This window comes from Agrococcus sediminis (assembly GCF_007923295.1).
Taxonomy (GTDB): domain Bacteria; phylum Actinomycetota; class Actinomycetes; order Actinomycetales; family Microbacteriaceae; genus Agrococcus; species Agrococcus sediminis.
In genome coordinates, this window is the sequence record NZ_VOIR01000015.1 from 182,383 (window position 1) to 239,498 (window position 57,116).

General features: G+C 74.4%; 51 protein-coding genes and 1 riboswitch (2 of these 52 only partly in view). Of the genes, 41 read left to right on the plus strand and 10 right to left on the minus strand.

The features are described 5' to 3' along the window. From rho to FQ330_RS10165, 9 genes are all read left to right on the plus strand, one after another. Window positions 1–1,367: the 3' portion of a transcription termination factor Rho gene (gene rho, locus FQ330_RS10125; RefSeq protein ID WP_146357253.1), read on the plus strand. The gene continues 766 nt to the left of window position 1, outside the view; only the last 1,367 of its 2,133 coding nucleotides appear in the window; its start codon lies off the left edge, out of view; the stop codon is at window positions 1,365–1,367. Between the two features lies 1 nt (window position 1,368). Beyond that, window positions 1,369–2,448 carry a peptide chain release factor 1 gene (prfA, locus tag FQ330_RS10130; protein ID WP_128188978.1) on the plus strand — a complete coding sequence of 360 codons (1,080 nt, stop codon included), beginning with the start codon at window positions 1,369–1,371 and terminating at the stop codon, window positions 2,446–2,448. 41 nt (window positions 2,449–2,489) lie between these two features. Further along, on the plus strand, window positions 2,490–3,212 hold the full coding sequence (locus tag FQ330_RS10135; RefSeq protein WP_146357255.1) for an MFS transporter: 723 nt from the start codon (window positions 2,490–2,492) through the stop codon (window positions 3,210–3,212). Then, complete coding sequence (locus FQ330_RS10140; protein ID WP_146357257.1) at window positions 3,209–3,733, plus strand: MFS transporter; 525 nt, start codon at window positions 3,209–3,211, stop codon at window positions 3,731–3,733. The genes FQ330_RS10135 and FQ330_RS10140 overlap by 4 nt, the downstream gene beginning before the upstream one ends. 117 nt (window positions 3,734–3,850) lie before the next feature. Continuing rightward, window positions 3,851–4,969, plus strand: a complete 1,119-nt coding sequence (locus FQ330_RS10145; protein ID WP_146357259.1) for a ScyD/ScyE family protein — start codon at window positions 3,851–3,853, stop codon at window positions 4,967–4,969. A 51-nt stretch (window positions 4,970–5,020) separates the two neighbouring features. Continuing rightward, a complete protein-coding gene (locus FQ330_RS10150; RefSeq protein ID WP_146357261.1) occupies window positions 5,021–5,482 on the plus strand; it encodes an AAA family ATPase in 462 nt (153 codons plus the stop codon). Window positions 5,483–5,553: 71 nt separating this feature from the next. Beyond that, entirely contained in the window at window positions 5,554–5,925 is a 372-nt protein-coding gene (locus tag FQ330_RS10155; RefSeq protein ID WP_146357263.1) for a hypothetical protein, read from the plus strand. 6 nt (window positions 5,926–5,931) lie between these two features. After that, a riboswitch (guanidine-III (ykkC-III) riboswitch) is annotated at window positions 5,932–5,995 on the plus strand. An 11-nt stretch (window positions 5,996–6,006) separates the two neighbouring features. Further along, entirely contained in the window at window positions 6,007–6,321 is a 315-nt protein-coding gene (locus FQ330_RS10160) for a DMT family transporter (RefSeq protein ID WP_146357265.1), read from the plus strand. A gap of 1 nt (window position 6,322) precedes the next feature. Beyond that, entirely contained in the window at window positions 6,323–6,703 is a 381-nt protein-coding gene (locus tag FQ330_RS10165) for a DMT family transporter (RefSeq protein ID WP_146357267.1), read from the plus strand. Window positions 6,704–6,917: 214 nt separating this feature from the next. Here the strand turns inward: FQ330_RS10165 and epsC are convergent, their stop codons facing one another. Further along, window positions 6,918–7,472, minus strand: a complete 555-nt coding sequence (gene epsC / locus FQ330_RS10170; protein ID WP_128190145.1) for a serine O-acetyltransferase EpsC — start codon at window positions 7,470–7,472, stop codon at window positions 6,918–6,920. An 11-nt stretch (window positions 7,473–7,483) separates the two neighbouring features. Further along, window positions 7,484–8,413: a cysteine synthase A gene (cysK, locus tag FQ330_RS10175; protein WP_146357269.1), complete on the minus strand. Its 930-nt coding sequence runs from the start codon at window positions 8,411–8,413 to the stop codon at window positions 7,484–7,486. A gap of 124 nt (window positions 8,414–8,537) precedes the next feature. Here cysK and prmC point away from each other — a divergent pair, with 124 nt between their 5' ends. From prmC to FQ330_RS10260, 17 genes are all read left to right on the plus strand, one after another. Continuing rightward, window positions 8,538–9,398, plus strand: coding sequence for a peptide chain release factor N(5)-glutamine methyltransferase (prmC, locus tag FQ330_RS10180; protein WP_225792803.1), 861 nt, complete (start codon window positions 8,538–8,540; stop codon window positions 9,396–9,398). 41 nt (window positions 9,399–9,439) lie between these two features. Beyond that, complete coding sequence (locus FQ330_RS10185) at window positions 9,440–10,111, plus strand: L-threonylcarbamoyladenylate synthase (protein WP_146357273.1); 672 nt, start codon at window positions 9,440–9,442, stop codon at window positions 10,109–10,111. Between the two features lie 4 nt (window positions 10,112–10,115). Further along, a complete protein-coding gene (locus FQ330_RS10190; RefSeq protein WP_128190149.1) occupies window positions 10,116–11,318 on the plus strand; it encodes an MraY family glycosyltransferase in 1,203 nt (400 codons plus the stop codon). Beyond that, entirely contained in the window at window positions 11,315–11,776 is a 462-nt protein-coding gene (locus FQ330_RS10195; protein ID WP_225792804.1) for a hypothetical protein, read from the plus strand. Before FQ330_RS10190 ends, FQ330_RS10195 begins: the two co-directional genes overlap by 4 nt. A gap of 241 nt (window positions 11,777–12,017) precedes the next feature. Beyond that, window positions 12,018–12,767, plus strand: a complete 750-nt coding sequence (gene atpB / locus FQ330_RS10200; RefSeq protein WP_128190159.1) for a F0F1 ATP synthase subunit A — start codon at window positions 12,018–12,020, stop codon at window positions 12,765–12,767. 37 nt (window positions 12,768–12,804) lie between these two features. Continuing rightward, window positions 12,805–13,044: an ATP synthase F0 subunit C gene (gene atpE / locus FQ330_RS10205; protein ID WP_128190150.1), complete on the plus strand. Its 240-nt coding sequence runs from the start codon at window positions 12,805–12,807 to the stop codon at window positions 13,042–13,044. A gap of 7 nt (window positions 13,045–13,051) precedes the next feature. Next, complete coding sequence (locus FQ330_RS10210; RefSeq protein ID WP_146357275.1) at window positions 13,052–13,603, plus strand: F0F1 ATP synthase subunit B; 552 nt, start codon at window positions 13,052–13,054, stop codon at window positions 13,601–13,603. Beyond that, window positions 13,603–14,385 (plus strand): F0F1 ATP synthase subunit delta, encoded by a 783-nt coding sequence (locus FQ330_RS10215; protein ID WP_146357277.1) that lies wholly within the window; start codon window positions 13,603–13,605, stop codon window positions 14,383–14,385. Before FQ330_RS10210 ends, FQ330_RS10215 begins: the two co-directional genes overlap by 1 nt. 26 nt (window positions 14,386–14,411) lie before the next feature. Further along, window positions 14,412–16,046 (plus strand): F0F1 ATP synthase subunit alpha, encoded by a 1,635-nt coding sequence (atpA, locus tag FQ330_RS10220; protein WP_146357279.1) that lies wholly within the window; start codon window positions 14,412–14,414, stop codon window positions 16,044–16,046. 23 nt (window positions 16,047–16,069) lie between these two features. Then, window positions 16,070–16,954 carry a F0F1 ATP synthase subunit gamma gene (locus tag FQ330_RS10225; protein WP_146357281.1) on the plus strand — a complete coding sequence of 295 codons (885 nt, stop codon included), beginning with the start codon at window positions 16,070–16,072 and terminating at the stop codon, window positions 16,952–16,954. A gap of 18 nt (window positions 16,955–16,972) precedes the next feature. Next, window positions 16,973–18,436: a F0F1 ATP synthase subunit beta gene (atpD, locus tag FQ330_RS10230; RefSeq protein WP_128190155.1), complete on the plus strand. Its 1,464-nt coding sequence runs from the start codon at window positions 16,973–16,975 to the stop codon at window positions 18,434–18,436. Further along, window positions 18,436–18,693: a F0F1 ATP synthase subunit epsilon gene (locus FQ330_RS10235; protein ID WP_128190156.1), complete on the plus strand. Its 258-nt coding sequence runs from the start codon at window positions 18,436–18,438 to the stop codon at window positions 18,691–18,693. Before atpD ends, FQ330_RS10235 begins: the two co-directional genes overlap by 1 nt. Next, window positions 18,690–19,409 carry a peroxide stress protein YaaA gene (gene yaaA, locus FQ330_RS10240; RefSeq protein WP_146357283.1) on the plus strand — a complete coding sequence of 240 codons (720 nt, stop codon included), beginning with the start codon at window positions 18,690–18,692 and terminating at the stop codon, window positions 19,407–19,409. The genes FQ330_RS10235 and yaaA overlap by 4 nt, the downstream gene beginning before the upstream one ends. 49 nt (window positions 19,410–19,458) lie before the next feature. Continuing rightward, window positions 19,459–21,147, plus strand: a complete 1,689-nt coding sequence (locus FQ330_RS10245; RefSeq protein WP_146357285.1) for a RecQ family ATP-dependent DNA helicase — start codon at window positions 19,459–19,461, stop codon at window positions 21,145–21,147. A 416-nt stretch (window positions 21,148–21,563) separates the two neighbouring features. After that, a complete protein-coding gene (locus FQ330_RS10250) occupies window positions 21,564–23,135 on the plus strand; it encodes an HNH endonuclease signature motif containing protein (RefSeq protein ID WP_146357287.1) in 1,572 nt (523 codons plus the stop codon). 2 nt (window positions 23,136–23,137) lie between these two features. Next, on the plus strand, window positions 23,138–23,473 hold the full coding sequence (locus tag FQ330_RS13350; RefSeq protein ID WP_192575919.1) for a TfoX/Sxy family protein: 336 nt from the start codon (window positions 23,138–23,140) through the stop codon (window positions 23,471–23,473). A 60-nt stretch (window positions 23,474–23,533) separates the two neighbouring features. Beyond that, window positions 23,534–24,487, plus strand: a complete 954-nt coding sequence (locus tag FQ330_RS10260) for an aldo/keto reductase (protein ID WP_146357291.1) — start codon at window positions 23,534–23,536, stop codon at window positions 24,485–24,487. Window positions 24,488–24,489: 2 nt separating this feature from the next. On the opposite strand, the gene FQ330_RS10265 is transcribed toward FQ330_RS10260, so the two are convergent. From FQ330_RS10265 to FQ330_RS10280, 4 genes are all read right to left on the minus strand, one after another. Then, window positions 24,490–25,503 carry an LCP family protein gene (locus tag FQ330_RS10265; protein ID WP_192575920.1) on the minus strand — a complete coding sequence of 338 codons (1,014 nt, stop codon included), beginning with the start codon at window positions 25,501–25,503 and terminating at the stop codon, window positions 24,490–24,492. 93 nt (window positions 25,504–25,596) lie between these two features. Further along, entirely contained in the window at window positions 25,597–26,616 is a 1,020-nt protein-coding gene (locus FQ330_RS10270) for an LCP family protein (RefSeq protein ID WP_146357295.1), read from the minus strand. A gap of 47 nt (window positions 26,617–26,663) precedes the next feature. Beyond that, window positions 26,664–28,388 (minus strand): gamma-glutamyltransferase family protein, encoded by a 1,725-nt coding sequence (locus FQ330_RS10275; RefSeq protein WP_146357297.1) that lies wholly within the window; start codon window positions 28,386–28,388, stop codon window positions 26,664–26,666. 10 nt (window positions 28,389–28,398) lie between these two features. Further along, complete coding sequence (locus FQ330_RS10280; RefSeq protein WP_146357299.1) at window positions 28,399–30,582, minus strand: heavy metal translocating P-type ATPase; 2,184 nt, start codon at window positions 30,580–30,582, stop codon at window positions 28,399–28,401. Window positions 30,583–30,695: 113 nt separating this feature from the next. Between FQ330_RS10280 and FQ330_RS10285 the strand changes: the two genes are divergently transcribed. From FQ330_RS10285 to FQ330_RS10325, 9 genes are all read left to right on the plus strand, one after another. Then, complete coding sequence (locus FQ330_RS10285) at window positions 30,696–31,748, plus strand: DUF4192 family protein (RefSeq protein WP_146357301.1); 1,053 nt, start codon at window positions 30,696–30,698, stop codon at window positions 31,746–31,748. A 9-nt stretch (window positions 31,749–31,757) separates the two neighbouring features. Beyond that, window positions 31,758–32,942 (plus strand): NAD(P)/FAD-dependent oxidoreductase, encoded by a 1,185-nt coding sequence (locus FQ330_RS10290; protein ID WP_146357303.1) that lies wholly within the window; start codon window positions 31,758–31,760, stop codon window positions 32,940–32,942. 46 nt (window positions 32,943–32,988) lie between these two features. Continuing rightward, a complete protein-coding gene (locus tag FQ330_RS10295) occupies window positions 32,989–33,831 on the plus strand; it encodes a PP2C family protein-serine/threonine phosphatase (RefSeq protein ID WP_225792805.1) in 843 nt (280 codons plus the stop codon). After that, on the plus strand, window positions 33,831–35,192 hold the full coding sequence (locus tag FQ330_RS10300) for a serine/threonine-protein kinase (RefSeq protein WP_146357305.1): 1,362 nt from the start codon (window positions 33,831–33,833) through the stop codon (window positions 35,190–35,192). Before FQ330_RS10295 ends, FQ330_RS10300 begins: the two co-directional genes overlap by 1 nt. Next, window positions 35,189–40,915 (plus strand): Ig-like domain-containing protein, encoded by a 5,727-nt coding sequence (locus FQ330_RS10305; protein ID WP_146357307.1) that lies wholly within the window; start codon window positions 35,189–35,191, stop codon window positions 40,913–40,915. The genes FQ330_RS10300 and FQ330_RS10305 overlap by 4 nt, the downstream gene beginning before the upstream one ends. After that, window positions 40,903–41,886 carry an AAA family ATPase gene (locus FQ330_RS10310; RefSeq protein WP_146357309.1) on the plus strand — a complete coding sequence of 328 codons (984 nt, stop codon included), beginning with the start codon at window positions 40,903–40,905 and terminating at the stop codon, window positions 41,884–41,886. The genes FQ330_RS10305 and FQ330_RS10310 overlap by 13 nt, the downstream gene beginning before the upstream one ends. A 1-nt stretch (window position 41,887) precedes the next feature. Beyond that, window positions 41,888–43,069 (plus strand): DUF58 domain-containing protein, encoded by a 1,182-nt coding sequence (locus tag FQ330_RS10315; protein ID WP_146357311.1) that lies wholly within the window; start codon window positions 41,888–41,890, stop codon window positions 43,067–43,069. Beyond that, on the plus strand, window positions 43,066–45,216 hold the full coding sequence (locus tag FQ330_RS10320; protein ID WP_146357313.1) for a transglutaminase domain-containing protein: 2,151 nt from the start codon (window positions 43,066–43,068) through the stop codon (window positions 45,214–45,216). The genes FQ330_RS10315 and FQ330_RS10320 overlap by 4 nt, the downstream gene beginning before the upstream one ends. 63 nt (window positions 45,217–45,279) lie before the next feature. After that, the gene (locus FQ330_RS10325; protein WP_146357315.1) at window positions 45,280–47,961 is read left to right on the plus strand and encodes an FtsK/SpoIIIE domain-containing protein; all 2,682 of its coding nucleotides are present in this window, start codon (window positions 45,280–45,282) and stop codon (window positions 47,959–47,961) included. Here the strand turns inward: FQ330_RS10325 and ald are convergent. Continuing rightward, window positions 47,928–49,040, minus strand: coding sequence for an alanine dehydrogenase (gene ald / locus FQ330_RS10330; protein ID WP_146357317.1), 1,113 nt, complete (start codon window positions 49,038–49,040; stop codon window positions 47,928–47,930). The genes FQ330_RS10325 and ald overlap by 34 nt on opposite strands. After that, the gene (locus tag FQ330_RS10335) at window positions 49,040–50,371 is read right to left on the minus strand and encodes an aminotransferase class III-fold pyridoxal phosphate-dependent enzyme (RefSeq protein ID WP_146357319.1); all 1,332 of its coding nucleotides are present in this window, start codon (window positions 50,369–50,371) and stop codon (window positions 49,040–49,042) included. Before FQ330_RS10335 ends, ald begins: the two co-directional genes overlap by 1 nt. A 40-nt stretch (window positions 50,372–50,411) precedes the next feature. On the opposite strand from FQ330_RS10335, the gene FQ330_RS10340 reads away from it, so the two are divergent. The 3 genes from FQ330_RS10340 to FQ330_RS10350 are packed head-to-tail and all read left to right on the plus strand — an operon-like array spanning window position 50,412 to window position 52,491. Further along, window positions 50,412–50,924, plus strand: coding sequence for an OsmC family protein (locus tag FQ330_RS10340; protein WP_146357321.1), 513 nt, complete (start codon window positions 50,412–50,414; stop codon window positions 50,922–50,924). Next, on the plus strand, window positions 50,924–52,030 hold the full coding sequence (gene dxr, locus FQ330_RS10345) for a 1-deoxy-D-xylulose-5-phosphate reductoisomerase (RefSeq protein ID WP_146357323.1): 1,107 nt from the start codon (window positions 50,924–50,926) through the stop codon (window positions 52,028–52,030). Before FQ330_RS10340 ends, dxr begins: the two co-directional genes overlap by 1 nt. Further along, the gene (locus tag FQ330_RS10350; protein WP_146357325.1) at window positions 52,027–52,491 is read left to right on the plus strand and encodes a GNAT family N-acetyltransferase; all 465 of its coding nucleotides are present in this window, start codon (window positions 52,027–52,029) and stop codon (window positions 52,489–52,491) included. The genes dxr and FQ330_RS10350 overlap by 4 nt, the downstream gene beginning before the upstream one ends. A 51-nt stretch (window positions 52,492–52,542) precedes the next feature. Here FQ330_RS10350 and FQ330_RS10355 read toward each other — a convergent pair whose 3' ends face one another. After that, window positions 52,543–53,142 carry a hypothetical protein gene (locus FQ330_RS10355; protein ID WP_146357327.1) on the minus strand — a complete coding sequence of 200 codons (600 nt, stop codon included), beginning with the start codon at window positions 53,140–53,142 and terminating at the stop codon, window positions 52,543–52,545. Window positions 53,143–53,188: 46 nt separating this feature from the next. On the opposite strand from FQ330_RS10355, the gene FQ330_RS10360 reads away from it, so the two are divergent. Further along, window positions 53,189–54,517 (plus strand): M50 family metallopeptidase, encoded by a 1,329-nt coding sequence (locus FQ330_RS10360; RefSeq protein ID WP_146357329.1) that lies wholly within the window; start codon window positions 53,189–53,191, stop codon window positions 54,515–54,517. 9 nt (window positions 54,518–54,526) lie between these two features. Here FQ330_RS10360 and FQ330_RS10365 read toward each other — a convergent pair whose 3' ends face one another. Further along, window positions 54,527–55,123 (minus strand): ribonuclease H family protein, encoded by a 597-nt coding sequence (locus FQ330_RS10365; RefSeq protein ID WP_146357331.1) that lies wholly within the window; start codon window positions 55,121–55,123, stop codon window positions 54,527–54,529. Between the two features lie 60 nt (window positions 55,124–55,183). Between FQ330_RS10365 and ispG the strand changes: the two genes are divergently transcribed. Both ispG and FQ330_RS10375 read left to right on the plus strand, forming a co-directional pair. Further along, the gene (gene ispG / locus FQ330_RS10370) at window positions 55,184–56,326 is read left to right on the plus strand and encodes a flavodoxin-dependent (E)-4-hydroxy-3-methylbut-2-enyl-diphosphate synthase (RefSeq protein WP_128190358.1); all 1,143 of its coding nucleotides are present in this window, start codon (window positions 55,184–55,186) and stop codon (window positions 56,324–56,326) included. Between the two features lies 1 nt (window position 56,327). Further along, window positions 56,328–57,116 carry the 5' portion of an MFS transporter gene (locus FQ330_RS10375; RefSeq protein ID WP_146357333.1) on the plus strand. It continues 468 nt past the right edge of the window, so 789 of the gene's 1,257 nt are visible here — the first part of the coding sequence; its start codon is at window positions 56,328–56,330; its stop codon lies beyond the right edge, outside the window.

A 57,116-nucleotide genomic window follows, 5' to 3' on the forward strand; every position in this document is an offset into this window, starting at 1 on the left:
ACGACGAGGACGGCTCGCGCCGCCGTCGCGGCCGCGGCCAGAACGACCGCCAGGGCGACCGCGAGCAGGGCGGCCGCGCGCAGGGCGACCGCGACCGCGACCAGGGCGGCCAGCGCGCGCAGCAGCAGGCCGACGCCGACGGCTCGCGCCGCGGGCGCGGCCGCGAGCGCACCCGCGGGCGCAGCGGCCAGGACGCCGAGCTCGAGATCCACGAGGACGACGTGCTGCTGCCCGTCGCCGGCATCGTCGACCTGCTCGACAACTACGCGTTCGTGCGCACCTCCGGCTACCTGCCCGGCCAGAACGACGTCTACGTCTCGCTCGCCCAGGTCAAGAAGCACGGGCTGCGCAAGGGCGACGCCGTCGTCGGCGCCATCAAGCAGCCTCGCGAGGGCGAGCAGCAGTCGGGCCGCCAGAAGTTCAACGCGCTCGTGCGCGTCGACTCGGTGAACGGCCAGACGGTCGAGGAGTCGCTGAACCGCGTCGAGTTCTCGAAGCTCACGCCGCTCTACCCCCAGGAGCGCCTGCGCCTGGAGACGACGCCCAACAAGCTCTCGACGCGCGTGATCGACCTCGTGGCGCCGATCGGCAAGGGCCAGCGCGGCCTCATCGTCTCGCCGCCCAAGGCCGGCAAGACCCTCGTGATGCAGGCCATCGCCAACGCGATCGCCGAGAACAACCCCGAGGTGCACCTGATGATCGTGCTCGTCGACGAGCGCCCCGAGGAGGTCACCGACTTCCAGCGCACCGTCAAGGGCGAGGTCATCGCGTCGACCTTCGACCGGCCCGCCGAGGACCACACGATCGTCGCCGAGCTCGCGATCGAGCGCGCCAAGCGCCTCGTCGAGCTCGGGCACGACGTCGTCGTGCTGCTCGACGGCATCACCCGCCTCGGCCGCGCCTACAACCTGTCGGCGCCGGCCTCCGGCCGCATCCTCTCCGGCGGCGTCGACTCGAGCGCGCTCTACCCGCCGAAGAAGTTCTTCGGCGCCGCGCGCAACATCGAGCACGGCGGCTCGCTCACGATCCTCGCGACCGCGCTCGTCGAGACGGGCTCGAAGATGGACGAGGTGATCTTCGAGGAGTTCAAGGGCACCGGCAACATGGAGCTCCGCCTCTCGCGCCAGATGGCCGACAAGCGCATCTTCCCCGCCGTCGACGTCAACGCATCCGGCACCCGCCGCGAGGAGATGCTCATGGGCGTCGAGGAGACGAAGGTCATGTGGAAGCTCCGCAGGGCACTCGCCGGCCTCGAGACCCAGCAGGCGCTCGAGCTCGTGCTCAAGCAGCTCAAGGAGACGCAGTCGAACGTCGAGTTCCTGATGAAGGTCTCGAAGTCGGTGCCCGGCCAGCACGACAAGGACTGACGTGTTCGAGTCGGTCTCGGGCCTCATCGCCGAGCACGCCGACCTCGAGCTGCAGCTCGCCGACCCGGCGCTGCACGCCGATGCGGGCCGTGCGCGCCGGGTGAACCGGCGCTACGCCGAACTCAGCCAGATCAAGGCCGCGCACGAGCGCTGGGTGCAGTCGACCGACGACCTCGCCGCCGCGCGCGAGCTCGCCCGCGAGGACGAGGCGTTCGCCGAGGAGGTGCCCTCGCTCGAGGAGGCGGCGCACCAGGCCGAGGAGCGCCTGCGGCGCCTGCTGATCCCGCGCGACCCCGACGACGGGCGCGACGTGATCATGGAGGTCAAGGGCGGCGAGGGCGGCGAGGAGTCGGCGCTGTTCGCGGCCGACCTCGTGCGCATGTACACGCACTACGCCACGAGCCGCGGCTGGAAGGTCGAGATGCTCGAGTCGACGCCGTCCGACATGGGCGGCTTCAAGGACGTGCAGATCGCCGTCAAGGGCTCGTCGAGCGACCCGTCGGAGGGCGTCTGGGCGTCGCTCAAGTACGAGGGCGGCGTGCACCGCGTGCAGCGGGTGCCCGCGACCGAGACGCAGGGGCGCATCCACACCTCCACCACCGGCGTGCTCGTCTTCCCCGAGGTCGACGAGCCCGAGGAGGTGCAGATCGATCAGAACGACCTGAAGATCGACGTCTTCCGCTCCTCCGGCCCCGGCGGCCAGTCGGTCAACACCACCGACTCCGCCGTGCGCATCACGCACCTGCCGACCGGCATCACCGTCTCGATGCAGAACGAGAAGAGCCAGCTGCAGAACCGCGAGGCGGGCATGCGCGTGCTGCGCGCCCGGCTGCTCGCGCGGCAGCAGGAGGAGCTCGACGCGGCGGCGTCGGATGCGCGCAGGTCGCAGATCCGCGGCATGGACCGGTCGGAGCGCATCCGCACCTACAACTTCCCCGAGAACCGCATCGCCGACCACCGCACGGGCTTCAAGGCGTACAACCTCGACAGCGTGCTCGACGGCGCGCTGCAGCCGGTGATCGACTCGTGCATCCAGGCCGACGAGGAGGCGCGGCTCGCGGCTCTCGGCGGCGACGCCTGAGCCCGGCGTGAGCGCGGGACCGGGGCGGATGCGTCCCGGTCGTGCGCGGGCCGCCCGCCGCCCGCGAGCGGATGGGCGGCGCGTTCTGGCGCTTCTGGAGCGTCGAGGTCGCGACCGAGACGGGTCTCGGGCTCGCGGTGATCGCGCTGCAGACGATGGTCGTGCTCGACCTCGGCGGGGGAGCGACCGAGGTCGGCTGGCTGTCGTCGGCGCGGTTCCTGCCCTACGTGGTGCTCGGGCTGCTCGTCGGGGCGCTCGTCGAGGGGATGCGCCGGCGCACCGTGATGCTCGTGAGCGACGTCGTGCGCGCGCTCGTGCTCGGCGGCCTCGCGGCGGTGTGGCTCGCGGGCGGCGGAGCGCTGTGGGTGCTGCTGCTGGCGGCGGTGCTGCTCGGCGCGGCGAGCCTCGTGAACGACGCCGCGTCGCAGGCGTTCGTGCCGCGGCTCGTCGACCGCGCCCGGCTGCTGCCGGCGCACCAGCGGCTCGACGCCGGCTCGAACGCGGCGCAGTCGGCGGGGCCTGCCGTCTCGGGCGCGGTGATCGCGTGGCTCGGCGCTCCGGTGTCGCTGCTGGCGGCCGCCGCCGCGCACCTCGTGTCGGCGGCGTGCTCGCGACGCTCCCGGTCGACGAGCCCGCGCCGCGGCGATCCGCCGGCCTCGGGCGCGCGATCGTCGGCGGGCTGCGCTTCGTGCACCGGCATCCGCGGCTCGGCCCCTTCGCGCGCTGGACGCACGCGTGGTTCCTCTGCAACGGCGCCGCGATGACGCTGCTCGTGCCTCTCGTGCTGCTCGAGCTCGACGCGGGGCCGGCGGGCCTCGGGCTCGCGCTCGGCGTGCTGGGCGCCGCGACGCTCGTCGGCACGGTTCTCGCGGGCGTCGTCGCGGCGCGCCTCGGCATGGCGCGCACGGTGATCCTCGAGCACGCGACGATGCCGATCGGGTGGGGCATGGTCGCGGCGGCCGCGCTGCTGCCGCTGCCGTCGGCCTCGCTCGCGGTCGGGCTCGTGCTCGCCGGGCTGACGGTGACGGGCGTCGCGATGGGGCTCGCGAACCCGAGCGAGATGGCGCTCCGCCAGCGCGCGACGCCCGACCGGATGCAGTCGCGGATGAACGCGACGATGCGCACGGTCAACCGCGCCATGATCGTCGTCGCGGCGCCGCTCGGCGGCCTGCTGGGCGACGCGATCGGCATCGGGCCCGCGCTCGTCGCGGTCTGCGCCGGCTTCGCGATGACCGCGATCGGCATGGCGGCGTCGCCGCTCGCTCGCGGCCGCACCGCCGCGTAGCCGTCGGGCGCGGAAGGCACGCGGAAGACGGGGGCTTGTCGGCGCCCCCTGGGTGCGGGATCTTTGGCGGCAGCGGCCCCGGCACCTGCCTGGCCGCACCTCGCGAAGGAGCGTCCCATGTCTCGCAGATCCCGGACGACAGCGACCGCGGCCACCGCCGCCCTCGTGCTCGGACTGGCGGCCCTCGGGGGCCTCCCGGCGAGCGCCGCCCCGCCCGGCGAGCCCGTCACCGTGGCGACCGGGCTCAACAACCCGCGCCAGCTGTCGATCGGCCCCGGCCACACCCTCTACGTCGCCGAGGCCGGCAGCGCGGCCGCGTGCGAGCCGATCCCCGGCGTCGACGCCGCGTACGCGCTCTGCGGCATGACCGGGTCGGTGACCGAGGTCAGCCGCTCCGGCCAGCGGCGCGTCGTCACCGACCTGCCCGCCCTCGGCTTCAACGGCGAGGTGCTGGGCGCATCCGACGTCCAGGTGCGCGGCACGAGCATCGCCGTGCTCATCGGCGGCATGGCCGGCGCGGCGACGGCGCGCGACGGCCTGGCCGACGCGTTCGCCGACTTCGGCACGCTGCAGACGGGGTCGCTGCGCTCGGCGCCGCTCACCGCGGACGACCTCGCCCTCGTGGCGGACATCAACGCCTTCGAGGTCGCGAGCAACCCCGACGGCAACGACCCGCCCGACAGCAACGCCGTAGGCTTCGCCCCGCTCGGCGCGAAGCACTGGGCGGTCACCGACGCCGGCGGCAACACGCTGCTGACCGCCGGTGACGACGGCGTGAGCACGGTCGCGGTGTTCCCCAACGGCGACCTCGTGCCCAACCCGTTCGGTCCCGGGATGATCCCGCCGCAAGCGGTGCCGACGGATGTCGCGGTGGGGCCTGACGGCGCGTACTACGTGTCGCAGCTGACCGGCTTCCCCTTCCCGACGGGCGCCTCGACCATCTGGCGCGTGACGTCCGACGGGCAGGTGTCCGCCTACGCGACGGGGCTGACGATGGTGACGAGCCTCGCCTGGCGCGATGGCGTGCTCTACGCCGTGCAGCTCGACGACGGCAGCTTCTTCGACGGGCACGTCGGATCGCTGCGCGAGGTGACGCCGGGAGGCTCGATGCACGACGCGGTCGTCGACGGGCTGTCGGCGCCGTACGGCCTGGCGATCCGCGGCACCTCCGCCTTCGTCACCGTCGACTCGGTGTCGTCGGGCGGGGGCTCGGTGCTGCAGATCGACCTGCGCTGAGCGGTCGGGGGCCGCACGGCGCGTCTCGGGCGCGGGCGTAGGCTCGCGCCCATGGCCCAGGTGACGCTGCTGTGCGGGCCCTCGTGCGCGGGCAAGTCGACGCTCGCGCGCGAGCTCGAGGCCGCCGGCGCGCTCATGCTGTCGTACGACCGCGAGGCCTGGGCGCGCGGCGTGCGCGACGGGCGGCCGTCGCAGGCGCTCATGGCGCAGATCGACGCCGACTTCCTCGAGCTGCTCGAGCGGGTGCTGCCCACCGGCCGCCCCGTGGTGCTCGACGCGTCGCTGTCGACGCGCGCGGTGCGCGATCGGTGGCGGATGCGGCTGGGCGCGATGGCGGTGGAGTGCGAGCTCGTGGTCGTGCGCGCGCCGCTGCCGACGCTGCTCGACCGGGCGCACGGTCGCGAGCCCGGGCCGGAGTCCGTGGTGCTCGACGACGCGGCGCTCACCGCCTACGTCGCGGGGTTCGAGTGGCCGGGGGAGCGCGAGGCGCACCGCGTGGTCGAGACCGGCTGACGCGGCCGGGCCCCGCGCATCCGCCGTCCTCGGCCCGGTGCGCGCGGCCGCCAGCATGCCAGGATGAGCGCATGGGACCGGTGCTCGCGATGCCGCTCGGCTCGCTCGCGCTCGCGCTCGCGGCGATCGCGATCGGCGTGGTCGTGCACCTCGCCGGGCTCGGGCGCATCGCGCCTGCCGGCCCGATCGGCCTGCCCGGCAGGCGGCTGCGGGCGGATGCGACGGCCTACGCGCGCTCGCACCGCGCGGCCACGCCGCTCACGTGGCTCGCGACCTCGGTCGCGGCGGTCGCGGCGCTCGGGTCGCTCGTCGCCGGCCTCCAGGCGGGGGTCGAGGAGTGGGCCGTGCTCGCCGTGCTCGCCGCGATCGTGCTCGTCGTGGGGCTCGCGCTCGCCACCTGGCGGGCGCACGCCTCGCTGCCCGACGCGGATGGCGCCAGGTAGCCTGGTGACGAGCCCGAGGGCGGGCCCGCGGACGAGGGAGCCGTACCCGCACAGCGACAAGACGGCCGGTGGGGACTCGTCATGTCGTGGGTGATCCTGATCGCGTCCGGCCTCCTCGAGGCCGTCTGGGCTGCCGCGATGCAGTCGTCGCAGGGCTTCCGGCGCTGGCGGCCGACCGTGCTCTTCGCCGCCGCCATGCTCGCCTCGATGTGCGGTCTCGCCTGGGCGATGCTCGAGATCCCGACCGGCACCGCCTACGCGGTGTGGGTGGGGGTCGGCGCCGTCGCGACGGTCGTGCTGCAGGTCGCGCGGGGCGCCGAGCGGCTCACGCTCGTGCGCGCGCTGCTGCTCGTGCTGCTCGTCGGCTGCCTCGTCGGCCTGAAGCTGGTGAGCTGAGATGCGCCCCCGCACCGGGTGGGCCGTGCTGCTCGGCAGCGCCGTGCTCGAGGCCGTCTGGGCGACGGCGATGGGGGAGTCGGAGGGCTTCAGCCGACCGATCCCGACCCTGGTGTTCGCCGTCGCAGCGATCGCGAGCTTCATCGGCCTCGAGCGGGCCGTGCAGACGCTCCCGCTCGCGACCGGCTACGCCGTCTGGACGGGCGTCGGCGGCGCCCTCACCGTGCTCTGGGCGATCGCCACGGGCGCGCAGCCGTGGAGCCCGCTGACGCTCCTCTTCCTCGCCGGGATCCTGGTCGCGGTGGCGGGCCTCGCGCTCACCGAGCGCCCGCATGCTGCGCCCGCGTCCCCGGACCGGCCCGCCGCATCCGACCCCGCCTGACCTGGCCCTCCGCGCCGCCTCGCCCTGAGTGGCGCTCCCGGCGATCGAGTGGCGCCCTGCAGCATCGAGTGGCGCTTCCCGGCATCGAGTGGCGCCTGCGGCGATCGAGTGGCGCCACTCGACCGCACAGCGCGCCACTCGATCGCGCAAGGCGCCACTCGATGGCGCGAGCCCGGCACGCGGCGCGCGGCCGCCGCGGCTCAGAGCGAGCGGCTCAGATCGAGTACTCGATCTGCGGCAGCTCGGCGGGCGACGTGCGCGCGACCGGCTTGGCGGGCACGCCCACGAGCGTCGTCCCGGAGGGCGCGTCGTGCAGCACGACGGCGTTCGCGCCGACCCGCACGTCGTCGCCGAGCGCGATCGGCCCGAGGATCTTGGCGCCGGCGCCCACGAGCACGCGGTGCCCGAGCGTCGGGTGCCGCTTCACGGCCGCGTTCGCCGTGCCGCCGAGCGTCACGCCGTGGTAGAGCATCACGTCGTCGCCGACCTCGGCGGTCTCGCCGATCACGACGCCCATGCCGTGGTCGATGAAGAACCGCCGCCCGAGCCGCGCGCCCGGGTGGATCTCGACGCCCGTCATGAAGCGCGCGAACTGGCTGCCGGCGCGCGCGATCGAGCGCGCTCCGGCGTGCCAGAGGCGGTGGTTGACGCGGTGGGCCCACACGGCGTGGAGGGTCGAGTAGGTGAGCGCGATCGACAGCGCCCCGCGGGCGGCAGGATCGTGCCGCCGCGCGTTCTCGATGTCCTCGCGGACGTTGAGCAGGCCCATCCGTCCTCCGCTCAGGCCAGGTCGGCGTAGATCGGCATCGACAGGTAGCGCTCGCCGGTGTCGCAGACGATCGCGACGATCGTCTTGCCCGCCGACTCGGGGCGGCGCGCGATCTCGAGCGCGGCCCAGACGATCGCGCCCGACGAGATGCCCGCGAAGATGCCCTCCGTCGCGGCGAGCTCGCGGCCGACGCGCACGGCGTCGTCGAGCTCGACGTCGACGACCTCGTCGTAGACGCCGGTGTCGAGGATCTCGGGCACGAAGTTCGCGCCGAGGCCCTGGATCTTGTGCGGTCCGGCCTGGCCCTTCGTCAGCAGCGGCGAGTCGGCCGGCTCGACGGCGACGACGCGGATGTCGGGGTTCAGCTCCTTGAGGCGGCCGCCGGCGCCGGTGATGGTGCCGCCGGTGCCGATGCCCGCGATGAAGATGTCGACCTCGCCGTCGGTGTCGGCCCAGACCTCCTCGGCGGTGGTCTCGCGGTGCACGCGGATGTTCGCCTCGTTCTCGAACTGCCGGGCGAGGATGGCGCCGGGCGTCTCGGCGACGATCTGGCGGGCGCGCTCGACGGCGCCGCGCATGCCGTCGGGGCCGGGGGTGAGCACGAGCTCGGCGCCGTAGGCCTTGAGGATCGCGCGGCGCTCGACCGACATCGTCTCGGGCATCGAGAGGATTACGCGGTAGCCGCGGGCGGCGCCGACCATCGCGAGGGCGATGCCGGTATTGCCGCTCGTGCCCTCGACGATCGTGCCGCCGGGCTTCAGGGAGCCGTCGGCCTCGGCGGCGTCGATGATCGCGCGGCCGATGCGGTCCTTGACGGATGCGCCGGGGTTGAAGGACTCGAGCTTCACGAGCACGGTGGCGTCGGTGTCGTCGAGCCGCTGGAGGCGCACGAGGGGCGTGCCGCCGATCGTGGCGGTGATGTCGTCGAAGATGCGCGCCATGCGGATTCCTTTCATCGGGTGGAAGCAGTGCTTCTCACCATACGGGACAGCACCCGAGCAAGCGCTCCGCGGCGGCTCCGCATTCCCGCAGGGCGCGGGCCCGTCGCGGCACTACCGTGGTGCCGTGACGGAACCGACGGTCGGCGATGCGGTGCGGCAGGCGCGCACGCGGCTCTCGGCCGCGGGCATCGAGGGCCCGGACGCCGAGCTGCTCGCCGCGTGGGCCGCGGGCACCGGGCTCGGCGAGATCCGCGTCGACATGGCGATGGGCCGCTCGTTCCCGGCGGATGCGCTGGCCCGCTTCGCGCACGGCGTCGCGCGCCGTGAGGCTCGCGAGCCCCTGCAGCGCATCACGGGCCTCGCGCCGTTCCGGCACGTCGACCTGCGGGTCGGGCCAGGCGTCTTCACCCCGCGGCCCGAGACCGAGCTGCTCGTCGACGTCGTGCTCGAGCACGTGCGCGGCACGGTCTCGCCGCTCGTGCTCGACGTGGGCACCGGCACGGGCGCCGTCGCGATCGCGCTCGCGCGCGAGGCCGGAGCCCGGGTCGTCGCCGTCGAGCAGAGCCCCGCCGCCTACGTCTGGGCCCGCCGCAACATCGCCGAGCTCGCGCCCGGCACTGTGCTGCTCCACGCCGACGCGCGCGACGTCGCGGCACTCGCGGCCGTCGGGGTGCAGCCCGGCTCCCTCGACGCCCTCGTGTCGAACCCGCCCTACGTGCCGGCCGCATCCGTGCCCGCCGACCACGAGGTGCGGGCCTTCGATCCGCACGGCGCGCTCTACTCGGGCGCCGACGGGCTCGACCTCATCCGCGACCTCGCGCCGCTCGCGGCCGACCTCGTCGCCCCCGGCGGCATCGTCGCGGTCGAGCACGCCGAGCACCAGTCGGCCGCCGTGCGCGGCATGCTCGAGGACGCCGGGTTCACGGATGCGCGCACGCGGGTCGACCTGACGGGTCGCGACCGCGTCACCTCCGCCGTCCGCTGACGGCCCCGGCGGGCGCTCCCGGGCGGCACTACGATTGCGGGGTGGCCGCCACGATCTACGACTGCTCCGACCCCGCATCCCTGCTCGACGGGGTGCGCGCGGCGCGGACGGCGATCGCGGCCGGCCAGTGCATCGTGATGCCGACCGACACGGTCTACGGCATCGCCGCCGACGCGTTCTCGCACAGCGCCGTCGCGGGCCTGCTCGCGGCGAAGGGCAGGGACCGCGGCTTCCCGCCGCCCGTGCTCGTCGCCGACCGGCACATGGCCACCGCGCTCGCCGAGTCGGTGCCCGCCGCGATCGAGCCGCTGCTCGACGCGCACTGGCCGGGCCCCCTCACCGTCATCCTGCGCGCGCAGCCCTCGCTCACCTGGGACCTCGGCGACACCGGGGGCACCGTCGCGATCCGGGTGCCCGACCACCCGATCGCGATCGGCCTGCTGCGCGAGACGGGGCCGCTCGCGGTCTCGAGCGCCAACCTCCACGGCATGCCGGCGCCGACCGAGGCGGCAGCCGCCGCCGAGATGCTCGGCGACCGCGTCGCCGCGGTGCTCGACGCGGGCGCCGTCGGCGGCAGCGCGGCGCCGGGGGAGCAGAACGGCTCGACGATCCTCGACTGCTCCACCGAGGGCGTCGTGCGCATCGTGCGCCAGGGCGTGCTGCCGCGGGAGACCGTCGCCGTCGCGCTCGGCGAGCTGCTCGCCCCGGAGTGACGCCGTGATCTTCCTGCTCATCACCGCGGTCGCGGCGGTCGTGACCTTCGTCGCGACGCGCGTGGTGCTGGCAGTGGCGCTCAAGCACGGCATCCACCCGCCCGTGCGCGACCGCGACGTGCACTCGCGGCCCACACCGCGCCTCGGCGGGGTGGCGATGTGCATCGGCGTGCTCGGCGCGTTCGGCGTCGCCGCCCTCATCCCCGAGCTCTCGGGCGTCTTCGCCGAGCCCGCCCGCATCTGGACGCTGCTGGCCGGCGCGGTGGCGATCTGCGGCATCGGCGTGCTCGACGACCTCGTCGACCTCGACTGGATGCTGAAGCTCGGCGCGCAGATCCTCGTCGCCACCGGCGTCGCGCTCTTCGGCGTGCAGATCGTGAGCCTCCCGATCGCCGGCATCACGGTGCCGTCGGCGACCACGGCGATCATGCTGACGGTGCTCATCATCGTGCTCGTGATGAACGCGCTGAACTTCATCGACGGGCTCGACGGCCTCGTCGCGGGCACCACGATCATCGGCTCGACGGCGTTCTTCGGCTACATCTTCATCATCAGCCAGAACCTCGGGCAGCAGAACGCCTACTTCTCGCTCGCGAGCCTCATCACGTCGATCATCGTCGGCGTGTGCCTCGGCTTCCTGCCGGTGAACTGGCATCCCGCGCGCATGTTCATGGGCGACGGCGGCGCGCTCATGCTGGGCCTCCTCACCGCCGCGAGCGCCATCGCCGTCACCGGGCAGATCGACATCGGCACGATGGGCGGGCGCAGCCAGATCCTGCCCGCGTTCATCCCGGTGCTGCTGCCGCTCGCGATCCTGCTGCTGCCGCTGACGGACTTCGTGCTCGCGGTCGTGCGGCGCCTCCTGAACGGCTCGAGCCCCTTCGCCGCCGACCGCAAGCACCTCCACCACCGGCTGCTCGACATGGGGCACTCGCACCTCGGCGCGGTGCTCATCTTCTACGCGTGGACGGCGGTCGTCTCGGTCGGCTGCCTCGTGTTCCTCATGCAGCCCTGGTGGGTGGCCGTCGGTATCATGGCGGTCGGGTTCATCGTGTGCGCCCTGCTGACGGCGGCGCCCGTCAGCCGCAGGGTGTGGCGCACGTTCCTGCGCGTGCTGCGCGAGCGCCGTGCAGCTCGCAGGGGACTCGAGCCGACCACGATCGACGCCCGCGTCGAGACCAGCATCGACCAGGGGGAATCCCGGTGACCACCAACCAGATCATGCAGCGCATCCTGCTGTGGGGCGGCATCCTCGCCGCCGCCGTGGCCGTCGTGGGCGGGATCGTCGGCTGGCTGCTCGCCGCCGGCGCCGGGGTCGCCTCGGCGCTCGTGGGCACCGCCCTCGCGATCGTCTTCTGCATGCTCACCGCCGCGAGCATCCTGCTCGCCTTCAAGGTCTCGAAGGGCGCCATGATCTCGGGCGCCTTCTTCGGCATCGTGCTGGGCGGCTGGCTGCTGAAGTTCGTGCTGTTCATCGTGCTCGTGTTCGTGCTCGGCGACCAGGACTGGCTGCACCGCGGCGTCGCCTTCGGCGCGCTCGTGGCGGCGGTCATCGGCTCGCTCGTCATCGACTGCGTGGTCATCATGACGAGCCGGCAGCCGACGATCGACAGCGACGCCGACGACGAGACGCAGGGCCGCCCCGCGTCCGGTGCGCGCGCCTGATGGAGGCCCCGGGAGTGTCGGTCGCAGCCGACCTCTCTGATAGTGTCGTAGCCGTTCCCCCCACTGCCTCGCTCAGCTTCGAGCGTGTCCGCGCGAGGGGGATCGACGACGTCGAACCGGCGCCAGGCGCCCTGAGGTTGAGGAAGAGACGCTGAACGCCTTGCTGACGCCGCTGGCTGCCGCTGGAACCGAGCCCGAGCCGTTCCACCCGCCGTCGATCGCGGACTTCTTCCCGGACATCATGCTGTTCGCGGACCCGACGATCGAGTGGTTCGGGAGCGACGAGCCGATCTTCGGCATCAACCGCATCATGCTCATCCGCATGCTGTCGGCGCTCGTCATCATCCTGATCTTCGTGCTCGGCACGCGGCGGATGCGCCTGATCCCGACGCGCGGGCAGAGCATCGTCGAGATGGGCCTCGGCTTCGTCCGCGACGGCATCGCCTACGACCTGCTGGGCGAGAAGGACGGCAAGCGCTTCCTGCCGCTCATCACCACCATCTTCTTCATGGTGCTGTCGATGAACATCACGGGCATCGTGCCGTTCCTCAACATCGCCGGCACCGGCGTCATCGGCGTGCCGCTGCTGCTCGCGCTCGTCGCGTACGGCGCCTTCATCTACGCGGGCGTCAAGAAGCACCCGGGCGCCTTCTTCAAGAACGCGCTGTTCCCACCGGGCGTGCCGAAGGCGCTCTACATCATCGTGACGCCGATCGAGTTCGTCTCGACGTTCGTGCTGCGCCCGATCACGCTGACGCTCCGACTCATGATGAACATGGTCGTCGGGCACCTGCTGCTCGTGCTGTTCTTCGCCGCCACGCAGTTCTTCTTCTTCTCGGCCGGCGGCTTCTACACGCTCTTCGGCGTGGGAACGCTCGCCTTCGGGTTCGCCTTCACGCTCTTCGAGATCCTCGTCGCCGTGCTGCAGGCCTACGTCTTCGCCCTCCTGACCACCGTCTACATCCAGCTCGCGCTGGCTGAAGAGCACTGACCCTTCCGGGCAACCGGAACCGCAGAAAGGAAACACCGTGGACAACGCCACGACCATCTTCGCCGAGATCAGCGGCAACATCGGCACCGTCGGCTACGGCCTCGCGGCCATCGGCCCGGCCATCGGCGTCGGCATCGTCGTCGGCAAGACGATCGAGTCGGTCGCTCGCCAGCCCGAGCTGCAGGGCCGCCTCACGGTGCTCATGTACATCGGCATCGCCTTCACCGAGGCGCTGGCGTTCATCGGCATCGCCACGTACTTCTTCATGACGGCCTGAGCCACTGATGCTCACCACTCCTCTCTTCCTCGTGGAAGATGCGGGGGAAGCAACGCCGAACCCGCTCCTTCCAACCCCGTACGACATCATCTGGTCGGCGGTCATCTTCGTCGTCCTCCTGCTGATCTTCTGGAAGGTCGTCCTCCCGCGCATGCAGGCGCTGCTCGACGAGCGCGCCGCTGCCATCGAGGGCGGCATCAAGAAGGCCGAGGAGGCTCAGGCCGAGGCCGCTGCAGCGCTGGAGTCGTACAACACCCAGCTCGCTGAGGCTCGCGCCGAGGCCGGTCGCATCAAGGACCAGGCTCGCGCCGACGCCGCCAAGATCGAGGCCGACCTCAAGGCTCGCGCCATCGACGAGGCCGAGCGCATCACCGTCCAGGCGCACCAGCGCATCGAGGCCGAGCGCCAGGCGGCGTTCAGCTCGCTGAAGACCGAGGTCGGCACGCTCGCCCTCGGCCTCTCCGAGAAGGTCGTCGGCGAGTCGATGGACGACGCGCGCTCCGCAGCGATCGTCGACCGCTTCCTGGCCGACCTCGAGCACGACACGGCGACCCGCTAGTGGGCAGCGCGACCAGCCAGGCGCGAGCCGGCATCGAGGGCGCTGTCAGCGCGCAGCCGCACGCGGGCATCGACGACGCGCGCGACCTGTTCCGGGCGTCGCGCGCCATCGAGCGGAGCCCCCAGGTGCTCTCGTCGCTGGCCGACCCCGCCTCGACGCCCGACGCTCGCGCGGCCCTCGCGGCGCGCGTGCTCGGGCAGCTCGGAGCACCTGCGGTCGCGATCGTCGCGCACCTCGCGCGCCAGCGCTGGTCCGCTCCCGCCGACCTGCTCGCGGGCATCGACGACGCGGCCATCCGCATCGCCGTGCGCTCGTCGCAGGCCGACGTCGCCGGCGAGATCGCCTCGTTCGAGCGCACCGTCGCCTCCGACGCGCAGCTCGAGCTCGCGCTCGGCGGCCTGCTCGGCTCCGCCGACGCCAAGGCTGCGCTCGTCGAGCGGCTGCTCGGCGGCCGGGCGAGCGAGGCGGCCGCCTCGATCCTCGATCACCTCGTGCGCGCGCCCCGCGGCCGTCGCATCGGCCAGCGGCTGCGCAGCACCGCGAAGCAGGTGGCCGAGGCCTCCGGCAGCTCGCTCGCGACCGTCACGACGGCCCGCGAGATCCCCGCGGCGCAGCTCGACCGACTCCGCGTCGGCCTCGAGCGGCAGTACGGCCGCGCCCTGCAGCTCCAGCAGATCGTCGACCCGGCCGTCCTCGGCGGCCTGCGCGTCGCGATCGGCGACGACGTCATCGACGGCACCGTCCGTTCCAAGTTCACCGACCTGCGCCTGAAGCTCGGCTAGGTCGACAGCCCACCAGAGGAAGACACATGTCAGAGCTCACCATCAGCCCCGACGAGATCAAGGACGCACTCGCCGACTTCGTCTCGTCCTACGAGGCCTCGGCCTCGACGACGGCCGAGGTCGGCACCGTCATCGACGCCGCCGACGGCATCGCGCACGTCGAGGGCCTCCCCGGCGTCATGGCCAACGAGCTCGTCCGCTTCGCGGACGGCACGCTGGGCCTCGCCCAGAACCTCGACGAGTCCGAGATCGGCGTCGTGGTGCTCGGTGAGTTCGCCGGCATCGAGGCCGGCATGGAGGTCACCCGCACCGGCGAGGTGCTCTCGGTCCCCGTGGGCGAGGGCTACCTGGGCCGCGTCGTCGACCCGCTCGGCAACCCGATCGACGGCCTCGGCCAGATCGCCTCGAGCGGCCGCCGCGCCCTCGAGCTGCAGGCGCCCGGCGTCATGCAGCGCAAGTCGGTGCACGAGCCGCTCCAGACCGGCATCAAGGCGATCGACGCGATGATCCCGGTCGGCCGCGGCCAGCGCCAGCTGATCATCGGCGACCGCCAGACGGGCAAGACGGCGATCGCGATCGACACGATCATCAACCAGAAGTCCAACTGGGACTCGGGCGACGTCAACAAGCAGGTGCGCTGCATCTACGTCGCCGTCGGCCAGAAGGGCTCGACCATCGCCTCGGTGAAGGGCGCCCTCGAGGAGGCCGGCGCGATGGAGTACACCACCATCGTCGCCTCGCCCGCGTCCGACCCGGCCGGCTTCAAGTACCTCGCGCCGTACGCCGGCTCGGCGATCGGCCAGTACTGGATGTACGAGGGCAAGCACGTCCTGATCATCTTCGACGACCTGTCGAAGCAGGCCGAGGCCTACCGCGCCGTGTCGCTGCTGCTGCGCCGCCCGCCGGGCCGCGAGGCCTACCCGGGCGACGTGTTCTACCTGCACTCCCGTCTGCTCGAGCGCTGCGCGAAGCTCTCCGACGAGCTCGGCGCGGGCTCGATGACCGGTCTGCCGATCATCGAGACGAAGGCCAACGACGTCTCGGCGTACATCCCGACCAACGTGATCTCGATCACCGACGGCCAGATCTTCCTCCAGTCCGACCTGTTCAACGCCAACCAGCGCCCCGCGGTCGACGTCGGCATCTCGGTCTCGCGAGTCGGCGGCGACGCGCAGGTCAAGTCGATCAAGAAGGTCTCCGGCACGCTGAAGCTCGAGCTCGCCCAGTACCGCTCGCTCGAGGCGTTCGCGATGTTCGCCTCCGACCTCGACGCGGCCTCGCGCCGTCAGCTCGAGCGCGGCGCGCGCCTGACCGAGCTGCTGAAGCAGCCGCAGTACTCGCCGTACCCCGTCGAGGAGCAGGTCGTCTCGATCTGGGCCGGCACGAACGGCAAGCTCGACACGGTGCCCGTGAACCAGGTGCTGCAGTTCGAGTCCGAGCTGCTCGAGCACCTGCGCAGCAACAGCTCGGTGCTCGGCACGCTCCGCGAGACCAACGTGCTCGACGACGCGACGCTCGCGACGCTCGAGTCCGAGGTCGACGAGTTCGTGAAGAACTGGCAGGGCAAGCCGGAGTCGAGCATCACCGACCCGGGCACGGAGTCCGACAACCCCATGGTCGAGGACGTCAACCAGGAGCAGATCGTCAAGGGCCGTCGCTGACGCGAGCTCGCTGAGGAGGCGGAATGGGAGCCCAGCTCCGGGTCTACACGCAGAAGATCAAGTCTGCGCAGACGACCAAGAAGATCACGAAGGCGATGGAGCTCATCGCTGCATCGCGCATCCAGAAGGCGCTCGCACGCGTGCACGCGTCGACGCCGTACGCCAGGGCGCTGACGCGCGCCGTGAGCGCGGTCGCCACGTACTCCAACGAGGCGCACCCGCTCACGGTCGAGCGTCCGCAGCTGAAGCGCGCGGCGATCGTCGTGCTGACGAGCGACCGCGGCCTGGCCGGCGCGTTCAACTCGCAGATCATCCGCGAGGCGAGCGAGCTCCGGGTGAAGCTGGAGTCCGAGGGCAAGGAGGTCGACCACTACCTGGTCGGCAACAAGGCCGTCGGCTACTTCAAGTTCCGCAAGCGCGCGTCCATCCAGGCGTGGACGGGGCAGTCGGAGACGCCGAGCCCCGAGCTCGCGCAGGAGATCGCCGAGGCGGTGCTCGAGGCGTACGTCTCCGAGCAGGTCGATGAGATCCACATCGTCTACAACCGCTTCGTCAGCATGATGACGCAGGAGCCCACCTCGGTGCGGCTGCTGCCGCTGGAGGTCGTCGAGGCCGAGAGCGCCGAGAGCGCGGAGCACTTCCCGCTGTACGAGTTCGAGCCCGAGCCCGCACAGGTGCTCGACGCGCTCCTGCCGGTGTACGTCGAGAGCCGCATCTTCAACGCCCTGCTGCAGTCGGCCGCCGCGAAGCAGGCGGCGACGCAGAAGGCCATGAAGTCGGCCTCCGACAACGCCGACAAGCTCATCACCGACTACACCCGCCTGCGCAACAACGCGCGCCAGGCCGAGATCACGACGCAGATCTCCGAGATCGTGGGCGGCGCGGACGCCCTCGCCTCGGCGAAGTAGCCACGAAAGGCAAGCACCATGACCATCACTGACACCCCCGAGGTCTCGCAGCGGCAGGCCGGCGTCGGCCGCGTGGCCCGCGTGACCGGTCCCGTCGTCGACATCGAGTTCCCGCACGACGCGATCCCGCCCGTCTACAACGCGCTCAAGACGACCGTCGACTTCGGTGACGGCACCGAGCCGCAGGAGATCACGCTCGAGGTCGCGCAGCACCTCGGCGACGACCTCGTGCGCGCCATCGCCCTGAAGCCGACCGACGGCCTCGTCCGCGGCCAGGAGGTGCGCGACACCGGCGACCCGATCATGGTCCCCGTCGGCGACGTCACCAAGGGCAAGGTCTTCAACGTCATCGGCGAGGCGCTCAACCTCGGCGAGGGCGAGACGATCGAGGTCACCGAGCGCTGGTCGATCCACCGCAAGGCTCCCGCGTTCGACCAGCTCGAGTCGAAGACGCAGCTGTTCGAGACCGGCATCAAGGTCATCGACCTGCTGACGCCGTACGTGCAGGGCGGCAAGATCGGCCTGTTCGGCGGCGCCGGCGTCGGCAAGACCGTCCTCATCCAGGAGATGATCCAGCGCGTCGCGCAGGACCACGGCGGCGTCTCGGTGTTCGCCGGTGTCGGCGAGCGCACCCGTGAGGGCAACGACCTGATCCACGAGATGGAGGAGGCGGGCGTCTTCGACAAGACCGCCCTCGTCTTCGGCCAGATGGACGAGCCGCCGGGCACGCGTCTGCGCGTGGCCCTGTCGGCGCTGACGATGGCGGAGTACTTCCGCGACGTGCAGAAGCAGGACGTGCTGCTGTTCATCGACAACATCTTCCGCTTCACGCAGGCGGGCTCGGAGGTCTCGACGCTGCTGGGCCGCATGCCCAGCGCCGTCGGCTACCAGCCGAACCTCGCCGACGAGATGGGCATCCTCCAGGAGCGCATCACCTCGACGCGCGGCCACTCGATCACCTCGCTGCAGGCGATCTACGTGCCCGCCGACGACTACACCGACCCGGCCCCGGCCACGACGTTCGCGCACCTCGACGCGACGACGGAGCTGAGCCGCGAGATCGCGTCGAAGGGCCTCTACCCGGCCGTCGACCCGCTCACGTCGACCAGCCGCATCCTCGACCCCCGCTACCTGGGCGAGGACCACTACCGCGTCGCGACGACCGTCAAGCAGATCCTCCAGAAGAACAAGGAGCTGCAGGAGATCATCGCCATCCTCGGTGTCGACGAGCTCTCCGAGGAGGACAAGATCGTCGTGTCGCGTGCACGCCGCATCCAGCAGTTCCTCTCGCAGAACACCTACATGGCCAAGAAGTTCACGGGCGTCGAGGGCTCGACCGTGCCGCTCAAGGAGACCGTCGAGTCGTTCGACGCGATCGCCAAGGGCGAGTTCGACCACGTGGCCGAGCAGGCGTTCTTCAACGTCGGCGCGATCTCGGACGTCGAGGCCAAGTGGGCGCAGATCCAGAAGGAGAACGGCTGATGGCTCTGACCGTCAGCATCGTGTCGGCCGCCTCCGAGGTGTGGTCGGGCGAGGCCTCGCAGGTCATCGCCCGCACCACCGAGGGCGAGATCGGCATCCTGACGGGCCACGAGCCGGTGCTGGCCGTGCTCGCCGAGGGTCAGGTGCGCGTCACCGACTCGACCGGCACGGTGCACAGCGTCGAGGCCGAGGACGGCTTCCTGTCGGTCGACCACGACCGCGTGGAGATCGTCGCCAGGAACGCAAAGCTCGCGTGATCGTCCTGCTGCCGCCCAGCGAGACGAAGGCGGCAGGCGGGACGGCGGAGCCGCTGTCGACGGCCAGCCTGGGGTTCCCCGGGCTGGCCGTCGCCCGTTCCCGGGCCCTCGCGGCCCTCGACCGCCTCGTCGCCGCCGGCCAGGACGTCTCGACGCCCGCGAAGGCGCGCGCCGCCGCCGACAACGCCGCTGTGCGCGATGCGCCGACGATGCCGGCGATCGAGCGCTACACGGGCGTGCTCTACGACGCGCTGGGCGCCGCATCCCTCGACGCCGATGCGCGCGACTGGGTCGACGCCCACGTCGTGATCCAGTCGGCCCTGCTCGGCTTCGTGCGCGCATCCGACCGCATCCCGGCTTACAAGGTGTCGGAGCACACGCGCCTGCCGGGGGAGCGGATGCGCGAGCTGTGGTCGGGAGCGGGCGACGCGATCGAGGGCTTCGCGCTCGACCTGCGCTCGAAGGCGTACGCGGCCGTGGCGCCGGTCGCCGGCGCGGTGCCCGTCGAGATCGTCTCGCCCGATGGCAGGGCGCTCAACCACTGGAACAAGGCGGGCAAGGGCGCGCTCGTGCGTTCGCTCGCGCTGGCGGGCGTCGAGGCGCCGTCGGCGGATGCGCTCGTGGCGTGGGCGGCGTCGGCCGACGTGCCGCTCACGCGCGCCGAGGGCGGCCTGCGGCTCGTCGTGCAGGACCCGCGGCTCGTCGCCGCGCGCTGAGGGGCCCGCGGTGCAGGTCGTGATCAGCCGGCCGATCTAGCATCGCTGCATGCCTGTCCGCACCATCCGTGACGATGCCGGCCCCGACGCGGAGGAGGCGGTCGACGAGCGGATCCTGGAGGCGGCGCGCGGCTACGGCTGGCCGAGCCTCCGGCCAGGGCAGGCCGAGGCCGTGCGGGCGCTGCTCGACGGCCATGACGTGCTCGCCGTCATGCCGACCGGGCACGGCAAGTCGGCGATCTACCAGCTCGCCGCGAAGCTCCTCGACGGGCTGACGGTCGTCGTCTCGCCGCTCATCGCGCTGCAGCACGACCAGGTCGAGCAGCTCGAGGGCCTCGGGGCCGACCCGGCGGTCGCCGTGAACTCGTCGCAGCGCGTCGGCGAGCACCGCGAGGCGTGGGAGGAGCTCGAGGCCGGCGAGGCGGAGTTCGTCTTCCTGGCGCCCGAGCAGCTCGCCCGCGACGAGGTGCTCGAGCGGCTGCGCGAGCTGCGGCCATCGCTGCTCGTCGTCGACGAGGCGCACTGCGTGTCGGCGTGGGGCCACGACTTCCGGCCCGACTACCTGCGGCTCGGGCACGTCGTCGAGGCGCTCGGGCATCCGACGACCGTCGCGCTGACGGCGACTGCCGCACCACCCGTGCGGGAGGAGATCGTGGAGCGGCTGCGCATGCGCGACCCGCGGCAGGTGGTGCGCGGGTTCGACCGCCCCAACATCTTCCTCGAGGTGCAGCGGCACAGCGACGACCACGAGCGGCGCGAGGCGCTCGTCGCCCGAGCGGTCGCCGAGGCGAAGCCGGGCCTCGTGTACGTCGCGACGCGCAAGGACGCGGAGCGCTACGCGGCCGACCTGGTCGCGGCCGGGGTTCGTGCCGAGGCATACCACGCCGGGATGGCGCGCGCCGAGCGCGAGCGGGTGCACGCCGCGTTCAGCGACGGGAGCGCCGAGGTCGTCGCCGCGACGTCGGCGTTCGGGATGGGCATCGACAAGCCCGACGTGCGGTTCGTGCTCCACGCCGCGCCGCCCGACTCGCTCGACGCCTACTACCAGGAGATCGGGCGCAGCGGCCGCGACGGCGAGCCGGCACTCGCGGCGCTGCTGCACCGGCAGGAGGACTTCGGGCTGCACCGCTTCCGCACCGGCGGGACCGCCGATGAGGAGATGCTCTCGGCCGTGGCCTCGCGCGTGCGACGGGCGAAGGAGCCCGTGCCGCCGGCGCGCCTGCGCGAGCGGCTCGAGGTCGGGGCGAGCCGGCTCACCGCGGCCGTGAACCTGCTCGAGCAGGTCGGCGCCGTCGAGACGACCGACGAGGGCGAGCTCGTCTGGAGCGCGGGCGCCGTGCGGCCCGCGGTCGAGGAGGCGGCGCAGATCGCCGAGGCGCGGCGCCGCGTCGACCGGTCGCGGGTCGAGATGATGCGCGGCTACGTCGAGACCGGCGGATGTCGCCGCCGCTACCTGCTCGGCTACTTCGGCGAGGAGCTGCCGGAGCTGTGCGGCGCGTGCGACACGTGCCGCTCGGGCTCGGCGGCGCGGGTCGAGGAGGCGCGCGCGGCCGCCGACGGGGCCGCCGGGGGAGCGGACGACTGGCACGTCGGCCAGCGCGTGCGGCACGAGGCGTGGGGCGAGGGCGGCGTCGTGAGCGACGACGGCGACCGCATCACCGTGCTCTTCGACGAGGAGGGCTACAAGACGCTCGCGGTCGAGGTGCTCGCCCGCACCGGAGCGCTGCAGCCCCTCTGACCCTCATCCGCCGGCGCCTCTCCGCTGGTCGAGCCGCGTCGCCGCCGCCTCCTCCCCGCTGGTGAGCCGCGGCGCCGCCGCTTCCACCCCGCTGGTCGAGCCGCGGCGCCGCCGCTCCCACGCCGCTGGTCGAGCCGCGCGGCCGCCTCCACCGCTGGTCGAGCCGCGCGGCCGCCTCCACCGCTGGTCGAGCCGCGCGGCCGCCGCAGGCGGCCTCGCGAGTCGAGACCACTCCGCAGCGTGCCCGCCCGCTCCCCATCCCGCTTGGTCGAGGAGCGCGCGGGCGCAGCCCGCTCGCGTCACGAGACCACGTGCGGCCGGCGTCTGGGTGGTCTCGAGACGGCCGGCTCCGCCGGCCTCCTCGACCAGCGGATGGGGGCGGATGCCATGTCAGTGCCCCGTGGTTCCATGCCTGCATGGACGGCGACTGGGGCCTCGACGCGGAGGACTACATCGCGTCGATCCGCGCCGGCGCGATCGACCCGTACGGCCGCACGGCGGCCGAGCTCGAGGACGAGCTCGCGGCGTTCGACCGCGACTGGGGCGAGCGGCTCGCTGCGCTCACGCCCGACGAGCTGGAAGCGGTCGTCGAGGGCCGGATGCGCGTGCCCGAGCTGCCCGGCCCGGCCGAGTCCGAGCGGGCGACCAGGCTGCGCCGCGAGGAGCAGTTCACCGGCCAGATCAAGGCGCTGCAGGCGCAGCGGGCGCGACTCGAGGCGCGGGAGCGGGAGCTGCTCGCCGCGCGCTTCCAGCGCGTCCGCGACGAGGGCGGCGAGGTCGTCACCGCGCTGCGGGAGGCGGCGTCGCTGCTCGCGGCCGAGCTGCGACAGTCCGACCGGGCCGTCGAGCGGCGGATCACCGCCGCGTGGCAGACGGTGACCGAGCTGCCCGCCGCGCACGAGGCGCACAAGGCCGGCCGCATCTCCGCCGGCCACCTGCGCGTCATCGAGCAGGCCACCCACCCGCTGCGCATCGACGTGGACGCCGACCCGGCAGAGCGCGCCCGCGTGGAGGCGGAGCTGGTGGCGATCGCGGAGACGACCACGCCCGCGCGCCTGCGGTCGCGGTCGAAGCGGATCGTCGACCGGGCGCTCACGCAGCCGCTGCAGCAGCGGCACCGGGCGGCGATGGAGCGGCGCGACATGTGGATGGTCGACGCCGGCGACGGGATGGTCGACATCGGCGCCCGCGTCCCGGCCGTCGTCGGCGCGGGCATCTTCGACCGGCTCACGCAGGCGGCCCGATCGAAGCCGAAGGACGACGCGCGCACCTGGGACCAGTTCCGCGCCGACGCGTTCAGCGAGCTGCTCCTCACCGGCCAGACGCCGGACGACCTGCACGCGACCAACGCGCTGACGGCCACCATCGCGATCACGATGCCCGCGACCGAGCTGCTGCGCGACACCGACGACGCGGCCGAGCCGCAGCTGCGCTTCCCCGCGCTGCTCGACGGCAGGATCCTCGTCGACTCCGCCACCGTGCGGGCGCTCGCCGCGGACACCACCACGTGGGAGCGGCTCTTCACCCACCCGGTGACGGGGCTGCCCGTCACCGTCGACACCTACACGCCCACCCGGGCGCAACGGCGCTGGCTGAGAGCACGGGATGGCCGCTGCCGCTGGCCCGGCTGCGCGAACCCCGTCGCCCCCGCCGACCTCGACCACACGATTGACCACGCCGCCGGCGGGCCGACCAGCATCGACAACTTGGCGCACCTGTGCCGCAGGCACCACACCATGAAGCACTCGACACGATGGAGCGTCCGGCAGCTGCCCGACGGGGTGCTCGAGTGGACGACACCCCTCGGGAAGGCCATCCGCGACGAACCCGAGCCGCAGGGCCCGCGCTTCGCCGAGGCGGCCGCGCCCTGGGGCACGCTGCCGGACGACGGCGGGCCGCCAGGCGAGGCGCCACCCGAGTGGGCGCATCCGCCGGACCACATCCCGGCCTTGACCTTGCCCTCGTCGGCGCCAGGCCGGAGCATCTGAGCATGCCGAACGCACCCGAGACGCTGGAGTGCATCCAGGAGGCCTTCGACCCGCTGCCCGTGCGGCTGCGCGCGATGTTCGGCGAGCACGCCATCTACTGCGACGACCGGATCTTCGGCTTCATCTGCGACGACACGCTGCTGCTGAAGCTCGTGCCCGAGGCGGAGGAGCTCACCGCGGCGCTCCCGCGCGGCGAGGCGTACCCCGGCTCGAAGCCCTACGGCATCGTCGACGACGATCGGCTGAGCGACGTCGAGTGGCTGCACGAGGTCGCGCAGACCATCGCGGCGACGCAGCCGCCCAAGCCGGTGCGAGGCTGTGGCGCGGGGCCCGGGTAGCGACCGGCCAGCGGCTGGCGCACACCGGAACCGAGGACGAGGCCGCCTAGGGTGGAGGGCATGACGCGCACACTGGGAAGCTCCGGCATCGAGGTCTCGACCATCGGCCTCGGCTGCAACAACTTCGGCCGCAAGGGCACCCGCACCGAGGACCAGGCCGGCACCGACGCCGTGATCCACGCGGCCATCGACCACGGCATCACGCTCTTCGACACCGCCGACATCTACGGCAACCCGGCCACCACCTCCGAGACCCTCATGGGCGTCGCCCTGCAGAAGGCCGGTAGCGCCGCACGCGACAAGGTCGTGCTGGCGACGAAGTGGGGCCACAGCGGCCTGGCGATCGAGGGCACCGAGACGTGGGGCGCGAAGGGCGCTCGGCAGTACATCCGCAGCGCGGTCGAGGCCTCGCTGCGCCGGCTCCAGGTCGAGCACATCGACCTCTACCAGATGCACACGCCCGACCCGTCGACGCCGATCGAGCAGACGGTCGCCGCGCTCGACGAGCTCGTCGCCGAGGGCAAGATCCGTGCCTACGGCCACTCCAACTTCTCGGCCGAGCAGATCGCCGCCGCCGCAGCCGTCGAGAGCCCGAACGGGTTCGTCTCGGCGCAGGACGAGTACTCGCTCGTCTCCCGGGGCGTCGAGCGCGAGGTGCTGCCGGCGGTGCGCGAGGCCGCCCTCGGCTTCCTGCCCTACTTCCCGCTCGCCAACGGGCTCCTGACGGGCAAGTACTCGCAGGGCTCCGGCCCCGACGACGCCCGCCTCACGCGCCTCAAGCCGCAGGTGCTCGAGGAGACGGACTGGAGCCGCATGGCCGAGTACGAGCGCATCGTCGCCCGCACGGGCTCGACGATGCTCGAGGTGACGTTCCAGTGGCTGCTCGCGCAGCCCGCAGTCACGAGCGTCATCGCCGGCGCCACCCGACCCGAGCAGATCGCCCAGAACGCGGCTGCCGGCCGCGGCGAGCTCGACGCCGGCACCGTCGAGGAGATCTCCGAGCTCTTCGCCTGAGCCTAGGGCGCGTAGTCGTCGCCGTGGGCGGCGACGTACGCGCGCACGTCGCCCGCGCGCAGCGCCTCGCCGAGCGCGGCGGTGCGCGGCGCGTCGACGATGTTCACGGATGCCCCGGCGCGGCCGGTGAACCCGGCCAGCGGGGCCATGAGGCAGAGGATGTCGTCGCGCTCGAGCTCCTGGCTGAGGGCCGCGAGCGCGACCATGTCGTCGATCTGCAGGTCGCCCGTGATGCGGACGGCCGAGGCGATGTGGACGAGCGCCGCCGTGAGCGCCGGCGGGTCGGCGGCCAGCTCGTCGAGGCGCTCGAGCAGCCCGATGATCGAGGCGCGCGCCCGCTCGGCGCGGTCGAGGTCGCCGTAGGGCAGGTCGATCCGCTGCCGCACGAAGTAGATGCCGTCGCCGTCGTCGAGCAGCAGGGGGTCGGCGGTGAAGTCGTAGTAGCGGCTCGCGCCGCCGTCGATCGCCCCGTCCACGAACCGGGCGACTGACGGGTTGCGGTTCTCGACCCAGAAGCCGTCGACCGCCTCGATCAGGCTGACGAAGCCCTCGTAGTTCGCCTGCACCACGTAGTCGATCTCGAGCCCGCCGAAGAGCTCCGACACCGTCGTCCGCATCAGCTCGGTGCCCCCGGCCGGGAACGCCGCATTGATCTTCGCCTCGCCCACGCCCGGGATGGTCACCCACGAGTCGCGCGTGACCGAGATCAGCGCGAGCGTCTGCCGGTCGGCGGAGAGCTGCGCGACGACGATCGTGTCGGGCCGGCCGCCCCAGCTGCCCGGCTCCTGCGCATCGGTGCCGAGCAGCAGGGCGGTGACCGGCCCCTCGGGGAGCGGATCGGCCGTCGCGGTCGCGGTCGGGGTCGGCGTCGGGGAGGGCTCGGAGGTGGGCGCCGGGGAGGCCGTCGGCGACTCCGTCGCGCGCGCGTCGGCGGTCGGCGTGGGGGAGGGCTGCGCGGGGCCGCAACCCGTCGCCGCGACCACCGCGACCACCGCGACCAGGCCGAGCCGGCGCATCCGCGCCCCTGCGCCGCGTGCTCGCATCATCGCCCCCTGCCGAGTCCGCGCTCAGGCTAGCGGCGCCGCGGCAGGTTTGGGAACAGCGTTACATCAAGGGACGTACCCCGTGCCGTGCGCGTCGACGTAGGGCTGGATGTCGCCGGCGCGGAGCGCATCGCCGAGCGCGGCCGTCTGCGCGGTGTCGACGACGTTCACCGACTGCCCGCCCTGCGTGCCGAAGCCGGTGATGGGCGCCATGAGGCTCACGACGTCGTCGCGCTCGAGCTCCTGGCTGAGGCTCGCGAGCGCGACCATGTCCTCGATGCTCAGCTCGCCGGTGATCTTGAGCCGGCCGGCGAAGTGGCTGAAGAGCTCGGGGAGCGCAGCCGGGTCGGCTGTCGCGATCTCGTCGATGCGCTCGAGCATGCCGGCGACGGCGGCGCGCTGCCGCTCCGCGCGGTCGAGGTCGCCCGCGGGCAGGCCCTTGCGCTGGCGCACGTAGATGAGGCCGTCGGTGCCCGACAGGTGCACCGGGTCGGCGGTGAAGTCGACGACCCGGCCGGTGCTGTTGACCGTCACCTGGGTCGGGTGCTGGTTGGCCGCGTCGAAGCCGTCGAGCGCCCGGGTCAGCGCGATGAAGCCCTCGAAGTCGGCCTGCACGACGTAGTCGATCTCGAGCCCGCCGAAGAGCTGCGAGACGGTGTCGCGCATCATGGGCGTGCCGCCGATCGCGAACGCGGCGTTGATCTTGCCAGCGCCGGCGCCGGGGATCTGCACCCACGAGTCGCGCGTGATTGACACGAGCGTCAGCGTGTCGCGGTCGGCCGAGATCTGGGCGACCATGATCGCGTCGGCGTTGCCGGTCATCGAGCCGGGCGTGCGCGAGTCGGTGCCGAGCAGCAGCGCGGTGACCGCGCCGTCGGGGAGCGGGTCGGCCGGCGCCGTGGGCGTCGGGCTCGGCGCGGCCGTCGGCGTCGGGGCGACCGCCGTCGGGCTCGGCGTCGCGGTCGGCGTCGGGAGCGGCTCCGACTGCGGCCCGCAGCCCGTGATCGCGAGCGTCGCGGCGAGCGCGACCGCCGCCCATCGCGCCGCCGCCGGCCCTGTGCGCGCTCGTCGGGTGCGTGCCTGCATCGTGTCGTCTCCTCGGGTCGTCGCGCTCCCGAGGCTAGCGGGCCGCCTCAGCGCAGCGCCGCGTAGCCCTGCTCGTCGCGCGCGTTCGACGCGGCGCGGATCGTGCCGTCGGGCTCGTGCGACGCGAACGAGAGCCGTCCGAGCGACCAGGCGCCCGCATCCGTGAGCACGTGCCCGCGGCGCGCGAGCTCGGCGAGCACGTCGTCGCCGAGCCGCGACTCGACGTGCAGCCCGCCCGGCTCCCACACCCGCGGCTCGAACGACGACACCAGGTGTGTCACGTGCCACGAGGGGGCGTCGATCGCCGCCTGCGGGTCGAGCCCGAGCACCCGCATGCCGAGCAGCATCGTGAGCTGCCACTGGTCCTGCTGGTCGCCGCCCGGCGTGCCGAGCGCCGCGGTCGCGCCGTCGTCGTCGACCAGCATCGTCGGCGACAGGGTCGTGCGGGGGCGGATGCGCGGGGCGAGGCTCGTGGCGAGGCCGTCCTCGAGCCAGAGCATCTGGGCGCGCGTGCCGAGGCAGAAGCCGAGGTCGGCGATCGTCGGGCTCGACTGCAGCCAGCCGCCGGAGGGCGTCGCCGAGATCACCATGCCGTCCTTGTCGACGACGTCGATGTGGCACGTGTCGCCGCGGGTGGGCTCGCCCGTGCCCGCCTCCTTCGGCGCCGCGCCCGCCGTGCCGACCACGGGCATCCGCGGCTCGCCGCGCAGCGCGCCGGGCCGCAGCTCGAGCGACGCCGCCTGCTCGATGAGGGCCCGCCGCTCGGCGAGGTAGGCGTCGTCGAGCAGGCCGGAGATGTCGGCGCCGTCGCCGAACCACGCGTCGCGGTCCGCGAGCGCGAGCTTCATCGCCTCGGCTGCGGCGTGCACGATGTCGGCGTCGAAGGCGTCCGCGCGCTCCGGGAGCAGCGGCTCGAGGATGCCGAGCGCCTCGAGCAGCGCCGGGCCCTGCGTCCACGCGCCGGCCTTGTGCACGGTCGTGCCGCGCCAGGGCATCGCGAGCGACGGCTCCCACGTGGGCCGCCACGCGGCCATGTCGTCGCCGGTGAGGAGGCCCTGGTGCGCGTCGCCGGAGGAGTCCATCGCGGCCTCGCGCCCGTGCCGGTCGACGGCCTCGGCGACGAAGCCCTCGCTCCACGCCGAGATCGCCGCGTCGCACGCGGCCTCGCGCCCCATGCCGCGGCCGGCGTCGGCGAGGCGGCGGTACGTCTCGGCGAGCGCGGGGTTGCGCACCACGTCCCATGCCTCGGGGGCCGGGTCGGCCCAGAGCGCCGCGGAGGCGGCCCAGTGCTCGCGGAAGAAGTCGGCGCGGCCGGCGATGGTGCGCGCGACGCGCGGCAGCACGCGGTGGCCCCGCTCCGCGAGCTCGATCGCGAACGCGAGCACGTCGGCCGGCGCCCACGTGCCGTGGTCGCGCACGAGCGTGAGCCACGCGGGCACCGCGCCCGGCACGACGGCGGCGAGCAGGCCGGTGCCGGGGATGTGCGCGATGCCCTCGGCGCGCATCCGCTCGATCGTGGCGGCGCCGGGCGTCACGCCCTGGCCGCACAGCACCTGCGGCTCCTGGCCGGGGAGCCGCACGATCGCCGGCAGGTCGCCGCCGGGGCCGTTCAGGTGCGGCTCGACCACGTGCAGCACGAAGCCGGCGGCCGCGGCCGCGTCGGCGGCATTGCCGCCCCGCTCGAGCACGGCCATGCCGCTCGACGAGGCGAGCCAGTGCGTCGAGGCGACGGCTCCGAACGATCCCTGCAGCGGCGGTCTGGTGCGCATCATGCGCGACACGCTATCGAGCGGCGCTGGCTGCCGGGTCGAGGTCGAGCCGCCGCAGCAGCTGCGCGTTGAACGCCACGACGATCGTCGACAGCGACATGAGCACGGCGCCGACCGACATCGGCAGCACGAAGCCGAGCGGCGCGAGCACGCCCGCGGCCAGCGGCACCGAGATGAGGTTGTAGCCCGCCGCCCACCACAGGTTCTGCACCATCTTGCGGGCGCTCGCGGTCGAGAGCTCCACCACCGAGAGCACGCTGCGCGGGTCGGAGCTCGCGAGGATCACGTCGGCCGAGGCGATCGCCACGTCGGTGCCGGCGCCGATCGCGAGGCCCACGTCGGCGCGCGCGAGCGCGGGCGCGTCGTTGACGCCGTCGCCCACGAACGCGACGGTGCGCCCCTCCTGCTGCAGCCGCGCCACCTCGCGCTCCTTGTGCTCTGGGCGCACGTTGGCGGCGACGCGGTCGATGCCGAGCTCCGCCGCGACCGCCTGCGCGACGGCGTCGGCGTCGCCCGTGACCATCGCGACCTGGATGCCCCGCCGGTGCAGCGCATCCACCGCCTGCCGCGACTCGGCCCGGATCTCGTCGGCGAGCCGCAGTGCACCGGCGACCCGGCCGTCGACGATGACGTGGAGGATGATCGCGCCGGCGTCCCGCCACGGCTCGACCTCGGGCAGCTCGTCGGCGCCCTCCTCCTGCAGCATGTGCGGGCCGCCGACCCGCACCGTGCTGCCCTCGACCGCAGCGGTGACGCCGACGGCGGGGGAGGAGGTGAAGTCGGATGCGCCGGGCACGTCGAGCGCGCCGTGCTCGGCCGCGCGCACGATCGCCCGGGCCAGCGGGTGCTCGCTCTGCGACTCTGCGGCGGCCGCGAGCCGCAGCAGCCGGTCGACGTCGCCGTCGACCGCGTGCGCCTCGACGACCGCGGGCTCGCCGGCGGTGAGGGTGCCCGTCTTGTCGAACAGCACGACGTCGACGCGGCGCATCGTCTCGAGGGCGAGCCGGTCCGCGATCAGCACGCCGCCGCGCGCCGCGCGCTCGGTGGCGATCGACACGACGAGCGGGATCGCGAGGCCGAGCGCGTGGGGGCAGGCGATCACGAGCACGGTGACCGCGCGCACGACTGCGTCGTCGGGCATGCCCGCGATCGACCAGACGACGGCGGTGATCGCCGCCGCGGCGAGCGCGAACCAGAACAGCCAGCCGGCCGCGCGATCGGCGAGCCGCTGCGCCCGCGACGAGGAGGCCTGCGCCTCGGCGACGAGGCGGCGGATGCCGGCGAGCGCGGTCTCGTCGCCGGTCGCGTCGACCTCGACCCGCACGCCGGAGTCGGTCGCGACCGTGCCGGCGACGACGCGGTCGCCCACGCCGCGCTCGACCGGCCGGGACTCGCCCGTGATCATCGACTCGTCGAAGCTCGCGGCGCCGCCGACGATCGCGCCGTCGGCCGGCACGCGGGCGCCGGGGCGCACGACGATCACGTCGCCGACGCGCAGCGCATCGGGGGCGACGCGCTCGGTGCCGCCGTCGACCTCGCGCTCCGCCTCGTCGGGCAGGAGCGCGGCGAGCGAGTCGAGCGCGGAGGAGGTCTGCGCGAGCGAGCGCATCTCGAGCCAGTGGCCGAGCAGCATGATGGCGACGAGCAGCGCGAGCTCCCACCAGAAGTCGAGCTGGTGGTCGGCGATGCCGAGCGTGGCCGCCCACGACGCGACGAAGGCCACGGTGATCGCGAGGCCGATGAGCAGCATCATCCCGGGCTTCCGCGCGCGGAGCTCCTCGACGGCGCCGGTGAGGAAGGGTCGCCCGCCGACCACGTACATGACGGTGCCGAGCAGCGGCGAGACCCAGGCGAGCCACGGCCAGTCGGGCAGGTCGTAGCCGACGATCATCGCGAACATGCCGCTCAGCAGCACGGTCGGCACCGCGAGCACGAGCATCGCCCAGAAGAGCCGCCGGTAGGTGGCGACGTGGTCGCCGTGGCCGGCGTGCCCCATGTGGCCGTCGGCGTGGCCCTCGCTGTGGCCCTCGTGGTTGCCCGGGGCGTGGTCGCCGTGGCCGGAGTGCGCCGGCTGCGCGGCGTGGCCCGCGTGCTCGGCGGTGACGGCCGGCGTCGCGCCGTGCTGCCCGTGGTCCTGCGCGTGCTCGTGGCCCTGGCCGTGGTCGTGATGCTGGTGGTTCCCCTGCGTCCCGCTCATGCACGCACGATATACCCCTAGGGGGTATAGCGCAAGGGGCTGCGGACGGTGCTTCTCCACAGGGGCGTCGACCGGCGGCGCGCGCTGCCTGGCCCATGCCGCACTGTCCCGCCATGGAGACCGTCCGCATCCGCACCCCGCAGTCCCTGCTCCGCCTGCTGCCGCACCTCGTCGGCGCCCCTGAGCCCCCGTGCCTCGTCGCGCTGCCGTTCGCCGGCGGGCGCTCCGGCATGCCGATGGTGCTCGACCTGCCGGATCGCAGCGCGGTCGCCGCGACCGCGCGGGCGGTCCGCGGCGGTGCGCGCGGCGCCGACGCCGTCGTGCTCGTCGCATGCCTCGCCGACCCGCTCGGAACCGGCGCGCTGCCGCGGCGGCTCGAGCTCGCGCGCGTGGCCGAGCGGCTCGAGCGCGCCGGCCTCCGCGTGCTCGACGCGCTCGCGCTCGGTCCCGACTCGTGGGGCGACTACGCGGCGCCGGATGCGGCGAGGGGCCCGCTCGCCGAGCTCGACCTGCTCGACGACCCGGCGCCCGGCGTGCCGCTGCCGGCACCGATCCCCGGCGCTCCGGAGACGGGCGACGACCGCTCGATCGCCGCGGTGCTCGGCTGGATCGACGCGCTCGGTGCCGCCGAGGTCGATGCCGCGCGCGACGACCCGATCGCCGCGCTCGAGCTCGCCGTCGAGCTCGCGCCCGGGCTCGGCAGCGGGCCGGGCGCGCTCGGCGTCGACCCGGCGAGGGCCGCCGCGCTCGCGATCGGCCTCGTCTGGAGCCCGCCTGTGCGCGACCTCGCCATCGAGCTCGCGCTCGACGGCGTCGACGCGGCGCGGGCCACGCTCGCCGCGCTCGACCGCGACGGCGACGTCGCGGGCGATGCCGCCGCGGCCCGCTTCCTCGGCACCGGCCCGGCGCCCGACGCCGCGCGCCTGCTCGACCGGCTGCGCCGCTGGAGCGCGATCGCCGAGGCCGCCCCGCTCGAGCTGCGCGCCCCGGTGCTCGTCATCGTCGGCTTCCTGCACTTCTTCGCGGGCCGGGGCCGCACGGCCGGCCGCTGCGCCGAGCTCGCGATGGCGATCGACCCGACGCTCACGATGGCCCCGCTGCTGCGCGACATCGTCGACGCCAAGGGCGCTCCCGACTGGGTGCTGCGCCCAGCCGACCCGGAGTAGCGTCGCGGCATGGCGAGCGAGCAGCGGCATGACGTCCTCATCATCGGCGGCGGCAACGGCGGGCTCTCGGCCGCGGCGCACCTGCTGCGGCGCGGCTGCCGCGACGTGGCGCTCATCGAGCCGGCCGAGCAGCACGTCTACAAGCCGCTGCAGCACTACGTGGGCACCGGCATCGCATCCCAGCGCGAGCTCTCCCGGCCGCAGGCGTCGCTCATCCCCGACGGCGTGCGCTGGTACCGCAGCGCCGCGGTCGCCGTCGACGCCGAGCGCCGTGCGGTGCGCTGCGCCGACGGCACCGAGGTGCGCGGCGCCGACCTCATCGTCGCGCCCGGCGCCCGCATCGACTGGTCGCGCCTGCCCGGCGCCGAGCGCGCGCTCGCCGAGGGCACGGCCGTCACGACGTTCGTCGACGACCTGCTGCCCCGCACGAGGCAGCGGCTCGACGCGCTCGACCGCGGCCGCGCCGTCTTCCAGGTGCACGAGCAGCCCGCCTCGGGCCGCGAGACCGCGTTCAAGCCGCTGCTCATCTCGTGCGACCGCTGGCGCGCCCGCGGCGTGCTCGGCCGCATCGAGGTGGTGCTCGTGCACGAGGGCGCGCGCCTGCACCCGGTCGCCGCGATCGAGGCGGAGATCCGCCGCCACCTCGACGACTACGGCATCGACGTGCGGCTCGGCACGCGCATCCGCAGCATCGACGGCGACGCCGTCGAGCTCGAGGGGCCCGCGGGGGAGACGACCCTGCAGGCCGACCTGCTGCACCTGCACCCGCCCTACGCGGCGCCCGCCTTCCTCGCCGCGTCGGGGCTCGACGACGCGAGCTCCGGCGGCTTCGCCGCGGTCGACCCCGAGACGCTCCGGCACCGCCGCCACCCGCGCGTGTGGGCCGTCGGCGACGGCGCCGACCTCGGGGACGCCCGCACCGGCGGCGCGCTCCGCGAGCAGGTGAAGACGGTGGTCGAGAACATCCGCCGCAGCCGCGCCGGTCAGCCGCTCGAGCGCTACGACGGCTACACGGTGGCGCCGATCGCGACCGCGCGGCGCAGCCTCTCCTTCGGCGAGTACGACCGCGCGCTGCGGGTGCGGCGCTCGCTGCCCGTGCCCGACGAGATCCGGTCGAGGCTCATCTGGCACGTGCTCGACCGCTACGGCCTGCCGCAGGTGTACTGGCACCGCATCCTCACGGGGCGGCTGTGACCGCGCGGTGCGAGAGTCACCGGCCGAGCATGGGAGACTGGCGGACGTGACCCACATCGGAGCTGCGACCGGCGAGCACGCCACCCAGGGGCCGGAGGCCCGGCAGTTCGCCGTGCGCTGGGCGGGGATGACCGACACCGGCTTCCGCCGCCAGCACAACGAGGACTCGCTCGTGACGCAGCCGCCCGTGTTCGCGGTGGCCGACGGCATGGGCGGCCACTCGCACGGCGACCTCGCGAGCCGGGCCGTCGTCGAGCAGCTCGGCACGCTCTCGACGCTCGAGAGCGTCGAGCCGATCGACGTCGTCGAGGCGCTCCGCCGCGCGACCGACGAGATCGAGAAGCTCGGCGAGGGCGAGGGCGCCGCGGGCACCACCGTCACCGGCTGCGCGTTCGCGGTGCACGAGGGCGCGCCGCACTTCGCGGTCTTCAACGTCGGCGACTCGCGCACGTACGCGATGCTCGGCGAGCGGCTGACGCGCATCACCATCGACCACTCCGTCGTGCAGGAGCTCATCGACGCCGGGCTCCTCACCGAGGAGGAGGCCGAGACGCACCCCGAGGCCAACGTCGTCACGCGCGGCGTCGGCGCCGGCATCGACCCGGTGCCCGACTACTTCCTGCTGCCGATCATGCCGCAGCTGCGCCTGCTCGTCTGCTCCGACGGCCTCACGAAGGAGGTGCCCGACATCGAGATCGAGCGCCTGCTCTGGGAGCACGCGGAGCCGGCGGCGGCCGCGAACGCGCTCGTCAGCGCCGCGCTCGACAGCGGAGGCCGCGACAACGTCTCGGTCATCGTCGTCGACGTCACGAAGGCGCCCTCGGTCGACGACGTCGACCGCACCGTGCCGCGGACGACGCTGCGCGACGAGGAGACGCGGCGGGCCTGATGGCGAGGCGGCTCCCCTCCGCGCCGCCGGTCCTGCCCGGCTTCTCGCACCTCCACGTGCTCGGCACGGGCGGGTACGCCGATGTCTTCCTCTACGAGCAGGCGCTCCCGCGCCGGCCCGTCGCCGTCAAGGTGCTGCTCGCCGAGCTCGTCGACGAGGACGTCCGCCGCTCGTTCCGCAGCGAGGTCAACCTCATGGGCCGCCTCTCGGCGCACCCCGGCATCCTCACCGTCCACAGCGCATCCGTCGCGAGCGACGGCCGCCCCTACCTCGTGATGGAGCTCGCGAACCCCGAGCTCGGCGAGCGGTTCCGCTCCGAGCCGCTCCAGCCCGAGGCGGCGCTGCGCGTCGCGATCCGCATCGGCGCGGCCGTCGAGACCGCCCACCGCGCGGGCGTGCTGCACCGCGACATCAAGCCCGCCAACATCCTCAGCACGGCCTTCGGCCACCCGGTGCTCAGCGACTTCGGCATCGCCGGCCTCCAGCACGACGCGACCGAGGCCGCGGGCGTCTCGGTGCCGTGGGCGGCGCCCGAGGTGCTCCGCGGCGAGACGGGCGGCACCGTCGCGACCGAGGTCTGGTCGCTCGCCGCCACGATCTTCTCGCTCATCGCCGGCCGCAGCCCCGCCGAGCAGCCGGGGCGCGCCAACGACCACGCGGCGCTCACCGAGCGGATCCTGGCCCACGACCTGCTGCCGTCGCGCGCCATCCCGGCGCCGCTGCGGCGCGTGCTCGACAAGGGCCTCGCCGCCAAGCCCTCCGACCGCTACGCGCGCGTCGAGGACATGCTCGTCGACCTGCAGGCCGTGCAGCGCGAGCTCGGCTTCGAGGAGACGCCGATCGAGGTCGAGATCGACGCGTGGGCCGCCGAGGCGCCCGCGCCCGACGCGGGCGTCGACGAGGACTCGGATGCGCTGCGGCTGCGCCAGCGCCGCTCCCGTCGGTCGGCGGGCATCACGGGCAGCCGGGTCGACATCTCGCAGTCGACGGGCCGGCGCGAGCCGCAGAAGCCCAAGCGCTTCGCGATCGGCCTCGGCATCGCCGTCGCGAGCGCGGTGGTGCTGGGCATCGTCGCGATCGCCGCGATCGCGCTGTCGAGCGTGTCGTCGCAGATCCCGCTCGTCGCCGAGATCGCCGTCGCGCCCGACTCGGGCCGGGTGTCGTTCACCTGGGAGGACCCGGGCCTCGTCGACACCGACACGTACCACGTGCGCACGTCCACGGGCGACGCCCTCATCCAGGGCGGGCGCGAGTTCACCCTCACCGGCGAGCCCGGCGAGGAGCTGTGCATCGAGGTCGCGGTCAACCGCGACGGCGCGACCGGCGAGGCGACCGAGGCCTGCGGGGAGCCGCTGCCGTGAAGCGCGGCACCGCGGGCGCCGCGCTCGGCACGCTCCTCGTCGCCGGCGTCGTCGCCGGAGCGGTGCTCAGCCCCGGCTACGCCGCCGTGGAGCCGCAGCTCGACGGCTCGAGCGTGTGGATCGCCGACGGCGAGGCCGGCGCGATCGGCCTCGCGAACACCGCGAACGCGACCATCGAGCGCGTGGTCGACGTCGGCGGCGTCGACGAGGCCCACCAGGCGACGAGCGGCACTGTCATCGTCGACCGCGATGCCTCGACCATCCGCGTCGTCCGCGACGGCGCCACCCGAGCGGACGCGGCCGTGCCGATCGCCTCGGGCGCCGACGTGCACGTGCGCGACGACCGCATCCTCATCACCTCGCCCTCCACCGGCGACGTGTGGCGCACGACGGTCGGCGCGGTCGCCGAGGGCGCGCGGCTCGAGGAGGAGGTCGTGGCGCTCGGCCGCGGCGGCGTCGCCGTGCTCGGCGAGCGCAGCGTGCTCGCCGCCTCGCCGGGGCTCGGCCGGGTGCTGCGCATCGACAGCGCGGGCGAGGTCGTCGCGACCGAGCGCGCGCCCGTGTCGCCCTCGGCGCCCGACCTGCAGCTCACGGCGCTCGGCGACGACTGGGTGCTCTACGACGCCGGCTCCGGCGTGCTCTCGACGAGCACGTGGCAGACGTCGGTCGACGCGAGCGGGGTGCGGCTGCAGCAGCCGGGACCCGCGGCGCCCGAGGTGCTGTACGCCGCCGACGGCACGCTCGTGCAGCAGGTGCTCGGCGTGCAGTCCTCCGAGGTGCTCGCCTCCGGCGCGAGCGGCCGTGCGGCGCGACCGGTGGTGTCCGACGGATGCGTGTTCTCGGCCTGGCGGGACGGCACGGCATGGCGCGCCTGCGACGCCCAGGAGCCGGTGGTGCTCGGCCTCGAGGGCGTCGGCGCCGAGGCCGACCTCCGGATCGTGCAGCGCGGCAGCGCGACGGCGCTCGTCGATCCCGCGAGCGGCGACGCCTGGGCGATCGACCGCGACGGCGAGCGCATCGAGGGGTGGCAGGTCGAGAGCGACGAGCCGACCCCCGAGCAGCCGACCGAGGGGGAGACGGTCGAGGAGACGGTCGAGGCCGCCCCGGCGCCCCCGGTCGCCGAGGACGACGAGCTCGGCGCCCGCCCCGGCGCCGTCACGGTGCTGCCGGTGCTGCTCAACGACAGCGACGCGAACGGCGACCCGATCGTGATCACCGACGTCACCGCGACGCCCGACGTGATCCCCGCCTCGATCACGCCCGACGGCCGCGGCATCCGCCTCGAGGGGCCGGAGGAGGGGGGCGTGCAGATCGCCTACCGGGTCTCCGACGGCACTGCCGGCGACGAGGCCGTCGCGACCGTCAGCATCCGCTCGGGGAACGAGCCGCCCGAGCTCGTGCGCCCGGCGCAGGCGACGCTCGAGGCCGGCGGCACGGTCGTGCTCGACGCCCTCGACGGCTGGCTCGACCCCGACGGCGACCAGCTCGCGGTCGTCGAGGCGACGGCCGCGGCGCCCGACCGCGTGAGCGTGCGCGCCGACGGCAGGCTCGAGTTCCGCGACGGCGGCGCGGGCGCGCAGCGCGAGGTGCAGGTGACCGTCACCGACGGGCGCACCACCGCGACCGCGCCCATCGCGCTCACCGTGCACGCCGGCGCCGTGCCGATCAGCGCGCAGCCCGTGACGGCCGTCACGCGCGTCGGCCAGCAGCTCGTGCTCGAGCCGCTGCTCGCCGCGCAGGGCGGCTCGGGCGAGCTGAGCCTGCACAACGTGGTCGCGAGCGGCCTGCCCGTGGAGCCGAGCCTCACCGAGGGCACCATCGCGGTCACGCCCACGGAGCCGGGCCTGCTGCGCTTCACCTACGTCGTCTCCGACGGCACGACCACGCAGGACGGGCTCGTCGCGGTGCGCGTGCTCGAGGGCGCCGACGCCTCCTCGCCGCCCGTGACGATGCCGTCGCGGGCCGCGCTGCCCTCGATCGGCTCCGTCGAGCTCGACGTCGACGACCTCGCGTTCGACCCGTCCGGCGGCGTGCTCGCGCTCTCGCTCGCCTCGAGCGGCTCCGATGCGGTGCGCGCGGAGGTCATCGACGGCGAGCGGCTGCGCCTCGGCCTCGCCGACGCGCTCGAGGGCGAGGCGACGGTGCGGTACACCGTCACCAACGGCATCCAGAGCTCCGCCGGCGAGCTGCGCATCTCCGCCGCGGGCGGCGCCTCGGTGCAGGCGCCCATCGCCCGCGACGACGCGGTCTCGGTGCGGCCCGGCGGGCTGGTCGAGATGCCGGTGCTCGTGAACGACGAGCATCCGGACGGCCTCGCCATCGCGCTCGAGCCGCAGGTGGTGGCGACGCCGGAGGCCGGCCTGCTCTTCGTTCACGGGGACCGGATGCGCTACGTCGCCGGCGAGGAGGCCGGCACGTTCACGGCCACCTACGCGGTGCGCGGTCCCGACGGGCAGACGGCCACGGCCGACATCGCCCTGCGGGTCGCGGCCGCGGCGCGCACGACGAACGCCGCGCCGGAGGCCCCGACCGTCGAGGCGCGCGTCGTCGCCGGCGCGAGCGTCGACCTCGAGCTGCCGATCTCGAACGCCGACCCGAACGGCGACCCGGTGCAGCTGCTCGGGCCGTCGACGGCGCCCGCGCTCGGGTTCGTGACGCAGGCCGGCCGGTCGACGCTGCGCTACCAGGCGGGCGACTACTCGGCGGGGACCGACGAGTTCCGCTACCGCGTCGTCGACGACCTGGGCGCGGTGGGCGAGGGGGTCGTGCGCGTGGCCGTGGTCGAGCCGTCGCCCGCGCTGCCGCCGGTGCTCGGCGCCGACGAGGTCGTCATGCGCCCCGACTCGACGCTCGTCGTGCCGGTGCTCGAGAACGACCGCGACCCGGCCGGGCTGCCGCTCGAGATCGTCGGGGTCGACACGGCCTCGCCGGGCGCCTCCGCCGAGGTGCGCGACGGCGCGGTGCACGTCGCAGCCGGCCCCGACAGCGCCGACATCGGCATCGTCGTCACGGTCGAGAACTCCGCCGGCACGTCCGCGGCGAGCTGGCTGCGCGTGGAGGTCGACCCGGCCGCGCCGCCGCCGCCGCCCGACGTCGAGGACGTGCAGGTGCCCATCCAGTCGATCGCCGACGCCGACGCCGTGCGCATCGATCCGCTCGCGTACGCGAGCGTGCGCGATGGGCGCTCCGACGTGCTCGAGGCGACCCTGCCGATGGCGGCCGCCGGCGTCGAGCTGCGCGAGGACGGCACCGTCGAGATCCCCGTCGGCGAGCGCACGCGGTTCGTGCCGTTCACGGTCGTGCGCACCGACGACCCCTCCGCCGTCGCGACCGGCATCATCGCGGTGCCCGGCAGGCTCGACGCCCTGCCGCAGCTGCGGCCCGGGGTGGCGCCGCTGTCGGTGCGCTCCGGCGAGACGCTCGAGATCGCGATCGACGACGTGGTCGACACCGTCGACGGCGACGGCGCGGTGCTCACCGACGCGAGCGCCGTGCGCGCGTCGCCGACGGACGGCTCCAACCCGGTGATCGACGAGCGCACGCTGCGCTTCGTGCCGCCGCCGGGCTACTACGGGCCGGCGAGCATCACCTTCGAGGTCACCGACGGCGACAGCCCGACCGATCCGGACGGGCGGGTCGGCACGATCGTGCTGCCGATCGAGGTGCTCGCGGGCGACGACGTGCCGCTCACGGTGCAGGGGGCGTACGTGCAGCTCGAGCCCGGCGCCGAGCGCGTCATCGACCTGACCCGCATCACCCGCGCGCCCGACCCGGACCGCCTCGACGGCGCCGGCTGGGAGGTGCTCGGCGACGTGCCCGCCGGCTTCGAGACCTCGGTGTCGGGCGCCGAGCTGACGGTGCGCGCGCTCGAGACCACGCCGGCCGGCACCACGGCCGAGCTGCAGCTCGGCGTGAGCGACGGCGCCGGGGAGGGCGTGCCGGGCGGCATCGTGCTCTCGGTGATCTCGTCGACCGCTCCGCGGGTGGCGCCGCTGCCCGACGAGGTGACGGTGCAGCGCGGCTCGAGCGCGCAGGTGGCGCCGCTCGCCAACGACGAGTCGTCGAACCCCTTCCCCGGCACGCCGCTGCGGCTCGGCGACCTCCGCACCGCAGGCGCCGCCGAGCGCGGCGTCGAAGCGAGCCTCGACGGCGGCACGGTGACGATCTCGGTCGGCGCGGGAGCCTCGATCGGCGCGACCATCGTGCAGGTGCTCGTGCTCGACGCCACCGGCGACCCCCGCCGCGGCGTGTGGAGCCCCATCACCGTGACCGTGCAGGACGTGCCGGATGCGCCGGCGCCGCCCGTGCAGGCGTTCGACGAGCACGTCGACGGCGTGGTGTTCATGACCATCGAGCCCCCGGCGGCGAACGGCAGCCCCGTGACGGGGTACCGGATCGTCGGCGACGGCGTCGACGTCGCGTGCGGCGCGGAGCCGCGCTGCCGCATCGACGGGCTGCCGCTCGGCCGCGACGTGCGGCTGCGCGCGATCGCGACGAACGCGCTCGGCGCGAGCGAGGCATCCGCCCCCTCCGAGCCCGTGCACGCCGACCGGCTGCCCGCGGCCGTGCCGCGCATCACGGCGACCCCGGCCGCGCAGCCCGGCGCCGTGCGCGTGCAGTGGCAGGGGGTCGCGCAACCGCAGGGCGGCACGCCCATCGAGGCCTACCTCGTGCGCATCACGGGCAGCGGCGTCGACCAGGTCATCCGCGTCGGCGCCGCCGAGCGCACCGTGACGGTGCCCGATCTCACGCCCGGCCGCGCGTACGCGGTCGAGGTGGCCGCGACGAACGACGCGGGCGTGCCCGACGCCGCGTGGCGCTGGCCCGCCGCGCCGGTGCCCATCACGGCGGTGGGGGAGCCCGGCACCGCGCCGGTGCTCATCACCGGACGCTCCGGCGGCTCGGTCACGGTGCGCTGGTCGGCCGTCGACGCCGGCGGCGCCGCCGCGGTCGGCTACACCGCGCGGATCGTGCCGGTCGCCGACGCTACCTCGCTCGACTGCGCGAGCACCGGCACCGGCACGCCTGCCGGCGGCGCGCAGCTGAGCGCCACGCTCTCGGTCGCCCAGGGCTCGCGGGTCGTCGTCGCGGTCACCGCCGACAACGGCTGGCACTGCTCGGTGTCGGTCTCCGATCCCGTCTTCGGCACGCCGGCGGCGATCGACGCCTCCCAGGTCGAGGTCGCCTCGGGCGACGCGCAGGTGCGCGACGACGCGCGCGACCTGCAGCTCACCCGCGCGCCCGCCGTGCCGGAGGGGCAGTGGATCGAGGCGCGCGTGCGCCAGTCGCCGCAGGCCACCGAGCCCGGCTGGCGCCAGGTCGCGCAGGGCGCGTGGCTCACGCCCACCACCACCTCGTTCGTCTACGGCCGCGACGCGAGCGTCGAGCTGCGCGCGTGCGCGCCGTCGGGCGCCGGCTCGGGCTCGGTGTGCTCGGCGCCCACGACCGTCGGCAGCGCGATGCCGCTGAGCCTGAGCGCGATCGTCACCGCCTGCCGGCCGCTCGTGCCGCTCGAGGCGACGGCGCCCCAGAACGCGACGCTGTCGGCGCGCGGCAGCGTCGTCGCCTCGTACCTCGTCGACGGTGCGTGGACCGCGGAGCAGCCCGCGAGCCAGCGCGTGCCCGCCGGGGCGACGCGGGTGCGGGCCACGGGCGTCGTAACCTATCTGGAGTCCGGGCCCCACAGGGACCCCGTGCCGACCGTGGCGGGATGCGGGCTGTGATCAAGAGTGAGGAGCCTGCCGTGAGCGTCGACGTCGCGAGCATCCAGGAGCTGGCGGAGCACGTCGTCGAGCGCGTCGAGCGGGTGCTGGTGGGCAAGCCGCACGTGGTGCAGCTCGCGCTCACCGCCATGCTCAGCCACGGCCACCTGCTCATCGAGGACAACCCGGGCACGGGCAAGACGTCGCTCGCCCGCGCGCTCGCCGCGTGCATCCACGGCACCGCGAGCCGCATCCAGTTCACCCCCGACCTGCTGCCCGGCGACATCACCGGCGTCAGCATCTGGAACCAGGGCACGCGCGACTTCGAGTACCGCCCGGGTCCGGTGTTCGCGAACGTCGTGCTCGCCGACGAGATCAACCGTGCGAGCCCGAAGACGCAGTCGGCGCTGCTCGAGGTCATGCAGGAGGGCCGGGTCACCGTCGACGGCATCACGCACCCGGTGCCGCAGCCGTTCATGGTGATCGCGACGCAGAACCCCATCGAGCACGCGGGCACCTACCAGCTGCCCGAGGCGCAGCTCGACCGCTTCGCGCTCAAGGCGTCGATCGGCTACCCCGACCACGCGTCGACACTGCGCATCCTCGCCGACTCGGGCGACGAGCAGTCGCCCGACGAGATCGTGGCGGTGGCGGATGCGCGGGCCGTGCAGGAGATGGCAGCCCGGATCCGGCAGGTCCACGTCGAGGCGTCGATCGTCGACTACGTGGCGCGGCTCGTCGAGGCGACGCGCGAGGCCGACGAGGTGCGGCTGGGGGTCTCCGTGCGCGGCGCGCTCGCGCTCGTGGGCACGTCGCGGGCATGGGCGGCCATCCACGGCCGCGACTACGTGACGCCGGACGACGTGAAGGCGCTCACGGTGCCGACGCTCGCGCACCGGCTCGTGCTGCAGCCCGAGGCCGAGTTCGACGACGTCCGGCCCGAGAGCATCGTGCAGCAGCTCATGCTCACGGTGGCGCCGCCCAGGCGCTGACGTGCGCTGGCTCGACGCCGCCACGCGAGCGATCACCCCGTGGGGGTGGGCGCTGCTGGCGACCGTCGCGATGGGCGCCGTGCTCGCGCGCTCGCTCGGCTGGACGGAGGCGCTCGTCGCCGCCGTCGCGGCCGCCGTGCTCGTGCTCGGCGCCATCCCGTGGATCGTCGGCGAGCGCTGGGCGCGCGCCCGCATCGGGCTGAGCGCCGAGCGCGTGCCGGTCGGCGCCGAGGCGCTCGCGCTCGTCGAGGTGTCCCGCCCCACCCGCGCGGCGACGCCGCGGCAGGTCGACCTCGACATCGGCGACGAGGAGGCGGTGCTCGAGATCCCGCCGCTCGAGGTCGGCGGCCGGGTGCTGCGCAGCGTGCCGCTCGACACGAGCCGGCGAGGGCTGCGCTCCATCGGTCCCGCGACGATCATGCGCACCGACCCCTTCGGCGTGCTCGAGCGCCGGCACCGGCTGACCGACACGCGCACCCTCGTCGTGCACCCGCGCGTCGTGCGGCTGCCGGGCGGCGCGGGCGGCATCGTGCGCGACCTCGACGGCGAGGCGGCTGCGGAGCGCACCGCCGACGACGTCTCCTTCCACAGCCTGCGCGAGTACGCGCCGGGCGACGACCGGCGGCTCGTGCACTGGCGCTCGAGCGCCCGCCACGGGGCGCTGCTCGTGCGGCAGTTCGAGCCGTCGCGCCGCGCCGACACCCTGATCGTGCTCTCCACCGACCCCGCCGAGTACGACGGCGACGACTTCGAGCTCGCACTGTCGCTCGTGGGCACGCTCGGCCTCGCGGCGATGGCCGACCGGCGCGCGCTCCGCGTCGTCGAGAGCCCGCGCACCGAGCGCGGGCCGGCGCAGCCGGTCGACTCGGCCACCCGCGAGCGCCTGCTCGACGCGCTCGCGGTGCTCGAGCCGCGCAGCGGCCACGGCATCGCCCAGGCGGCGCGCGCCTCGCGCGGCGCCGCGGCCGGCAGCGTCGCGTGGCTCATCACCGGCTCCACCGTGCCGCCGCGCACGCTCCGCACCGCGGCGAACGGCATGCCCGCGGGCGTCGTCTCGGTCGTCGTGCGCGCCGCGGTCGGCGCGCTGCCGTCGCGCTCGCGGCTCGGCGACGCCGACGTGGTCACGGTCGGCGCGATCGAGGACCTCTCGCGCGGCATGGGCTCGGCGGGCGGCACCCGATGATCGCGCGCGCCCCGAGCGTCGGGCTGCTGCTGCTCGCCATGGTCGCCGCGTGCCTGCCGATGTGGTGGATCTTCGGCACCCTGCAGCTCGTCGTGGCGCTCTCGGTCGCGCTGCTCGTCGGCACCGCCATCGCCTGGCTCGGCGCCGTGCGCCGCTGGAGCTCGCTGTCGATGCTGCTCACCGGGCTCGGCGCGCTCGCGCTGCTCGCCGTGCCGCTCACCGCCCCGCAGCGCATCGCGCGCGGCGAGTGGGCGCCGGCGCTGCTCGACGCGGGGGCGGCCGTCGTGCTCTCCTGGCGACGGCTGCTGACCATCGGGCTGCCCGTCGGCACCGACGACGCGCTGCTCATGGCGCCGGTGATCCTCGTGCTCTTCGGCGCGATCATCGGCGTCGCGATCGCGCTGCGCTCGCCGCGCGCCGAGGTGGCGGTGCTCGTGCCATCGGTGATCGCGACCTGGAGCATCCTCTGGGGGCCCCGCGACCTGCCGCTGCCCTGGCTCTCGGCGCTCGTGACGCTCACGCCGCTCATCGCGTACGTCACGGTCGTGCGCCAGGCCCGTCGGCGCAGCCGGGCACCCCGGGCGCTCTCCTCCCTCGCGCGCCGCGTCGGGGCCGGCGCCGTCGTCGCCATGCTCGCGGCCGGGGCGGCGGGCGCGGCCGGGGCGGTCGCCGACCTGCCGGAGCGCATCGTGCTGCGCGGCGACAGCCCCACGTCGGTGACGCTCGACGGCGCCTCGCCGATGGCCGCCTACCGCGGCTTCTGGGAGGCCGACGCGCGCGACGCCGGGCAGCTCACCGCCACCGGGCTCGAGCCCGGCGACCGCATCCGCCTCGCCGTGCTCGACGGCTACGACGGCGAGGTGCTGGGCGTCGCGCGCGCCGAGTTCGAGCGCGTCGCGAGCGCCGAGGAGGGCGAGGGGCGCCTGGTCGGCGTCACGGTCGGGGGGCTCTCGAGCCAGTGGCTGCCGGTCGTGGGCACGCCGTCGGCGATCCGCTTCGTCGGCGAGCGCTCCGACGTGCTCGCCGCCGGCCTGCACCGCGACGAGGCGCTCGACGCGCTGCTGGTCGAGCCCGGCATCCGGTCGGGGGACGGCTACCAGCTGCTCGTGCAGCCGGGACCGGCGGTCGTCGGCGCTGAGTCGCTCGCGGCGCTCGAGCCCGCCGACCCGGTCCAGGGCGTGCCGGCGCTGCCCGACGACATGCTCGCCGCGCTCGCGGCGTGGACGGGCGACGCCGCCGCGCCGGGCGCGCGCCTCCAGGCGATGGTCGAGGGCCTGCGGGCCGACGGCTACGTGAGCCATGGCGTCCTCGAGGAGGAGGCTCCGTCGCGCCCCGGGCACTCGCTCGAGCGGCTCGACCGGCTCTTCGACGAGACGATGATCGGCGACGCCGAGCAGTACGCGACCGCCGCGATGCTGCTGGCGCGCCAGCTCGGCTTCGACTCGCGCGTCGTGCTCGGCTTCACGCCCGAGATCGTGCCCGGCCAGCCGACGACCGCCGTCGGGTCGGACGCGGATGCGTGGATCGAGGTGCGCACGGAGGCCGGCTGGGTGGGCGTCGACGTCGTGCCCGAGGAGCGACCGATCCCCGAGCAGGATCAGGGCGCGCCCGCCGTGGTGGAGGAGCCGCCCGCGCAGCAGGCGCCCGCCCCGGCGCCGGGCGGGCAGGAGCAGGGCGCGGATCCGGCTGCGCCGAGCGCGCCGGAGGACACCGGAGCGGGCCTGTCGCGACTGCTCGAGACGCTCGCGGCGATCGCGGCGGTGCTCGGCATGCTCGCGCTCATCGCCGCGCTGCCGGTCGGCCTCATCGTCGCGAAGATCGTGCGCCGCCGTCGGCGACGGCGTGCGGAGGAGCCGCGCGACCGCGCGGAGGGCGCGTGGGCCGAGGTCGTCGACGGGCTGCGCGACCGCGGAGAGCTCGCCGAGACCGAGGGCACGCGCGTCGAGCAGGCGGGGGCGGACCCCCGCATGCGCGAGCTCGCGCACCGGGTCGACCGCGCCGTGTTCGCCGCGCAGCCGCCGACCGAGCCCGAGATCGACGCGGCCTGGTCGCTGAGCGCCGCGGTGCTCGCCGCGCGCGACGAGGGCGGCAGGCGGCTGCGGCCGCTGCTCGCCCGGCTGAACCCCGCCTCGCTCGTGCGCCGGTAGCGCTCTCCACAGGCGCGGGCACGCGCCGTGCGTCCCCGGGTGGACGCGGCGCATCCTGCCGCCATGGAGACCCGCATCGACCTGCCGAGGCCGCCCGTCGACCCCGAGCCCGCCTCGTTCCCGGTGCTCGCGAGCCTCGCGCCGGTGCTCGGCGCCGGGGCGATGTGGCTGCTGCTGCAGACGCCCACGGTGCTGGTGTTCGCGCTGCTCGGCCCCGTGATCGCGCTCGCCTCGCTCGGCGACGGGCGGCGGGTGCGGCGACGGCGCCAGCGCCGGGAGGCGGCGAGGTGGCGCGCCGAGATCGCCGACGCCCAGGCCCGCGTCGACGCGGCGCTCGACGCGCGGCGGCGCGAGCTCCGCTCCGCGAGCCCCGGCCCGCGCGCGGTCGCGGCGAGGCCGCCGCACGACCCGCACCGCTGGCGTCGGTCCGCGGATGCGCCGGTGCCCGTCGTGCTCGGCACGGGACCGCTGCCGAGCGGCATCGTCGTCGACGGCGCCGTGCCCGCCGCCGACCCCGCGGTGCGCCGCCTCGGCGCGGCCGAGCAAGCGGCGCGGCTGCGGTCGGCGGCCGCAGTCGTCGACGGACCCGTCGTCGCCGACGCCCGCGACGGGCTCGGGTTCGTCGGCCCGCTGCCGGTCGCGACCGCGCTCGCGCGGTCGGCGCTCGTGCAGGCGCTCGATGCGGTGCCGCCGGACGCCGCGGAGGTGATCGCGCCCGACGACATCGCGTGGGACTGGCTCGACGGCGTCCCGCACCGGCTGCACCGCGAGCCCGGCACCGCTGTGCGCATCGTGGGCGACGGCGTCGAGGTGACGATCGCCGTCGCGCCGGACGCGTCCCTCCTGCCGCGCGAGTGCCGCACGGTCGTGCGCGCCGCGCTCGACGTGGCGCGCACGGGGGAGCGATCGTGCGCGCCGGCCGCGATCACGGCGCTCGAGGCGGCGCAGGCGGTCGAGACCCTCGCGAGCGCCGCCGAGCACGCGGGGCTGAGGCGCTCCGGCGGGCTGCCGTCGCGCGTCGAGCTCGACGCGCTGCCGGTCGCGGCGGGCGGGCTCGCCGCGACGTTCCTCGCCGCCGAGGCCCCCATGGAGCTCGACCTCGTGCGCGACGGCCCGCACGCGGTGGTCGGCGGCACGACGGGCTCCGGCAAGAGCGAGCTGCTCATCGCCTGGGTCGCCGCGATGGCGGCGGGGCGCTCGACCGAGGAGGTCTCGTTCCTGCTGGTCGACTTCAAGGGCGGCGCCTCCTTCGCGCCGCTCGAGGGGCTCGCGCACTGCGTCGGGGTCATGACCGACCTCGACGACGGCGGTGCGCGGCGCGCGATCGAGAGCCTCCGCGCGGAGCTGCGCCGGCGCGAGCGGCTGCTCGCGGGCCAGGGGGCGCGCTCGATCGACGAGGCGGTCGGCGTGCCGCGCCTCGTGATCGTCGTCGACGAGTTCGCGGCGATGCTGCAGGAGCTGCCCGACCTGCACCGGCTGTTCGTCGACCTCGCCGCCCGCGGCCGCTCGCTCGGCGTGCACCTCGTGCTCTGCACGCAGCGGCCGGCCGAGGCGGTGCGCGACGCGCTGCTCGCCAACTGCGGCATCCGCATCTCGCTGCGGGTCACCGACGAGCACGACGCCGTCGCCGTCACCGGCAGCGCCGAGCCGGCCGCCATCCCGCTCGACGCGCGCGGACGCTGCATCGTCCGCGTCGCGGGCGGCGAGACCCGCGCGGCGCAAGCGGCGATCGCGAGCCCCGCCCACCTCGAGCGGCTCGTCGCCGCGTCGGCGGGCCTGCCGCGCCCCGCGAGGCCCTGGTGCGAGCCGCTGCCGGCGCGGCTGCCGCTCGCCGACGTCGATGCCGAGGACGGGGCGAGCCCAGGCGCGGGCGGCGCGGTGCGGCTCGGGCTCGTCGACCGGCCGGCCGAGCAGCGCGTCGCACCCGTGCGGTGGCGACCGGCGCTCGACGGGCCGCTGCTCGCCGTCGGCGGCGCCGCGAGCGGCCGCTCCACGCTCGCCGAGCTCGTCGCGGCGCAGCTCGGCACCGCCGTCGTCGACCGCGAGGATGCGCTGTGGGACGCGCTCCAGGAGCCCGGCCCGCTCGTCGTCGACGACCTCGACCTGCAGCTCGCGCGGCTCGGGGAGGAGCAGCAGGCGGTCGTCGTGCAGCTGCTGCAGCGGCGCATGCGCGAGGGAGTGCCGGTCGCGCTCACCGCCCGCCGCGTCTCGAGCGCGATGGCGCAGGTCGCGCCGCTCGCCGAGCTGCGCATCCTGCTGCGCATCGCGAGCCGTCAGGAGCACATCGTCGCCGGCGGCACCGGCCAGCTCCACGACGCCTCGCTGCCGCCCGGCGCCGGCTGGCTGCACGACGAGCGCGTGCAGCTCGCGCTGCCCGAGGCGCCGGTGCCGCGCCGTCGGCCGCGCTCGGTGCCGCTGCGCTCCGAGCGCGTCGCGGTGGTGCTGGGCGCGGGCGCCGACGTGCCGGCCGCGCTCGCGCGGGCGGCGGCGAGGCCGGGGGCGGATGCGTCGGCCGACGTCGTGCTCGGCACGGTCGGGGAGTGGGAGGCGGCCTGGGGCGAGCTCGACCGGCTGCGCGCCGAGCGCCCCGTGGTCGTCCTCGGTGTCGACGAGCGCCAGCTGCGGCAGGTGCTGCGGCACGCGCCCGCGCCGCCGCCGATGCGCACGGCGCCCGCCTGGGTGCTCGAGGGCGGTCGCTTCGAGCGGCTCCGCTACGCCAGCAGCGAGGCGACCGGTGCGGCGTGAGCGCCGAGCGCCGAGGCGACGCCCTCGTGAGCGACGCGGCCACCGGCCGTGTTCAGTCCCGCCGCCAGGCCCGCATCCGCTCGCAGCGCCTCGCGCCAGCCGAGGTCGGCGATCCGCACGGTGGCGTGCAGCGTGGCGTTCGTGAGCGCCTCGGTCGACGTGCGCGGCACGGCGCCGGGCAGGTTCGCGACGCACGCGAAGACCGTCCCGTGCACCCGGAAGCTCGGCTGCCGGTGCGTCGTCGGGCGGGAGTCGGCGAAGCACCCGCCCTGGTCGATCGCGATGTCGACGAGCACGGAGCCCGGCCGCATGCGCGCGACGAGCTCGGTGGAGACGAGCTTCGGCGCCCGCGCGCCGGGGATGAGCACCGAGCCGATCACGAGGTCGGCGTCGGCGACCGCCTGGTCGACGGTGACGCGGTTGGAGTGCAGCGTCTGCACGCGGCCGCCGTAGAGGGCGTCGAACTGCCGCAGCCGCGGCAGCGAGACGTCGAGCACGGTGACGCGCGCGCCGAGGCCGACGGCCATCTCGACCGCCGCCGTGCCCGCGACGCCGCCGCCGAGCACGACGGTGTGGCCGGCGCGCGTGCCCGGCACGCCGCCGAGCAGCAGCCCTGCGCCGCCGGCGGGCGCCGTCAGCAGCGAGGCGCCCTGCGTCACCGACAGGCGGCCGGCGACCTCGCTCATGGGCGCGAGCATTGGCAGCGACCCGTCGGGCGCCCGCACCGTCTCGTAGGCGATCGCGGTCGTGCCGCGCTCGAGCAGCGCCTGCGCGAGCTCCGGCGCCGCGGCGAGGTGCAGGTAGGCGAAGAGCGTCAGGTCGTCGCGCAGCAGGCCCAGCTCGTGCTCGACCGGCTCCTTGACCTTGAGCACCAGCTCGGCCGACCACGCCTCCTCGGGCGTCGCGACGATCCGCGCGCCGGCAGCCTCGTAGGCCTCGTCGGGGATGCCGCTGCCGGCGCCCGCGCCCGTCTCGACCAGCACCTCGTGGCCGTGCGCCACGAGCTCCGTGGCACCGGTCGCGGTGAGCGCGACCCGCGCCTCGTCGGTCTTGATCTCGCGCGGGACGCCGACGAGCATCAGGCCGTCTTCGACGAGGCCATCGCGCGGTCGATCACCTCGACGGCCTCGCGCAGCTGGTCGTCGGTGATCGCGAGGCTCGGCAGGAACCGCAGCACGTTGTAGTCCGTGCCCGCGGTGAGCACGAGCACGCCGTCGAGGCCCGCCGCCTGCGAGATCGGCGCGGCGGGGATCGGCGCGCCCGACTCGGGGTCGATGAGCTCGACCGCGAGCATCGCGCCGCGGCCGCGCACCTCGATGATCTCGGGGTGGCGCTCGGCCAGCTCGTCGAGCAGGGGCCGCAGCACGCGCTCGATGCGCTGCGCCTCGCCGTTCAGGTCGTTCGCCTCGATCTGCTCGAAGACCGCGACGGCGGCGGCGCACGAGACGGGGTTGCCGCCGAACGTGCCGCCGATGCCGCCGGTGTGCACGGAGTCCATGATCTCGGCGCGGCCGGTGACGCCCGCGAGCGGCATGCCGCCGGCGATGCCCTTCGCCGAGAGCACCATGTCGGGCACCCAGCCGAAGTGCTCGGAGGCGAACGTCGCGCCCGTGCGGCAGATGCCGGACTGCACCTCGTCGGCGATCATGACGACGCCGTTGGCCGTGCACCACTCCTGCATCGCCGGCAGGTAGCCGTCGGCGGGCACGATGAAGCCGCCCTCGCCCTGGATCGGCTCGATGACGAGGCAGGCGAGGTCGCTCACGCCCACGTGCTTCTCGAGGTAGTACTGGGTGCGCTCGGCCGCCTCGGCGCCGTCGAGGCCGTCGTGGAGCGGGTAGGAGCCCGGCGCGTGGAAGATGTCGGAGGCGAGCGGGCCCATGCCGGTGGCGTAGGGCGCGGGCTTGAAGTTCATCGTCATCGTCAGGTTCGTGCGGCCGTGGTAGCCGTGCTCGACGACGGCGACCGCGCGGCGGCCCGTGAACTTGCGCGCGATCTTGACGCCGTTCTCGACGGCCTCGGAGCCGGAGTTGACGAAGAACGACTTCTTGTCGTGGTCGCCGGGTGTGTGGGCGGCGAGGTACTCGGCGACGCGCACGTACGGCTCGTAGGGGGTCGTGCCGAACAGCGAGTGCGTGAGCTTGCCGACCTGGTCGCGCACGGCCGCGACGACCGCGTCGTTCGTGTGGCCGACGGTCGTGACGCCGATGCCGCAGCCGAGGTCGATGAAGCGGTTGCCGTCGACGTCGGTGATGATCGCGTCATGCGCCTCCGCGATGAACACGGGCAGCTGGTGCGGGATGCCCTGGGGGACGGCGGCGGCCTTGCGCTCGAGGAGCGCGCGGCTGTTCGGGCCGGGGATCTCGGTGACGACGGAGCGGGACGGCGCGGAAACGGCGGTGTCGGTCATGTGCCCGATCCTACGCCGCCGCGCGGCCTACGCTGGGGCCATGCCCATGCGCCACGCCTACGCCGTCGATGTCGAGTGGACCGGTGCCGGTGCCGAGGGCACCAGCACCCACCGCTCCTACACCCGCGACCACGTGGTGCGGGTCGACGGCCTGCCCGACATCCTCGGCTCGGCCGACCCGACCTTCCGCGGCGACCGCGGCCGCCACAACCCCGAGCAGCTGCTGCTCGCGGCGCTCGCGCAGTGCCACATGCTCAGCTACCTCCACCAGGCGGCGAGCCGCGGCATCGTCGTCACCGCGTACCGCGACGCGGCGACGGGCGAGATGGAGACCGCCGGCACCGGCGGCCGCTTCACGCGCGCGGTGCTGCACCCGGTGGTGACCATCGCGGATGCGGGCCGGGCGGCGGACGCGCTCGACGCGCACCTGCAGGCCGGCCGCGACTGCTTCATCGCCGCATCCGTCGCCTTCCCCGTGCTCCACGAGCCGACCATCGTCGTCGACGGCGAGATCGTCGCCCGGCACTCCGCTGCAACGGGCGGGGAGCGCTGATGGCCGAGCGCGCGCCGATCGGCGAGCGCCGCCGCATCCTGCTGCTCGGGTCGACCGGCTCGATCGGCACGCAGACGCTCGACGTCGTGCGCGCGAACCCGCGCCGGTTCGAGGTCGTCGGCCTCGTCGCGGGCAGCGACCGCGCGGGCCTCGAGGCCCAGCAGGCCGAGTTCGGCGGCGAGGCGGCGCTCGGCGCCGACGCGGCCGTGACGATGATCGAGTCGGTCGAGTGCGACGTCGTCGTCAACGGCATCACCGGCTCCGTCGGCCTCGCGCCGACCCTCGCCGCCCTCGACGCCGGCCGCACGCTCGCGCTCGCCAACAAGGAGTCGCTCATCGCCGGCGGCGACCTCGTGATGTCGCGCGCGGCGCCCGGGCAGATCGTGCCGGTCGACTCCGAGCACTCCGCGATCGCGCAGTGCCTGCGCGCCGGCGACCACGGCGAGGTGCGCCGGCTCGTGCTCACCGCGTCGGGCGGCCCGTTCCGGGGCTGGAGCCGCGAGCGCATGGCGGCCGTGAACCCCGCGGATGCGCTGGCCCACCCGACGTGGGACATGGGCCCGATGGTCACGACGAACTCGGCGACGCTCGTGAACAAGGGGCTCGAGGTCATCGAGGCGCACTTGCTGTTCGACGTGCCCTTCGATCGCATCGACGTGACGGTGCACCCGCAGTCGATCGTGCACTCGATGGTCGAGTTCGTCGACGGCTCGACGATCGCGCAGGCCTCGCCGCCCGACATGCGGCTGCCGATCTCGCTCGGCCTCGACTGGCCGCACCGCGTCGAGGGCGTCGGCGCGCCGCTCGACTGGACGCGCGCGTCGACGTGGACGTTCGAGCCGCTCGACGAGGATGCGTTCCCGTCGGTCGCGCTCGCGAAGCGCGTCGGGCGGGCCGGCTCGACGTTCCCGGCCGTCTTCAACGCCGCGAACGAGCAGGCGGTGCAGGCCTTCCACCTCGGCGAGATCGGCTTCCTCGACATCCTGCCGGCGGTCGAGCGCGTGCTCGAGCAGCACGAGCCGGGCGAGCTGACGGTCGAGCACGTGCTGCAGGCCGAGCGCTGGGCGCGCCGCGCCGCCGACGAGATCTGCGGCGTCGGCCGGTGACGGTCGAGGTCCGACGAGCGACGGCGGCGGATGCGTCGAGGCTCGCGGCGTCGGAGCCTCCCGGCGCCGCTGTGGCCGCGTCGCACCTGCGCCGGCAGGAGGCGGGCGAGGTGCTCTTCCTCGTCGCGCTCGAGGTCGGCGAGCCGCTCGGCTCTGGCGTGCTCGTGCTCGGCGACGTGCCCGAGCTGCGCCACCTCTTCGTCGACGAGGTCGCGCGCGGCCGTGGCATCGGCGCCTCGCTCATCGGCGCTGCCGAGCGGGAGGCGGCGGCGATGGGGGCGACGCTCGTCGAGCTCGGCGTGGGCGTCGACAACCCGAGAGCGGCCGCGCTCTACCGCCGCCTGGGCTACGTCGAGACGGGAGAGCGCTCGACGACGACGTACGAGTACGTCGACCGCGATGGCGTGCGCCGCACCGCGACGGAGACGGACGTGCACATGCGGAAGCGACTGCGAGGCTGACGCGGCGCACGGGGCGGGCGTCAGCCCGAGCGGTCGAGCACGGGGCGGGCGTCAGCCCGAGCGGTCGAGCACGACGCGCACGTCGGCGGCGTCGATCGCCGCGATGACCTCGCCGGCGTCGTCCCACCAGCGCGCGTAGTGGTCGGGGTCGCGGTTGATCTGCACCGCGTGCGCGACGCGCGTCGGCGCCATCGCGTCGCGGCCCTCGAGCTCGGCGAGCGCCCGGTAGAAGAGCACGGCCGAGCCGTACGCATCCATGCGCACCTCGTAGGGCCCCCAGCCGTCGCGCTGCTGGAAGAGGCCGCGCGAGTCGGGCCCCGCCTCGTCACCGCGATCGAGCACGCGCAGGCTCGACTCGCCCATCGCCGTCATGACCGCGAGCTGCACGTCGCGCTCCGACATGCCGAGGTCGCGCCCGGCCTGCATCACGATCGCGGCGTTCGCGAGCTGCTGGCCGCTCCAGCCGGCGACCGCGGCCGGCAGCCTGCCCTCGACGGTCGCGCTCTGCTGCGCGGGGTCGGGCGCGGGGCGCGCGACGATCCACGCGAGCAGCACCACGAGCAGCAGCCCGATGGCGCCCAGCACGATGCCGCGGCCGTCGGAGGACGACCGGGGGACGCGCTCGGCGACGCGTGCAGGGCCAGCTGCCATGCGCGTCAGCGTAGGCACATCGGCTATGGGGCTAGCCTGAGCGGCGATGGAAGCCGTCCTCCTCTACATCCTGGGCGTGCTCGTCGTCGTGGTCGGCCTCGCCGTCTCGATCGGCCTGCACGAGCTGGGCCACCTGTGGCCCGCGAAGGCCTTCGGCGTGCGCGTCGGCCAGTGGATGATCGGCTTCGGCCCGACCCTGGTCTCCTTCCGCCGCGGTGAGACCGAGTACGGCGTGAAGGCCATCCCGCTCGGCGGCTACATCTCGATGTCGGGCATGTTCCCGCCGCTCAAGGCCGGCGGGGAGTCGAGGGATGCGTCGACGGGCTTCTTCGACACGCTCGTGCAGGATGCGCGGGCCACGAGCGCCGACTCCATCCACGAGGGCGAGGAGGGCAGGGCGTTCTGGCGCCTCGCCACCTGGAAGCGCATCGTGATCATGCTCGGCGGGCCGCTCATGAACCTGCTGCTCGCGATCGTGCTCTACGGCGTCGTGCTGAGCGGCTTCGGCATCGCGGTGCCGTCGACGACCGTCTCGACCGTCTCGGAGTGCGTGATCCCGGCGTCGGAGGAGCGGCAGGAGTGCGAGGCCGCCGATCCGCTCGCGCCCGCGGCCGAGGCGGGCATGCTCCCGGGCGACACGATCGTCAGCATCGGCGGCGAGCCGGTCGCCGGGTGGGAGGACGTGCAGTCCGCGATCCGCGAGCTCGCGGGCCGCGAGACGGCCTTCGTCGTCGAGCGCGACGGCGCCGAGCGGACGCTCCAGGTGACGCCGCTCGCGACCGAGCGCTACGTCTTCGACGACCGCGGCGAGCAGGTCGAGGTCGACGGGGAGCCCGTGACCGAGACGGTCGGGTTCGTGGGCGTCGGTCCGCAGTACGTCGTCGAGCAGCAGCCGCTCGGCGCGGTGCTGCCGGCGGTGGGCGACAACGTCGTGCGGGTGGGCGAGCTGATCCTCAACCTGCCCCAGCGGCTCGTCGACGTGGCCGAGGCGGCCTTCGGGCCGGGGGAGCGCGACCCGAACGGGCCCATGTCGGTCGTCGGCGTCGGCCGCATGGCGGGCGAGATCGCGGCGCTCGACCAGGTGCCGGTGCTCGAGCGCATGAGCGCGATGCTGCAGCTGCTCGCGAGCCTCAACGTGGCGCTGTTCGTCTTCAACCTCATCCCGCTCATGCCGCTCGACGGCGGGCACATCCTGGGCGCGATCATCGACGCGGTGCGGCGCGGGTGGGCGAAGGTGCGCGGCACCGTCGCGCAGCCGCTCGACACCGCGAAGTGGGTGCCGGTGACGCTCGTCGTCACGGGCGTGCTCGGCGTGATGAGCGCGCTGCTCATCTACGCCGACATCGTGAAGCCCATCAGCCTCTTCGGCGGGTAGGGCCGCGGCTCAGCCGTCGCGCCAGCGCGCTGACTCGTCGCCGAGCAGGTCGAGGCCGTCGAAGAGGTCGGGGGCGGGCGCCGCCGCGGGAGGCGCGGATGCGGCCGGTGCCGCCGACGGCGCGGCGCGCGTCACGCCGCCGAACCCGGGCCCCGCATCCGGCACCAGGCCGCGCTGGTAGGCCGCGGCCGCGCCGTTCGCGAGCCGGTCGGCGGCCTCGTTGAGCGGGTGGCCCGCGTGGCCGCGCACCCACTCGAAGCGCACCACGCCGCCCGCGGCCCTCCGCGCAGCCATCAGCCGGTCGAGCTCCTCGAGCAGCTCGCGGTTCATCACCGGCTTGCCGTCGGCCTTCCGCCAGCCCTTGCGCTTCCAGCCCGCCATCCACTTCGTCACCGAGTTGATGACGTACTGGCTGTCGCAGAGGATGAGCAGCTCGTCGACGCCCGCGCTCTGGCGCAGCAGGTCGACGACCGCGGCGAGCTCGCCGATGTTGTTCGTGCCCTGCGGCTGCCCGCCCGCGGCCCAGCGCGCCTCGTCGACGTACCAGCCCCAGCCGGTGGGGCCCGGGTTGCCGAGGGAGGAGCCGTCTGCTGCTGCGGTGATCACCCATCGAGTGTGCCAGCCGATCGCGGCGGTCCTGACAGGAGCGGAGCGTAGGCTTGCACCATGGCAGCCATCAACCTCGGGAGCCCCGCCCCGCTCACGCTCGCGCCGCGTCGCAAGACCCGGCAGATCAAGGTGGGGAAGGTGCTCGTCGGGGGCGACGCGCCCGTGTCGGTGCAGTCGATGACGACGACCAAGACCACCGACATCAACGCGACGCTGCAGCAGATCGCCGAGCTCACCGCCACCGGCTGCGACATCGTGCGCGTCGCCGTGCCGAGCCAGGACGACGCGGATGTGCTGCACATCATCGCGAAGAAGAGCCAGATCCCGGTCATCGCCGACATCCACTTCCAGCCGAAGTACGTGTACCAGGCGATCGACGCCGGCTGCGCGGCCGTGCGCGTCAACCCCGGCAACATCCGCAAGTTCGACGACCAGGTGGGCGAGATCGCCAAGCGCGCGAAGGCCGCGGGCGTCAGCCTCCGCATCGGCGTGAACGCGGGCAGCCTCGACCCGCGCCTGCTCGAGAAGTACGGCAAGGCGACGCCCGAGGCGCTCGTCGAGTCGGCGGTCTGGGAGGCGAGCCTGTTCGAGGAGCACGACTTCCACGACTTCAAGATCTCGGTCAAGCACAACGACCCGGTCGTGATGGTGAAGGCGTACCGCATGCTCTCCGAGCGCGGCGACTGGCCGCTGCACCTCGGCGTGACCGAGGCCGGCCCCGCCTTCCAGGGCACGATCAAGTCGGCGACCGCCTTCGGCATCCTGCTCTCCGAGGGCATCGGCGACACCATCCGCGTCTCGCTCTCGGCGCCGCCCGCCGAGGAGGTCAAGGTGGGCCTGCAGATCCTGCAGTCGCTCAACCTGCGCGAGCGCAAGCTCGAGATCGTCTCCTGCCCGTCGTGCGGCCGCGCCCAGGTCGACGTCTACACGCTCGCCGACGACGTCACCGAGGGCCTGAAGGACGTGCAGGTGCCCCTGCGCGTCGCGGTCATGGGATGCGTCGTGAACGGCCCGGGCGAGGCGCGCGAGGCCGACCTCGGTGTCGCCTCGGGCAACGGCAAGGGCCAGATCTTCATCAAGGGCGAGGTCGTGAAGACCGTGCCGGAGTCGGAGATCGTCGCGACCCTCATCGAGGAGGCGCGCAAGCTCGCCGACGAGCAGGGCCTGCCCGCGGGCGAGGCCGAAGTCATCACCGTCTGACGTGACGGCCGCGCCCGAGGAGCAGCCGGCGGCGCACCCGGCGCAGCGCCGCACGCTCACCGTGCTGTCGATCGCGCAGGCGCTCGGCGGCCTCTCGAACGGCGTCGCGCTCGGCGTGGGCTCGCTGCTCGTCGCCCAGGTGACCGGGCGGGAGGAGCTCGCGGGCCTCGCCGCGACCCTGCTCACGCTCGGCGGTGCTGCGCTCGCGGTGCCGCTCGCGAAGCTCGCGCAGCGGCGCGGCCGCCGCGTCTCGCTCACGACCGGCGCGCTGCTCGCGCTCGCGGGCGCCGTGACGCTCGCCGTCGGCGGCGCGCTCGACGCGCCGTGGCTCGTGCTGCCGGGCTTCTTCGTGCTCGGCGGCGCGATGGCGGTCAACCTGCAGTCGCGCTTCGCCGCCACCGACCTGTCGACGCCCCAGCGGCGCGGCCGCGACCTCGCGCTCGTCGTCTGGATGACGACGATCGGCGTGATCGTCGGCCCCAACCTCATCGGGCCGGGCGATGCGCTCGGCGTCTCGCTGGGCCTCCCGAGCCTCGTCGGGGCGTACGTCATCTCGGCCGCCGCGATGGCGGTCACGGCGGCGGTGCTGTGGTCGTCGCTGCGGCCCGACCCGCTGCTGGAGAGCCGCATGGGCGTGCCCGTCGAGGCCGAGGCTCCGCGCCTGCGCCTCGCGGCGCATCCGCGCGCCCTCGCCGCCGTCCTCGCGGTCGCCGCGGCGCACGCGACCATGGTGGGCGTCATGGCGCTCACGCCGGTGCACCTCGACCACGCCGGCCAGGCGCTCGGCGTG

Bases quoted from the DNA above. Each gene is read 5' to 3' on its own strand.
- FQ330_RS10140 (WP_146357257.1), top strand. From the start codon at position 3,209: ATGACGCTGCTCGTGCCTCTCGTGCTGCTCGAGCTCGACGCGGGGCCG.
- FQ330_RS10145 (WP_146357259.1), top strand. From the start codon at position 3,851: ATGTCTCGCAGATCCCGGACGACAGCGACCGCGGCCACCGCCGCCCTC.
- FQ330_RS10150 (WP_146357261.1), top strand. From the start codon at position 5,021: ATGGCCCAGGTGACGCTGCTGTGCGGGCCCTCGTGCGCGGGCAAGTCG.
- FQ330_RS10155 (WP_146357263.1), top strand. From the start codon at position 5,554: ATGGGACCGGTGCTCGCGATGCCGCTCGGCTCGCTCGCGCTCGCGCTC.
- FQ330_RS10160 (WP_146357265.1), top strand. From the start codon at position 6,007: ATGTCGTGGGTGATCCTGATCGCGTCCGGCCTCCTCGAGGCCGTCTGG.
- FQ330_RS10165 (WP_146357267.1), top strand. From the start codon at position 6,323: ATGCGCCCCCGCACCGGGTGGGCCGTGCTGCTCGGCAGCGCCGTGCTC.
- epsC (WP_128190145.1), bottom strand. From the start codon at position 7,472: ATGGGCCTGCTCAACGTCCGCGAGGACATCGAGAACGCGCGGCGGCAC.
- cysK (WP_146357269.1), bottom strand. From the start codon at position 8,413: ATGGCGCGCATCTTCGACGACATCACCGCCACGATCGGCGGCACGCCC.
- atpB (WP_128190159.1), top strand. From the start codon at position 12,018: ATGCTGTTCGCGGACCCGACGATCGAGTGGTTCGGGAGCGACGAGCCG.
- FQ330_RS10210 (WP_146357275.1), top strand. From the start codon at position 13,052: ATGCTCACCACTCCTCTCTTCCTCGTGGAAGATGCGGGGGAAGCAACG.
- atpA (WP_146357279.1), top strand. From the start codon at position 14,412: ATGTCAGAGCTCACCATCAGCCCCGACGAGATCAAGGACGCACTCGCC.
- FQ330_RS10225 (WP_146357281.1), top strand. From the start codon at position 16,070: ATGGGAGCCCAGCTCCGGGTCTACACGCAGAAGATCAAGTCTGCGCAG.
- atpD (WP_128190155.1), top strand. From the start codon at position 16,973: ATGACCATCACTGACACCCCCGAGGTCTCGCAGCGGCAGGCCGGCGTC.
- FQ330_RS10235 (WP_128190156.1), top strand. From the start codon at position 18,436: ATGGCTCTGACCGTCAGCATCGTGTCGGCCGCCTCCGAGGTGTGGTCG.
- FQ330_RS10245 (WP_146357285.1), top strand. From the start codon at position 19,459: ATGCCTGTCCGCACCATCCGTGACGATGCCGGCCCCGACGCGGAGGAG.
- FQ330_RS10250 (WP_146357287.1), top strand. From the start codon at position 21,564: ATGGACGGCGACTGGGGCCTCGACGCGGAGGACTACATCGCGTCGATC.
- FQ330_RS13350 (WP_192575919.1), top strand. From the start codon at position 23,138: ATGCCGAACGCACCCGAGACGCTGGAGTGCATCCAGGAGGCCTTCGAC.
- FQ330_RS10260 (WP_146357291.1), top strand. From the start codon at position 23,534: ATGACGCGCACACTGGGAAGCTCCGGCATCGAGGTCTCGACCATCGGC.
- FQ330_RS10265 (WP_192575920.1), bottom strand. From the start codon at position 25,503: ATGCGCCGGCTCGGCCTGGTCGCGGTGGTCGCGGTGGTCGCGGCGACG.
- FQ330_RS10270 (WP_146357295.1), bottom strand. From the start codon at position 26,616: ATGCAGGCACGCACCCGACGAGCGCGCACAGGGCCGGCGGCGGCGCGA.
- FQ330_RS10275 (WP_146357297.1), bottom strand. From the start codon at position 28,388: ATGATGCGCACCAGACCGCCGCTGCAGGGATCGTTCGGAGCCGTCGCC.
- FQ330_RS10280 (WP_146357299.1), bottom strand. From the start codon at position 30,582: ATGAGCGGGACGCAGGGGAACCACCAGCATCACGACCACGGCCAGGGC.
- FQ330_RS10285 (WP_146357301.1), top strand. From the start codon at position 30,696: ATGGAGACCGTCCGCATCCGCACCCCGCAGTCCCTGCTCCGCCTGCTG.
- FQ330_RS10290 (WP_146357303.1), top strand. From the start codon at position 31,758: ATGGCGAGCGAGCAGCGGCATGACGTCCTCATCATCGGCGGCGGCAAC.
- FQ330_RS10300 (WP_146357305.1), top strand. From the start codon at position 33,831: ATGGCGAGGCGGCTCCCCTCCGCGCCGCCGGTCCTGCCCGGCTTCTCG.
- FQ330_RS10310 (WP_146357309.1), top strand. From the start codon at position 40,903: ATGCGGGCTGTGATCAAGAGTGAGGAGCCTGCCGTGAGCGTCGACGTC.
- FQ330_RS10320 (WP_146357313.1), top strand. From the start codon at position 43,066: ATGATCGCGCGCGCCCCGAGCGTCGGGCTGCTGCTGCTCGCCATGGTC.
- FQ330_RS10325 (WP_146357315.1), top strand. From the start codon at position 45,280: ATGGAGACCCGCATCGACCTGCCGAGGCCGCCCGTCGACCCCGAGCCC.
- ald (WP_146357317.1), bottom strand. From the start codon at position 49,040: ATGCTCGTCGGCGTCCCGCGCGAGATCAAGACCGACGAGGCGCGGGTC.
- FQ330_RS10335 (WP_146357319.1), bottom strand. From the start codon at position 50,371: ATGACCGACACCGCCGTTTCCGCGCCGTCCCGCTCCGTCGTCACCGAG.
- FQ330_RS10340 (WP_146357321.1), top strand. From the start codon at position 50,412: ATGCCCATGCGCCACGCCTACGCCGTCGATGTCGAGTGGACCGGTGCC.
- dxr (WP_146357323.1), top strand. From the start codon at position 50,924: ATGGCCGAGCGCGCGCCGATCGGCGAGCGCCGCCGCATCCTGCTGCTC.
- FQ330_RS10355 (WP_146357327.1), bottom strand. From the start codon at position 53,142: ATGGCAGCTGGCCCTGCACGCGTCGCCGAGCGCGTCCCCCGGTCGTCC.
- FQ330_RS10360 (WP_146357329.1), top strand. From the start codon at position 53,189: ATGGAAGCCGTCCTCCTCTACATCCTGGGCGTGCTCGTCGTCGTGGTC.
- ispG (WP_128190358.1), top strand. From the start codon at position 55,184: ATGGCAGCCATCAACCTCGGGAGCCCCGCCCCGCTCACGCTCGCGCCG.